Annotated in this window: 46 protein-coding genes and 1 riboswitch (1 of these 47 running past the window's edge); of the genes, 27 read left to right on the forward strand and 19 right to left on the reverse strand. The window is 69.6% G+C overall.

Annotation, left to right across the window (positions count from 1 at the left end):
* Positions 1 to 2,062 (forward strand): HNH endonuclease signature motif containing protein (locus tag B7K24_RS05940; protein ID WP_234986591.1); only part of this gene is annotated, 2,062 nt, incomplete at its 5' end.
* Positions 2,063 to 2,207: 145 nt separating this feature from the next.
* Here the strand turns inward: B7K24_RS05940 and B7K24_RS05945 are convergent.
* Positions 2,208 to 3,242, reverse strand: coding sequence for an S-layer homology domain-containing protein (locus B7K24_RS05945; RefSeq protein WP_084129282.1), 1,035 nt, complete (start codon positions 3,240 to 3,242; stop codon positions 2,208 to 2,210).
* 156 nt (positions 3,243 to 3,398) lie between these two features.
* Positions 3,399 to 4,253, reverse strand: coding sequence for a formyltetrahydrofolate deformylase (gene purU / locus B7K24_RS05950; protein ID WP_084129480.1), 855 nt, complete (start codon positions 4,251 to 4,253; stop codon positions 3,399 to 3,401).
* Positions 4,254 to 4,453: 200 nt separating this feature from the next.
* Between purU and B7K24_RS05955 the strand changes: the two genes are divergently transcribed.
* Positions 4,454 to 6,283 carry a SpoIID/LytB domain-containing protein gene (locus B7K24_RS05955; protein ID WP_159449164.1) on the forward strand — a complete coding sequence of 610 codons (1,830 nt, stop codon included), beginning with the start codon at positions 4,454 to 4,456 and terminating at the stop codon, positions 6,281 to 6,283.
* A 23-nt stretch (positions 6,284 to 6,306) separates the two neighbouring features.
* Here B7K24_RS05955 and B7K24_RS05960 read toward each other — a convergent pair whose 3' ends face one another.
* Entirely contained in the window at positions 6,307 to 7,119 is an 813-nt protein-coding gene (locus B7K24_RS05960) for a CDP-alcohol phosphatidyltransferase family protein (RefSeq protein WP_084129284.1), read from the reverse strand.
* Complete coding sequence (locus B7K24_RS05965; protein ID WP_159449165.1) at positions 7,106 to 8,206, reverse strand: CDP-glycerol glycerophosphotransferase family protein; 1,101 nt, start codon at positions 8,204 to 8,206, stop codon at positions 7,106 to 7,108. Before B7K24_RS05965 ends, B7K24_RS05960 begins: the two co-directional genes overlap by 14 nt.
* 255 nt (positions 8,207 to 8,461) lie before the next feature.
* Between B7K24_RS05965 and B7K24_RS05970 the strand changes: the two genes are divergently transcribed.
* A complete protein-coding gene (locus B7K24_RS05970; protein ID WP_084129286.1) occupies positions 8,462 to 8,995 on the forward strand; it encodes a GNAT family N-acetyltransferase in 534 nt (177 codons plus the stop codon).
* A gap of 55 nt (positions 8,996 to 9,050) precedes the next feature.
* Positions 9,051 to 10,106, forward strand: coding sequence for an acyltransferase family protein (locus B7K24_RS05975; protein WP_084129287.1), 1,056 nt, complete (start codon positions 9,051 to 9,053; stop codon positions 10,104 to 10,106).
* Here the strand turns inward: B7K24_RS05975 and B7K24_RS05980 are convergent.
* A complete protein-coding gene (locus tag B7K24_RS05980; protein ID WP_159449166.1) occupies positions 10,103 to 11,572 on the reverse strand; it encodes a CDP-glycerol glycerophosphotransferase family protein in 1,470 nt (489 codons plus the stop codon). The two genes, B7K24_RS05975 and B7K24_RS05980, sit on opposite strands and share 4 nt — an antisense overlap.
* Positions 11,573 to 11,898: 326 nt before the next feature.
* Between B7K24_RS05980 and B7K24_RS05985 the strand changes: the two genes are divergently transcribed.
* The 4 genes from B7K24_RS05985 to B7K24_RS06000 all read left to right on the forward strand — a co-directional run bounded on the left by B7K24_RS05985 (position 11,899) and on the right by B7K24_RS06000 (position 16,164).
* Positions 11,899 to 13,017, forward strand: a complete 1,119-nt coding sequence (locus B7K24_RS05985; RefSeq protein ID WP_159449167.1) for an acyltransferase family protein — start codon at positions 11,899 to 11,901, stop codon at positions 13,015 to 13,017.
* 25 nt (positions 13,018 to 13,042) lie between these two features.
* Positions 13,043 to 13,128, forward strand: a riboswitch (ZMP/ZTP riboswitch).
* A 47-nt stretch (positions 13,129 to 13,175) separates the two neighbouring features.
* The gene (gene glyA, locus B7K24_RS05990) at positions 13,176 to 14,474 is read left to right on the forward strand and encodes a serine hydroxymethyltransferase (protein WP_084129290.1); all 1,299 of its coding nucleotides are present in this window, start codon (positions 13,176 to 13,178) and stop codon (positions 14,472 to 14,474) included.
* Positions 14,474 to 15,361 carry a bifunctional methylenetetrahydrofolate dehydrogenase/methenyltetrahydrofolate cyclohydrolase gene (locus tag B7K24_RS05995; RefSeq protein WP_084129291.1) on the forward strand — a complete coding sequence of 296 codons (888 nt, stop codon included), beginning with the start codon at positions 14,474 to 14,476 and terminating at the stop codon, positions 15,359 to 15,361. The genes glyA and B7K24_RS05995 overlap by 1 nt, the downstream gene beginning before the upstream one ends.
* Entirely contained in the window at positions 15,361 to 16,164 is an 804-nt protein-coding gene (locus tag B7K24_RS06000; protein WP_084129292.1) for an exodeoxyribonuclease III, read from the forward strand. The genes B7K24_RS05995 and B7K24_RS06000 overlap by 1 nt, the downstream gene beginning before the upstream one ends.
* A gap of 1 nt (position 16,165) precedes the next feature.
* Here B7K24_RS06000 and B7K24_RS06005 read toward each other — a convergent pair whose 3' ends face one another.
* Positions 16,166 to 17,398: a galactokinase family protein gene (locus tag B7K24_RS06005; RefSeq protein WP_159449168.1), complete on the reverse strand. Its 1,233-nt coding sequence runs from the start codon at positions 17,396 to 17,398 to the stop codon at positions 16,166 to 16,168.
* An 80-nt stretch (positions 17,399 to 17,478) separates the two neighbouring features.
* Between B7K24_RS06005 and B7K24_RS06010 the strand changes: the two genes are divergently transcribed.
* The gene (locus B7K24_RS06010) at positions 17,479 to 17,952 is read left to right on the forward strand and encodes a hypothetical protein (RefSeq protein WP_084129294.1); all 474 of its coding nucleotides are present in this window, start codon (positions 17,479 to 17,481) and stop codon (positions 17,950 to 17,952) included.
* Between the two features lie 59 nt (positions 17,953 to 18,011).
* On the opposite strand, the gene B7K24_RS06015 is transcribed toward B7K24_RS06010, so the two are convergent.
* Positions 18,012 to 19,148, reverse strand: a complete 1,137-nt coding sequence (locus B7K24_RS06015) for an Mrp/NBP35 family ATP-binding protein (RefSeq protein ID WP_373994159.1) — start codon at positions 19,146 to 19,148, stop codon at positions 18,012 to 18,014.
* 176 nt (positions 19,149 to 19,324) lie between these two features.
* On the opposite strand from B7K24_RS06015, the gene B7K24_RS06020 reads away from it, so the two are divergent.
* Positions 19,325 to 19,924, forward strand: coding sequence for a hypothetical protein (locus tag B7K24_RS06020; RefSeq protein WP_084129295.1), 600 nt, complete (start codon positions 19,325 to 19,327; stop codon positions 19,922 to 19,924).
* Positions 19,925 to 19,932: 8 nt separating this feature from the next.
* On the opposite strand, the gene B7K24_RS06025 is transcribed toward B7K24_RS06020, so the two are convergent.
* The 3 genes from B7K24_RS06025 to B7K24_RS06035 are packed head-to-tail and all read right to left on the reverse strand — an operon-like array spanning position 19,933 to position 23,132.
* Positions 19,933 to 20,442, reverse strand: coding sequence for a DUF1003 domain-containing protein (locus tag B7K24_RS06025; RefSeq protein WP_084129296.1), 510 nt, complete (start codon positions 20,440 to 20,442; stop codon positions 19,933 to 19,935).
* Positions 20,439 to 21,710, reverse strand: coding sequence for a magnesium transporter MgtE N-terminal domain-containing protein (locus tag B7K24_RS06030; RefSeq protein ID WP_084129297.1), 1,272 nt, complete (start codon positions 21,708 to 21,710; stop codon positions 20,439 to 20,441). Before B7K24_RS06030 ends, B7K24_RS06025 begins: the two co-directional genes overlap by 4 nt.
* A 9-nt stretch (positions 21,711 to 21,719) precedes the next feature.
* Positions 21,720 to 23,132, reverse strand: coding sequence for a pyridoxal-dependent decarboxylase (locus B7K24_RS06035; protein WP_084129298.1), 1,413 nt, complete (start codon positions 23,130 to 23,132; stop codon positions 21,720 to 21,722).
* Between the two features lie 96 nt (positions 23,133 to 23,228).
* On the opposite strand from B7K24_RS06035, the gene B7K24_RS06040 reads away from it, so the two are divergent.
* Complete coding sequence (locus tag B7K24_RS06040) at positions 23,229 to 24,629, forward strand: PLP-dependent aminotransferase family protein (protein ID WP_159449169.1); 1,401 nt, start codon at positions 23,229 to 23,231, stop codon at positions 24,627 to 24,629.
* Positions 24,630 to 24,728: 99 nt separating this feature from the next.
* On the opposite strand, the gene B7K24_RS06045 is transcribed toward B7K24_RS06040, so the two are convergent.
* Both B7K24_RS06045 and B7K24_RS06050 read right to left on the reverse strand, forming a co-directional pair.
* On the reverse strand, positions 24,729 to 25,709 hold the full coding sequence (locus B7K24_RS06045; protein ID WP_084129300.1) for an LLM class flavin-dependent oxidoreductase: 981 nt from the start codon (positions 25,707 to 25,709) through the stop codon (positions 24,729 to 24,731).
* A 112-nt stretch (positions 25,710 to 25,821) separates the two neighbouring features.
* Positions 25,822 to 27,192: an aminopeptidase P family protein gene (locus tag B7K24_RS06050; RefSeq protein WP_234986592.1), complete on the reverse strand. Its 1,371-nt coding sequence runs from the start codon at positions 27,190 to 27,192 to the stop codon at positions 25,822 to 25,824.
* A gap of 69 nt (positions 27,193 to 27,261) precedes the next feature.
* On the opposite strand from B7K24_RS06050, the gene B7K24_RS06055 reads away from it, so the two are divergent.
* Positions 27,262 to 28,089, forward strand: coding sequence for a PHP domain-containing protein (locus B7K24_RS06055; RefSeq protein WP_084129301.1), 828 nt, complete (start codon positions 27,262 to 27,264; stop codon positions 28,087 to 28,089).
* 91 nt (positions 28,090 to 28,180) lie between these two features.
* Here B7K24_RS06055 and B7K24_RS06060 read toward each other — a convergent pair whose 3' ends face one another.
* Together B7K24_RS06060 and B7K24_RS06065 are read right to left on the reverse strand one after the other, a co-directional pair.
* On the reverse strand, positions 28,181 to 29,791 hold the full coding sequence (locus tag B7K24_RS06060) for a DEAD/DEAH box helicase (protein ID WP_084129302.1): 1,611 nt from the start codon (positions 29,789 to 29,791) through the stop codon (positions 28,181 to 28,183).
* Between the two features lie 203 nt (positions 29,792 to 29,994).
* Positions 29,995 to 30,636, reverse strand: coding sequence for a TetR/AcrR family transcriptional regulator (locus B7K24_RS06065; protein ID WP_084129303.1), 642 nt, complete (start codon positions 30,634 to 30,636; stop codon positions 29,995 to 29,997).
* Positions 30,637 to 30,852: 216 nt separating this feature from the next.
* On the opposite strand from B7K24_RS06065, the gene B7K24_RS06070 reads away from it, so the two are divergent.
* The 8 genes from B7K24_RS06070 (at position 30,853) to B7K24_RS06105 (ending at position 40,014) form a co-directional block, all read left to right on the forward strand.
* Positions 30,853 to 33,309 carry a glycoside hydrolase family 3 protein gene (locus B7K24_RS06070; RefSeq protein ID WP_234986593.1) on the forward strand — a complete coding sequence of 819 codons (2,457 nt, stop codon included), beginning with the start codon at positions 30,853 to 30,855 and terminating at the stop codon, positions 33,307 to 33,309.
* A 92-nt stretch (positions 33,310 to 33,401) separates the two neighbouring features.
* The gene (locus B7K24_RS06075; protein ID WP_084129304.1) at positions 33,402 to 35,096 is read left to right on the forward strand and encodes an ABC transporter substrate-binding protein; all 1,695 of its coding nucleotides are present in this window, start codon (positions 33,402 to 33,404) and stop codon (positions 35,094 to 35,096) included.
* Positions 35,097 to 35,178: 82 nt separating this feature from the next.
* Positions 35,179 to 36,033: an ABC transporter ATP-binding protein gene (locus B7K24_RS06080; RefSeq protein WP_084129305.1), complete on the forward strand. Its 855-nt coding sequence runs from the start codon at positions 35,179 to 35,181 to the stop codon at positions 36,031 to 36,033.
* Positions 36,030 to 36,839, forward strand: a complete 810-nt coding sequence (locus tag B7K24_RS06085) for an ABC transporter ATP-binding protein (RefSeq protein WP_084129306.1) — start codon at positions 36,030 to 36,032, stop codon at positions 36,837 to 36,839. The genes B7K24_RS06080 and B7K24_RS06085 overlap by 4 nt, the downstream gene beginning before the upstream one ends.
* Positions 36,840 to 36,844: 5 nt before the next feature.
* Complete coding sequence (locus B7K24_RS06090) at positions 36,845 to 37,828, forward strand: ABC transporter permease (RefSeq protein ID WP_234986594.1); 984 nt, start codon at positions 36,845 to 36,847, stop codon at positions 37,826 to 37,828.
* A 2-nt stretch (positions 37,829 to 37,830) separates the two neighbouring features.
* Positions 37,831 to 38,862 (forward strand): ABC transporter permease, encoded by a 1,032-nt coding sequence (locus tag B7K24_RS06095; RefSeq protein WP_084129307.1) that lies wholly within the window; start codon positions 37,831 to 37,833, stop codon positions 38,860 to 38,862.
* A gap of 10 nt (positions 38,863 to 38,872) precedes the next feature.
* On the forward strand, positions 38,873 to 39,379 hold the full coding sequence (locus B7K24_RS06100; protein WP_084129308.1) for a gluconokinase: 507 nt from the start codon (positions 38,873 to 38,875) through the stop codon (positions 39,377 to 39,379).
* Entirely contained in the window at positions 39,376 to 40,014 is a 639-nt protein-coding gene (locus tag B7K24_RS06105; RefSeq protein ID WP_084129309.1) for a hypothetical protein, read from the forward strand. The genes B7K24_RS06100 and B7K24_RS06105 overlap by 4 nt, the downstream gene beginning before the upstream one ends.
* Positions 40,015 to 40,019: 5 nt before the next feature.
* Here the strand turns inward: B7K24_RS06105 and B7K24_RS06110 are convergent, their stop codons facing one another.
* The gene (locus B7K24_RS06110) at positions 40,020 to 40,238 is read right to left on the reverse strand and encodes a DUF3107 domain-containing protein (RefSeq protein ID WP_084129310.1); all 219 of its coding nucleotides are present in this window, start codon (positions 40,236 to 40,238) and stop codon (positions 40,020 to 40,022) included.
* Between the two features lie 50 nt (positions 40,239 to 40,288).
* Here B7K24_RS06110 and B7K24_RS06115 point away from each other — a divergent pair, with 50 nt between their 5' ends.
* Genes B7K24_RS06115 through B7K24_RS06125 form a run of 3 tightly spaced genes read left to right on the forward strand, consistent with a single transcriptional unit; the run spans position 40,289 to position 47,700 of the window.
* Positions 40,289 to 41,218: a DUF3152 domain-containing protein gene (locus B7K24_RS06115; RefSeq protein WP_084129311.1), complete on the forward strand. Its 930-nt coding sequence runs from the start codon at positions 40,289 to 40,291 to the stop codon at positions 41,216 to 41,218.
* Positions 41,219 to 41,266: 48 nt separating this feature from the next.
* Entirely contained in the window at positions 41,267 to 44,380 is a 3,114-nt protein-coding gene (locus B7K24_RS06120; RefSeq protein ID WP_084129312.1) for a UrvD/REP family ATP-dependent DNA helicase, read from the forward strand.
* Positions 44,377 to 47,700 carry an ATP-dependent DNA helicase gene (locus B7K24_RS06125; protein ID WP_234986595.1) on the forward strand — a complete coding sequence of 1,108 codons (3,324 nt, stop codon included), beginning with the start codon at positions 44,377 to 44,379 and terminating at the stop codon, positions 47,698 to 47,700. The genes B7K24_RS06120 and B7K24_RS06125 overlap by 4 nt, the downstream gene beginning before the upstream one ends.
* Before the next feature lie 30 nt (positions 47,701 to 47,730).
* On the opposite strand, the gene B7K24_RS06130 is transcribed toward B7K24_RS06125, so the two are convergent.
* On the reverse strand, positions 47,731 to 48,669 hold the full coding sequence (locus B7K24_RS06130) for a phosphotransferase (protein ID WP_084129314.1): 939 nt from the start codon (positions 48,667 to 48,669) through the stop codon (positions 47,731 to 47,733).
* Between the two features lie 84 nt (positions 48,670 to 48,753).
* Here B7K24_RS06130 and nudC point away from each other — a divergent pair, with 84 nt between their 5' ends.
* On the forward strand, positions 48,754 to 49,707 hold the full coding sequence (gene nudC / locus B7K24_RS06135; RefSeq protein ID WP_234986596.1) for an NAD(+) diphosphatase: 954 nt from the start codon (positions 48,754 to 48,756) through the stop codon (positions 49,705 to 49,707).
* A 13-nt stretch (positions 49,708 to 49,720) separates the two neighbouring features.
* Positions 49,721 to 51,703, forward strand: a complete 1,983-nt coding sequence (locus B7K24_RS06140; protein ID WP_084129491.1) for an ATP-dependent helicase — start codon at positions 49,721 to 49,723, stop codon at positions 51,701 to 51,703.
* A 62-nt stretch (positions 51,704 to 51,765) separates the two neighbouring features.
* Here B7K24_RS06140 and B7K24_RS06145 read toward each other — a convergent pair whose 3' ends face one another.
* From B7K24_RS06145 to B7K24_RS06150, 3 genes are all read right to left on the reverse strand, one after another.
* Positions 51,766 to 52,614, reverse strand: a complete 849-nt coding sequence (locus tag B7K24_RS06145; RefSeq protein WP_144268171.1) for a hypothetical protein — start codon at positions 52,612 to 52,614, stop codon at positions 51,766 to 51,768.
* Between the two features lie 131 nt (positions 52,615 to 52,745).
* The gene (locus tag B7K24_RS13540) at positions 52,746 to 52,904 is read right to left on the reverse strand and encodes a DUF5679 domain-containing protein (RefSeq protein ID WP_144268172.1); all 159 of its coding nucleotides are present in this window, start codon (positions 52,902 to 52,904) and stop codon (positions 52,746 to 52,748) included.
* 141 nt (positions 52,905 to 53,045) lie between these two features.
* Positions 53,046 to 54,473, reverse strand: a complete 1,428-nt coding sequence (locus tag B7K24_RS06150) for a zinc-dependent metalloprotease (protein ID WP_084129316.1) — start codon at positions 54,471 to 54,473, stop codon at positions 53,046 to 53,048.
* Positions 54,474 to 54,581: 108 nt separating this feature from the next.
* Between B7K24_RS06150 and B7K24_RS06155 the strand changes: the two genes are divergently transcribed.
* Together B7K24_RS06155 and B7K24_RS06160 are read left to right on the forward strand one after the other, a co-directional pair.
* Positions 54,582 to 55,685, forward strand: coding sequence for a PDZ domain-containing protein (locus tag B7K24_RS06155; protein WP_234986597.1), 1,104 nt, complete (start codon positions 54,582 to 54,584; stop codon positions 55,683 to 55,685).
* A gap of 48 nt (positions 55,686 to 55,733) precedes the next feature.
* Positions 55,734 to 57,671: the 5' portion of a UPF0182 family protein gene (locus B7K24_RS06160; protein ID WP_084129318.1), read on the forward strand. It continues 1,086 nt past the right edge of the window; 1,938 of the gene's 3,024 nt are visible here — the first part of the coding sequence; it begins with the start codon at positions 55,734 to 55,736; its stop codon lies beyond the right edge, outside the window.

A 57,671-nucleotide genomic window follows, 5' to 3' on the forward strand; every position in this document is an offset into this window, starting at 1 on the left:
CCCTTCTGATGTGGGTATGAGTATTTCGTCCGTTTCGTCGCTCGGTGCTCCGGCCGTGGGTAGTCGGCGTGGTGAGCGTGAGGCGCGGCGTGCGGAGTTGGCGTTGTCGGTGTTAAGGGCGTTGTTGCGTGGGGATACGTTGACGTTTGCTCAGGCGCTCGCGATGGGCGATGCGGTGGAGGATTTGGGGTTCGCGGCTGGGGCGGTGCGGCAGGCGACGGATCGGATGATGGCGGTTGCTGCCGCGGCGCAGGCGTGGCGCTCTGACAATGGTGCTGGGGTGGGGTTTGCGCGTGCGCGTGGGTATCGCAGTGTGCAGGCAATGGTGGAGAAGCAGGCGGGGGTGTCGGGGCCGGAAGCGAAGCGTTTGATGGAGCTGGGTGAGACGCTCGCGGATGCGGAACGGGCCACGCTAGCTGCTGAGGCGGCGCGTGCGGATGACGAGGTTGGTGACGGCGTGCCGACTCCTGTCGACGCAGACCCTTCGGGCGCCTCGGATCCTGACCCGTCAGATCCCGTCGCGCCCGTGGAAGACGACGGGTCGCTGTTTCCGGGTAGTGCCAGTGATTCCTCGGCGGGAGGCGCTGCGATATCGCCGGGGGCGTCGGCGCCCGAGGTGCCGTCGGGTCCGGTGTTTAGGTTGGTGGCAGCCGCGTCAGCTGACGGGAAGCTTGGTGCGGAGGCCGCCTCCGCGATCACGAGGATGCTGCGTGGTGTGGCACCACGCGCGGATGCGGATCTGATGGTCCAGGCGGAGAAGGATCTAGTGTTCGCCGCCAAGCACATGTCGGTCTATCGCCTTGGTCAGGTCATCAACCGGTGGCGGGACCGTCTGGATGCCGAGCATGTGGAAGAGCTCGCGGCCGAGCGTCGTGAACGCCGGTTCTTGCATGTCGGGGAGAACGCCGACGGGATGATCCGTGTCAACGGGCTACTCGATCCCGAAAACGGCGCACCCTTGGTCGCGGTCATGGGCGCGATGGTCAATCAGCACTTCCGGTCCAACAAGAAGGCTCGCGACGCCCAAAAACACGGTCATGTCGTCACGATCGATGAACGCACCCCTGCGCAGGTCTGTGCGGACGCGATGGGAGCGTTCGCGCGTCATATGGCCGGCTGTGACGTCGAGGTCCTGCCCCATGCCAGTGCGCAGGTGGTGGTGACGATGGACTACGACACGATGCTGGCCGCCGCGAAGGGCGACAGCACCCTCGGCGCCACGATTGAAGGGATGTCGACGACCCCGGAGGCGGGAGAGCTGCGCCGCATGCTGGCCCGCGCCGGCCTGATCCCCTCAGTGTTGGGCAAGGGCTCGCGCACACTCGATGTGGGCTACCAGGGCAGGTATTTCAACCCGGCGCAACGCATCGCGATGCTCAAGCGCGATGGGGGCTGCGCGAAATGCTCGCTGCCGGCAGCCTGGGACGACGGCCACCACATCATCCCCGTCGAGTTCGGTGGCAAGACGGAAACCGCCAACGGCGTCACGTTGTGTGTGAGATGTCATCACGACGTCCACCGTGAAGGCTGGATTATTGTCGCCACCCACACCGAAGTGTGGTTCATCCCGCCCGCCCACCTCGACCCCACCCGCACCCCCCAACCCGGTGGCAGGAGGCTGTTCGACGCGACCGCGGTCTACGGCGACCATCTACCCGCGCTCGACGAGGTCATTGCCCGCACCCCGAACGCCGCGACGCAAGTCGGCGACCACCGGCGACGCGCTACACGCCCACCCGGCGGGGACGGGACGACAAGGAAATCCGGCGTGTCCGCCTGCGCCATAGAACCCGAACCAAGCAGCCGCGTGCTGGTGGCACCGATGATCGCGTCCGGCGAGCGTCGAAGACGAGCGGCCGTCCTCGAGGAGCGGGGGGCGGAGCAAACAAGCGGAGTCACTCAAGCGATGGCTCGTGCACTCAGCGTCGCGCGGCGCCGACCGCCCAAGGCTCGTGCCGAGTGCCCACCGCTTCTGCACGGACGTCATCCGAGTGTTCGAGTGCTTTCAGTGCCCCACGGCTTGAGGCTCAGTTCCACGGTGCACGCTCGTGGACCCGGGTAGGTCACGAAGGAGTCGGCAACGGAGTGCGCGCGGTTCCTGGGGCGCCGTTAAGCGACGGACGGGGATGCCCAAGAGATCTCGGCATCCCCGTGCCGCAGGAGCCACCCCAAACCGGGCAGAGTCTGACGGCGTCCTTCAGAGATCACTAGAGGATGCTCGAGGCCCGCTCGAAGAAGGCCGCCGTTGCCTCGCGCGTGACATCGTCCGAGGGTCGGAACGTGCCGTCCGCAAAGCCCGTCGTGATGCCCGTGCTGCGCAGCCAGACCACCTCACGGTAGAACTGGTCGCCCGAGTCCATGTCTTTAAACGGTGAACGACTCGGCGCCGAGAACCCCGGCTCGCCCGAGTACCGGTACAGGAACGCGGCCATGGCCTCGCGCGAGATCTCCTGCTTGGGACGGAAGGTGCCATCCGACCAGCCGGTCGTGATGCCCGTCGACGCGAGCCATGAGATCTCCTTGTAGAACTGCGAGGACGAGGAGACATCCTTGAACGGCGAACGGCTCGGTGCCGAGAAGCGAGGCTCGCCCGCATAGCGGTAAAGGAAGGCCGCGAAGGCTTCGCGAGTCACGTCGTTGGACGGGCGGAACGTGCCGTCGGCGTAGCCCGTCGTGATCTCCTCGGTGGCTAGCCACTCGATCTCGTCGTGGAACTGGTGGCTTGCCGGCACGTCCCAGAACATCGAGCCCGCGGCCGAGGTAGCAGCGGTGTAACGACCGAAGTCCTGCACTGCCCAGACGCAGTCGCGGCCCGAGTCGTATGCGACGCCAATGCCGATGTCAGTGAAGGTCGAGCGCAGCATGTTCGCGCGGTGGCCCGAGGAGTTCTTCCAGCCCTTGATGATCGCGTCCGTGTTGGCGTTGACGCCGCCGTAGCCGCACGCGTAGCCCACGTTCTCGCCCCAGCTCGACAGTCCGCGCTGCGGCATCTGCGAACCGAACTTCGGGTTGTGTGCCAAGGTGCGGGTCGAGCGCATGTGCTCCGCCCACGACTGCGCCACCGAGTCCACGCCGCCATTGCGGCCAAGGTCATCCACGCCGTACGAGGCGCGGTAGGCGTTGGTTGCCGTCTCGATACGGTCGTCTCCGCTCGTCGCAGCGCTGGCGGGCACCGCCGCCCCGACGGCGAGGGTGGCGACAACAGCGAGGGCGATCGTGGCGCGCGTGAAAACTGCCTTCATGAGGCGCGAAGTTATCTGCGTCCGACACGCAAAGGGAATCTGGTGTGAAGAATCCCACTCTTGCTCAGGTATTTCCGGATCGTGCCGAGGCCACGGCTGCGGCTCAGGCGCCCGAGCCTTGGCTTGCGCTCGACTCGGTCTACGGGAGCTCGGCCCCTACCGGAAGACGATGGTGCGGTGACCGTCCAACAGGACACGGTGTTCGGCATGCCAGCGCACCGCCCGAGCGAGCGCTCGGCGCTCCACGTCGGCACCGACGGCCGTGAGCGACTCGGGCGTGTGTGAGTGGTCCACACGCTCCACTTCTTGCTCGATGATCGGGCCCTCATCGAGGTCGCTCGTGACGTAGTGCGCCGTCGCCCCGATGAGCTTCACGCCCCTGTCGTGAGCCTGGAAATACGGCCGCGCGCCCTTGAACGACGGCAAGAACGAGTGGTGGATGTTGATCGCTCGCCCGCGCAGCGCCTCGGACAACTCGGGGGAGAGGATCTGCATGTACCGAGCGAGCACCACGAGCTCGACGTCCAACTCGTCGACCAAGGCGAGGAGGCGAGCCTCCGCATCGGCCTTAGTCTCTGCAGTCACCGGCACATGGTGGAACCTCTTGCCGTAGAACGATGCAAGTGGCTCGAGGGTGGTGTGGTTTCCGGCCATCGCGACGATGTCGATGGGAAGCGTCTTTGCGCGCTCACGGAAGAGCAGGTCGTTCGCGCAGTGAGCAGCCTTGGACACGAGCACGAGCGTGCGCATACGTCGGCCGGAGACGTCCAGATTCCACGTCATACCGAAGCGCGCGGCAAGGGTGGCCACGGCGCTTTCCATCTGCGGGCGCTCGGCGGGACTCGTGACCTCGACGCGCATGAAGAACAGGCCAGTGTCCGGGTCCCCGAACTGCTGCGATTCCGTGATGTTGCCGTCGAGTTCCGCCAACGCGCCGGAAACCGCGTGCACGATCCCCGGGCCGTCGGGGCAGGACAGGCTCAGCACATAGCGGGTGTCGGTCTGCGTCATGGCGCCCAGCGTACTGACCGCGACCATGGCATCGGTGCCGTCGGATTCGTCTCATCCTCTTGACGCACCGTGCTCAGGTGTCACACTAGTCACTTGTGTCACGAAGTGGACTTGGTGTGAGCGACAACGTACTAACCCAAACGACCCCCCGCCCCGGCAAGCGGAGAGGCCTTGCTGCTGCGCTTGTTGCGCTCGTCAGCGTGGCACTCACCTTGGTCGCGGCGCCGGCGAACGCGGCGACCGGCTTCTCCGACGTGCCCGCCTCGCACCAGTTCGCCAAGGAGATCTCCTGGCTCGCGGGTGAGGGCATCACCACGGGCTACGCGGACGGCACCTTCCGGCCCAAGGACGAGGTCTCGCGCGAGGCCTTCGCGGCGTTCCTGTACCGCCTGAGTGGCCGCCCCTCCGTGTCGCTTCCCTCGACGTCGCCGTTCAAGGACGTCGCCAAGGGCTCGCAGTTCTACAAGGATATTGTCTGGCTGTCGAAGCAGGGCATCACCACCGGCTGGGCGGACGGCACGTTCCGCCCCAAGGACACCATTGATCGTGACGCCATGGCTGCCTTCCTCTATCGCTACAAGGGAAGTCCCTCCTTCAGCGCCCCCAAGACCTCTCCGTTTAAGGACATGTCGACCTCGTCGAAGTTCTACAAGGAGGTCACCTGGCTGCGCTCGACCGGTATCACGACCGGTTACGCGGATGGCACCTTCCGCCCCAAGTCGGGCGTCTCCCGTGAGGCCACGGCGGCGTTCCTGTACCGCCTCAGTGGTAGCCCCTACGTGAAGCCGCTCATCCCGACAAGTTTCACGGTCAAGGGTGCCGGCTACGGCCACGGTGTGGGCATGTCGCAGTACGGGGCTCAAGCGATGGCGCTCGATGGCAAGAGTGCAAGCGACATCCTGACGTACTACTACAAGGGCACCACGGTGTCGTCCGTCGAGGCCGACAAGAACCTCAAGGTCCAGGTTTACGGCAGCGGCAGCGACTGGAAGGACACCGCGACAGTCGTGGTGCGCTCGATCGGTGACGACAAGACCGACGACGGCCAGTGGCGCCTGCGCTTCTACAACAAGGGCGAGTCGACTCCCCACACCACCTGGTACGGGAAGAACAACGAGAAGCTTCACATCATCCGCTCCGGCACCTCGATCACGATTGAGCGTGATGGTGGCGTCAAGGCGACCGCGACCAAGGACGTCGCTCTGCACTGGGAAGCCACGACGAACTACCAGTCGACCTCGGACGAGGACGTTTACGTCGATATCTATAAGGGAAATGGCGCCTCCGAGATCCGTGCGACCCATGGCAAGTACCGCCACGGGAAGTTGCTCATTTCTGCACCGAGCAGCCGTATCAACATCACCAATGAGCTCAAGCTCAACACGGAGTACCTCTACGGCATCGCCGAGATGCCCTCGTCGTGGGACGCGGACGCGCTCCAGGCGCAGGCCATCGTCGCCCGTGGCTACGCGCTGCGCGCCTACAACAGTGGCCGATCGGCGAGCTGCGACTGCCACATCGTCGATGACACTCGCGACCAGAACTACTCGGGCTGGGTCAAGGAGAATGAAGGCACGAACGCGTACTACGGCAAGCGCTGGGTGAGCGCCGTCAACGCGACGGTCAGCGGCACCAAGGGCAAGGTGCTCACGAGCGGCGGCTCCATCGCGCGGACCTATTACTTCTCCTCGTCCGGAGGTCAGACCGAGAACAGCGAGGACATCTGGAGCGCGACACTGTCATATTTGCGTTCGACGGATGACCCCTGGTCCGAGAGCTCGATCAACCCCAACCGCTCCTGGACCCAGACGCTGAGTCAGTCCACGGCGAAGTCGGCGTTCGGCCTGTCGGACGTCGTCTCGATCAAGGTCACCGGCCGGACCGCAGGCGGCTCCGACGCGGCCGCGACCAAGGTGACCGCGACATCGTCCACGGGCAAGACCTCAACAATCACGGGCGCCGAGCGCATCCGCAGCAAACTTGCCAACGGCAAGTCGCCATGGCTGTGGTCGTTTACCGCGAACTACTAGGAGCGGCCGATGCCGCGGCTGGCTTACGCAGCCGGCGGCGCCTTGAGCTGGGCCGAGGTGAGGATCGCCAGCGTGTGGCCCGCGATGACGAACGGCGCCGCCACGAGGAGCACCACGACGGCCGCGGCCACGCCGTTGAAGCCCGCGATGGCACCCACGATGGCGAACGCGAGCATCACGAGCGTCTGCTCGACCGAGTGATAGGCGCGGTGGATGGGCACGAGGTTCGCCGCCCGGCGTGCGCGGGCGACCCAGCCGACGGTGGGCACCTTGATGCCCGTGTCCTCCTTGGCCAGGGGTAGTCCGCCCTGGACGCGAGCGAGGCGCGAGCCGTCGTTGAGCGACTTGTTCCACAGCACGAGCATGCCGAGTAGCGCGCCCGCGAGGGCCCAGCGCCAGTCGATCGGGTCGCTTTCGATGGCGATGCGCAGCCCCGCTGCCATGGGTACCAGCGACTCCGTGGTGGTGTGAGCGATCCGGTCGAGGAAGATGCCGCGCGGCCCCATCTTGCGGGTCCAGCGCGCGACCTCGCCGTCGGAGGCGTCGAGCAGCATCTGGCCCATCGCGAGGACGGCTGCCAACAGAGGACCCCACCACCCGGGGATGAGAAGCGCAGCGGCCGCGGCCCAGCCGCACAGGATCATGCCGACCGTCACGCCGTTGGCGCTGATCCCCGCACGCACAAAAGTTCGTGTTAGGTAGGGAGAGAGCGACCGGGTGAAGACGTCGCCCGTCCAGTGCTCCGAGTTCTTGCGCCCCCGGATCTCGGGCGGCTGGCAGACCTCGCGGATCTGTTCGATAGTGGGATGCGCGGGGCGGTCCTCAGGGCGATGCATGACCGGATTGTTTCACGGCCCGTTCCCGATCACGCTCCTGAGCAACCTCACGGCACGTCCGCACGAAGGCCTCCGTGGCCTCGGCCGCGTTGAGTCCGCCCAGGTAATGGTGGGCGAGTTCCTCGATGTCGTTCAGGTGCGTGGGGTCCGCGATCGTCTGGCGCACTAACTCACCAGTGCCGACGGCCTGAGTGGCGTCGATGCGCGGCACCGTCATGTGCAGGCGCGACGGACCGGCCGGCACGGCCTGGGGGGTGACGGGCACCGTCACGAGGAGCGGCTTGCGCTGGCTGAGCCAGTCGGAACTCATCGCTGAGATGTCGGTGACGAGGACATCGGCCCTCTGCATGGCATCGGTCTGGTCGGCGGAGGTATCCACCTCCCCATGCTCTCCTGCGGCCGTCACGAGCGCTCGAACGGCCTGATCGGCCTCCCGGTAGCGGCGATCCGACACCCCTAGGCGGGGGTGGGGGCGGTACAGGACCGAGAAGCCCGAGGCGAGGAGCGACCGCACGATAGCCTCACCGTGCGAGATCACGGAGGAGTAGGCGTTCGTCTCCTGCGAGCCCTCCCACGTGGGGGCGTAGAGCACCACGCGGGCCTCGTCTCGCGAGACGCGCTCGGGCAGTTGGGGGCGCCCGATGACGCGGAGATGGCGGGCGGCATCGAAGAAGAGCACCTCGGCCGCGTAGCGCTCGATCGCCGCCGGCCCGGCGACAAAAGTGAAGTCAAAGCCCTTGACCTGATTCGACACGGACACCGACTTATCGGAGTCGCCGTGGGCCAAGAAAATGTGGGCGACGCCCGTGGAGCGCAGGCCCACCATGTTGTTGTTGGCGTGGCCCACGTAGATCGCGATCTTGGCATTGCCACGATCGACGAGTCCTGCAAACGTGCGGTTCCTGGCCACGATCAGGACCTCGAAGTCAGTTTCTTCGCGCACGGCCCGCGCGGTCCGGCTGTCCTGAGTGATGACGGTGACGCCCCCGTACTTGTCGAGCTCCGCAAGTGCTCCGTACCACTGGCGCAACTGATACAGGTTCTCCGGTGGGTCGGGGAAGAACACCAGCGACTCGGAACGAATCACGTAGTCGCCGAGCTTGTCGTCATCGCCCCGACCGTCCGGGACTCCGCCCGGGAGCAGCCCCAGCCGTCGTATGGTGGCCCCGGCGAGGGAACGCAACGGCGCTAGCAACGCGGACCGCGTTCGTCGGTCAACGGACATACCGGGGACGCCGGGTGAAGGGAACGCACCAGGCAAGCGTACCGGGCGCTCTGGCGCCCGACCCGGGCCCGCGCGTCACGGCCGTGGTCCAGCAGGCTTCCGTGCCAGGATGGATGCATGGCTGAGACCGAGAGCGTCCGCATCGATGTGGTGGGTGCCGATCACGCAGGCGAACTGTTGACCGTGCGGCGTGCCGCCTTCGTCACCGAGGCGCAGTTGTACGGCGACCCGCACATCCCCGCCCTGACCCAGACCCTCGACGAACTCATCGTCGACCTCGAGTCAGAGGACGTCGTGACCCTGGGCGCGTGGGAGGGGCACCGCCTCATCGGCTCGATCCGTGTGGGCCTCGAAGGCGATAAGGCCACCATCGGCCGCCTGGCGGTCGTTCCCGATCAGCAGGGCCACGGCATCGGCACTCAGCTCCTGTTCGCCGTGCTCGGCTACCTGCCCGACACCACCCGCGAGGTGTGGGTCTTCACTGGCCAGAACTCGAAGCACAACATCTCGCTATACAACAAGGCCGGATACGAGCACCAGTTCGACCAGGTCAACGGCGATCTCACCTACGCATATCTTCGCAAGGTGCTCGAGTCCGGTGCGATCGTCGACGACGATGCCGACGAGAATGCGGTACGCGGCGACAACTAGCCGCCCGGCGGCCGTCTGAGATTTTCCACAGACTCGGCGGGCGCACAATGAAGTAATGATGAAGTCTGTCGCTGACGCGCGCCCGAGCGCCACCGCGAACCGGCAACGCTCGCGAGACCGCTCGCTGGATACCGCGGTGGGATTGCTCATTGTGCTCGTGGTGTGGGGGCACGCCATCGCGCCCCTGTCCGGGCCCTACGCTGAGGCGCTCGAGCAGTGGCTCTACATGTTCCATATGCCCGCGTTCGTCTTCCTCTCGGGGTACCTCACCCGAAAGTCGTCGCACTGGTCTCCCGGCAAGATTGCCGCGCGGCTCCTGTTTCCTTACGCGGTCTTCCAGGTGCTTCACGCGGGCGTGTTGAGCCTGACCGCCGGCGAGGCCCACTGGCCCAGTCTGGTCCAGCCGGCGTGGACCACCTGGTACCTGTTGTCGTTGCTGGTGTGGCGGCTTGCCGCACCGTGGCTCGTGAAGATCCCCTACCTGGTGCCCGTCACGTTCGTCGTCGCGCTCGGCTCCGGCGTTATCGCCGCCATCGGCCCGGATCTTTCGTTGGCCCGTACCCTGGGCTTCCTGCCCTTCTTCGCGCTCGGTCTCGTGTGGAAGGAGGAGTGGTTCGCGCGGCTGCGACAACTGCCGGTACGCATGCTCGCATTCGCGGCGTTCGTGGCCGCCGGAGTGTTCTCCTTCATCACAGAGGATCAGGTCAGCCGGCGCATCTTCTTCCTCCACGAGGATTACGCCGACCTGCACTATTCGGACGTCGATGGCATCGTGGTGCGCGCGGGGGTCCTGCTGGCGGGCTTCGCGCTCACGCTCGCCTTTGTGTCACTGACCGGATGGTCGCGCCGCTGGCTCGCGCAGGCCGGCGTCGCCTCGCTCGCGATCTACCTCTTGCACCCGCTGGTCCTCTACCCGGGGCGAGAGCACGGCTACTCCACGGTGATCGGCGAAGGCGCGTGGCTGCTGATCATGGTGCTCGCCGCGCCGCTGTTCGCATACGCGGTATCGCGACCGGCGGTGATCCGCGTCACCCGGCCGCTGATGGACTCCACGTGGTGGACCCAGCGCCGGACGTCACGCCGCGAGGCATCGGCCGCACAGACGGGCTAGAACCACTCCCGCAAGATCGCCGCGAGGCGCTCGGTCGCGCCGCCATCGTCGTAGGTGTTGAAACGCGCCGTCCACTCGTCGTAATCGGCCGACGTTTGGGACCGGCCGACCCAGGCCTCGCGCACGGCACCTGCCAGCTGGCTCTCGTCCCGCACCACCGGGCCCGGCGCGCGGTCGGCCAAGTCGAAGTAGACGCCGCGGCCGGCGTCGGCGTAGTCCTCCATGTCCGGCGCGAAGAACACCACGGGACGGCCTGTGGCGGTGAAGTCGAACATGACCGACGAGTAGTCGGTGATCAGCACATCGGCAATCGCGAGCATGTGGGAGGACTCGGGGTACGAGGTCACGTCGAGGACGTGACGGCCTCGATGGCGCGCCGCCGATCGCACCGTAGCGCTGTGACCGCGCACCAGCAGTCGATATCGCGACCCGAGCGCCCGGCCCAGGGCATGAACATCGCAAAATGCGCTAGTCGCGCGGGCGTCTTCGCGGAAGGTGGGGGCATACAGCACGACGGTCTCGTCGGGGCCGATGCCGAGCGAGGTGCGCACCTTGGCGCGGAGCGCTCCATCGGCCACCAGCACGTCGTTGCGGGGATAGCCGATCTCGGCGATCCGTCCGTCATACGTGTAGGCGCGGCGCAGAATCTCCGTCGAGTACGCATTGGGGGAGACGAGCAGGTCCCATTTCGAACTGCCCCACTTGAACGACTGCGGAGTCGACGGCCGGCCCTCGTGCTGCGACCGGTCGTATCCGAGCTTCTTCAACGGCGTGCCGTGCCAGGTCTGCACGACCTTCTGGCCCGCGCGACGCTTGAACTGCGGGGGAATCCAACTATTGTCGACCACCACCCGCGACGAGGTCATGGCCTCCCACCATGCGCGCGAGCCCACCACGACGGGCGTGACATGGTCGGGCACCTCGACCGAGAAGTCCTGGACTCCAACGAAGATCTTGCGCGCGTCGTCGCGCAGTGCATGGGCCAATGGCGCGGGGTTGTCAGAGAAAGACTTGCCGAACCAGCTTTGAAGGAACAGCGCGTCCTTCACCACCGGCGTGGGGTGCTTGATCGCGGTGACCGCGGCGCGCCCGGACGTGCCTTGCTCGTCGGGAGCCAGGGGCGCGGCGATCGTCACCGTGATGGTGCCGAGGGCAGCACGGCCCACCGTGACGCTCAGCCACGCGTTCTGAGCGTGGGCCGGCAAGGTCGTCCGCACGGCGGCAGGGGCCACCAGCAGACGGTCCCGGCCATGCGGGTACGACACGGTCAGGACATATGTCCCGGCGGGCAGCACCCGATCTTTCCCCATCCAACCGGTCGCGTGCAGCGGCACCCGGCATTCGAACCTGCCCTCACCGACAGCGGTCGCCGGCGCGCTCGGATGAGCCTCGGTTCCCTGAAGGCCGAAGTCGCTCGGGAGCGGTCCGGCGTACACGCCGCGCACGACGAGCGCGCGGTCGTCCACGTCCACCTCAAGGGAGTCGACACGGCACCGGCGTTCGAGCCGCACCAGGCGAAAGGAGCCGGTTTGCCCCCGCCACGCCACGATGTCGCGACCGGGAAGAGGGCGGGCGGAGGGAGCGAAGTCTTCGCGCGCCCGGCGTGTCGCGAAGCGATCGGTGCGTGCCGACAGTCGCCCTCGCACCGCGGACAGCCGTTTGCGTAGGGACGTCACGCGGGCACCGCCTCGGCGCGCCGGGGTGTCGTGCTCCACATCCGAGGAATATTACTGGCCTCCCCGGCGGTTCCGGGCATGGAGTGACGGAACTCGACGGCGACGAGGAGGCGGCGATGACGGCCGACGGTGGTGCGCGCGGCCGCGATACAGCGAACAGTCCCACCGCGGACGGCCCCGCTCCCGTCCGGTCAGGACCGGAGCGGGCCGCCCCCGAGCGGCCCGCGAGGGACGACCGGATCGACGTGGTGGCGGGGGTGCTCATCGTGCTCGTGGTGCTCGGGCACGCGATGCTGGTGGTGCCCGGCCCGGCTGCTCGCGCCGCCGAACTGTGGATCTACATGTTTCACATGCCAGCGTTCGTCTTTCTCAGTGGGTATCTCACGCGGTACTCCCGGGCCTGGTCCGTGGGGGCTCTCGTCGCGCGTCTCCTGTTTCCGCTCGTCGTGTTCCAGGTTCTTCACCGGTTGCTGATCGCGTACCTCACGGACGACGCGTTCTCCCTGGACTTCCCGGGCATTAGTTGGACCCTGTGGTACCTCGCTGCGCTCTTGGTGTGGCGTCTGGCGGCGATCGTCCTGATGCAAACGCCCTGGACCGTGGCGATTTCTGTCGCGCTGTCGCTCGCCGCGGGTCTCGTTCCTGCCATCGGCTATGACTACTCCCTCTCCCGCATCCTGGGCTTCTTGCCCTTCTTTACTGCCGGCCTCTTCTGGCGCGCGGAGTGGAATCAGGTGCTCGCGCGGTGGTGGTGGGCGGGCGCCGCGCTCCTGCTCGCAGCTGCCGCGTGGGTGCTGACCGCAGGTGCGGACCAGAGCGTGAACCCCTTCCACATGGCGCGTTCGTACGAGCGTCTCGGGGTGGGTCCCGGCGAGGGGCTCGCCGGACGCGCCCTCATCCTCGCGGTGTCGGCGCTACTCGTCGCGAGCGTCATCGCCGTGTGTTACCGGCGCGTCCCCGGTGTCTCGTCCATCGGGAGGGGAACCCTCGCCGTCTACCTTCTTCACCCACTCGTCCTCATGCCCTGGTACGTGACCGGAACGCCACTGGGCATGGCGGGAGTTCCCGCGGTCATCGTCCTCGCCGTGGCGTCGTTGGTCTTCGCCTGGCTGGCGTCGCGACCAGTGGTGGGCAGGTGGCTCGCACCGTTGTCCGATTTCACCTGGTGGTCGAGCCGCTGGCGCATCGGCTCGCCGCGTGACCGCGAGTGGCCGCGGACCCGCTCGCCCGAGTGACGCGGCATCGGCCGATTGCTAGACTGGCGCGCGTCGCGACTGGCGCAGTGGGTCACCACGAGGGAGCGGCACGCATTCGCCGACTGTTGGTCGTACGCCTGGGCCATGGTCACCGGACACCCGGCGGCCCCACGCCGCCCTGACGTTAAGGGAATGACATGACGACCGACTCCAGCGCCACGCACGAGGTCATGAACGCCTCGCTGCAGGACTTCGACCCCGAAATCGCTCAGGTCCTCGACCGCGAACTGGGACGCCAGCGCACCTACCTCGAGATGATCGCCTCGGAGAACTTCGTTCCCCGCGCCGTCCTCCAGGCGCAGGGCTCCGTCCTCACCAACAAGTACGCCGAGGGCTACCCCGGCCGCCGGTACTACGGCGGCTGCGAGGAGGTCGACGTCGCCGAGACCATCGCGATCGAGCGCGCCAAGAGCCTCTTCGGCGCCGAGTATGCGAACGTCCAGCCTCACTCCGGTGCGACCGCCAACGCCGCCGTCCTGCACGCGCTGATCTCCGCCGGCCAGAAGATCATGGGCCTCTCGCTCGCCCACGGTGGCCACCTCACGCACGGCATGAAGCTCAACTTTTCCGGCAAGCTCTACGAGGTCGCCGCGTACGGCCTCGACGAGCAGACGCACCGCATCGAGATGGAGCAGGTGCGCGAGCAGGCCCTCGCCGAGCGCCCCGACGTCATCATCGCTGGCTGGTCCGCCTACCCGCGCCACCTCGACTTCGAGGCCTTCCGCTCGATCGCCGACGAGGTGGGCGCCAAACTGTGGACCGACATGGCCCACTTCGCCGGGCTCGTGGCCGCCGGCCTCCACCCGAGCCCCGTGCCGCACTCCGACGTCGTCTCGACCACGATCCACAAGACCATCGGAGGCCCCCGCTCCGGCATGATCCTGTCGCGCGACACCGAGCTCGCCAAGAAGCTCAACTCCGCCGTCTTCCCCGGCCAGCAGGGTGGCCCCCTCATGCACGTGATCGCTGCCAAGGCCGTCGCGCTGAAGGCCGCCGCCCAGGACGAATTTAAGGAGCGCCAGGCACGCGTCCTCGAAGGCGCCCGCATCCTCGCGGAACGCCTCACGGCAGCCGATGCCATCGAGGCCGGCGTCAACGTCGTCACCGGCGGCACCGACGTGCACCTGGTGCTCGCGGACCTGCGCCACTCCGAGCTCACCGGTCAGGACGCCGAGGATCTGCTGCACGAGGTCGGCATCACCGTCAACCGCAATGCCGTGCCGTTCGACCCGCGTCCCCCGATGGTCACCTCGGGCCTGCGCATCGGTACGCCGGCACTCGCGAGCCGCGGATTCGGCGCCGAAGAGTTCACCGAGGTCGCCGAGGTCATCGCCCAGGCGCTCATCGGCGGCAAGTCGGCCGACCTCGAGGGCCTGCGCGCACGCGTCAAGCGCCTCGCCGACGACTTCCCGCTCTACGAGGGCCTCGCCCAGTAATGGCTCCCCAGAAGCTCGACGGCACCGCCACCGCGGCGGCGATCAAGGCCGAGCTCACCGAGAGGGTCGCCGCGCTCGCCGAGCGCGGCGTCACTCCCGGTCTTGGCACGCTACTGGTCGGGGAGGACCCGGGTTCCACCTGGTACGTCGCCGGTAAGCACCGCGACTGCGCGGAGGTGGGCATCGCCTCGATCCGCGAGGACCTGCCCGAGACAGCCACGCAGGAGGACATTGAGGCCGCCGTCGTGCGCCTCAACGAGGACCCCTCCTGCACGGGCTTCATCGTTCAGCTCCCGTTGCCGAGAGGCATCGACACACACCGCGTGCTCGAGCTCATCGACCCTGATAAGGACGCCGACGGCCTGCACCCCACGAACCTGGGCCGCCTGGTCCTGCGCATCGCGGAGCCCGTCGACTCGAGCCTGCCGTGCACCCCCAAGGGCATCATCGAGCTGATCGAGCGCCACGGAATCGACCTCAATGGCAAGCACGTCGTCGTGGTGGGCCGCGGTACGACGGTGGGCCGCAGCATCGGCCTGCTGCTGACCCGCAAAGCCGTCAACGCCACCGTGACGCTGTGCCACACCGGCACGGCGGACCTTGCCTCGCACACGCGTGGGGCCGACGTCATCGTCGCCGCAGCCGGCGTCCCGGGAATCGTCTCCGGCGACATGGTGAAGGACGGCGCCGTGCTGATCGACGTCGGCGTCTCGCGCGTGACGGACCCCGAGACGGGCAAGTCCAAGGTGGCGGGTGACATTGCGGCCGATGCCGTGGCGAAGTCCGCGTGGTTCTCACCCAATCCCGGGGGAGTGGGTCCGATGACCAGGGCGATGCTCTTGGCCAATGTGGTGGAAGCAAGCGAGAGGAAGGCGGGGATTCGCTGATGCGGATTGTGTCGGTCAATGTCAACGGGGTGCGCGCCGCCCTGCGCAAGGGCATGCTGCCGTGGCTCGACGAGGTCGGGGCCGATGTGGTATGCCTGCAGGAGGTGCGGGCGCCGCAGGACCTGCTGGCCGCCGAGCTGGGCGGGGCCTGGCACGTGGCCGACCACATCAGCGAGCAGAAGGGGCGCAACGGCGTCGCGATTCTGTCGCGCACCGAGCTGTCCGACGTGCACGTGGGCGCCGAGGCGCTCGGCGAGTCCGCCACCGCCGCCACGCACACGGGCCGTTGGGTCGAGGCGACCGTGCCGTCGCCCGCGGGCGACGTGAGGATCGTGTCCGTCTACGTCCACTCAGGCAACGTCGACAAGCCCGAGTCGATGACCGACAAGTACGCCTTCCTGGAGCTCATGACCGCGCGCCTCGAGGCACTCGCGGCCGCTCACGAGCGGGTCGTCGTGATGGGCGACATCAACATCGCCCATACCAACAACGACATCAAGAACTGGAAGGGGAACCTCAAGTCCGCGGGGTTCCTCCCCGAGGAGCGCGCCTACATCGACCGCTGGATCGAGGCCGGCTGGGTCGACGTGCACCGGGTGCACGCCGGCGATCGCCCTGGCCCCTACACGTGGTGGTCGCAGCGCGGCAAGGCCTTCGACAACGACTCGGGCTGGCGCATCGACTACCAGCTGACCTCGCCCGCGCTCGCGGCCGCGGTGACCGACGTGCGCGTGGATCGCGCGCCGTCGTACGACACGCGCTGGTCGGACCACGCCCCACTCGTCGTGGAGTACGACCTGTAGGTCACACGAGCAGGAACTCGGGGTCGGCATCGCCTGCCTCGTGAAGGGCTTCACGGATGCGGTGCGCGGTGCGTTCGGCGTCGGTGCGCCGCACGAGCGTGATCGTGGAGCCGCCCAGCCCGGCGCCGAACATGCGAGAGCCCAGCGCTCCCGCGCGATACGCGGCGTCCACGGCGCGATTTTGCGCCGGAGAGGACACCTCGAAGTCCAGCTCAAGCGACGCGTGTGAGCGGTACATGAGCCGGCCGATCTCGGTGAAGCGGTCGTGCGCTGGGGCGGTGCTCGCCAGCTCTGCCTCCATGGCGCGCACGCGCCTGAGTTCCGTGACGATGTGGCGTGCGCGGCGACGCAAGTCGCCATCCTCGATCCCGTCGACGCGCTCCAGCGCGTCCGATTCCTCCGCCATACGTCCCACGAAGTCGACGCCGAGGAGGCGTGCGGCGGCGGCACACTCACGCGACCGCATGATGAACTGGTCGTCGACGAGCGGCGAGTGATGGGCAGTGCGGGTGATGAGCAGGGTGAGTCCGTACTCTCGGAACGGCAGTGCGTAGCGGGTGGCAGGGGGAGGGAGCTCGGCGAAGGACAGCGTGATCGCCTCTCCGTCCCGGCAGCGCAGGCTCGTGTGCTGATCGAGCCCGCCAAAGGGAGTGCCGATGTAGCGGTTCTGGGCCTCGTAGGCCACCTCGGCGAGCTCGAGGCGGCCGGCCTCGGTCCCGCCGAGTGACAGGCCCCAGAGGGCGTCGGCGGCGAGGACCGTGACCGCCTCCATCGCTCCCCAGCCCGACAGGCCCGCGCCGACGGGGATGCACGTCGCCGCCGCCATGTCGAGGCCGGGACCGTCATACCCGCGCTCGCGCAGCGCCCACAACGTCCCCGTCGCATACGCATGCCAGCCGGACAGGCCCTCGGGGGCGAGATCGTCGAGGTCGCCCTCCCACACGCCGTCCGTGCCGGGCAGGGCGGTAGCCTGGTCGAAGACGATCCGGATACGGGAATCGGAGCGTGGACGGGCCGCGAGAAATGTCCGGTGGGGTGTGGCGGCGGACATGGTGCGCCCGGCGTTGTAGTCAAGGTGCTCGCCGATGATGATGACGCGGCCGGGCGCGCTCCACACGCCGTCGGGCTCTGCCCCGAAGGTGCGCCCGAACAGTTCGCGCGCCTGCAGTTCCCCTTGGCCGCGTGGCCAGGACGGCATCCACGCCACCGAGGCGTGAGGCTCAAACGCTGTCACGGGCTTCATTATCGACTACCGTCATCCCTGATGCACGGCTTTGTTGTGAGCCTGCGCCGTGTCGAGAGAGGACCACTCCGATGACCGATTCCACGCCTGCCGCGCCCGCTACCACCGCATCGGCATCACCGTCGGTGCTCGAGCGCGTGCGCCGGATGCCGATGGCACCGGCCGCCGTCGTGCTCGGCCTCGCCCTGGTGTTAGGTGTGCTGCTGTCCTTCCTCGTGCCGGACGATCCGGACGCCCTTGCCTTGCTCGTGCTGGGTGCCGCCGTCGCGGCCGCGACGGGGTTCACCGCGCGGACGCTGTCGCGAACCGCCGACGCGTGGAGCCTCGCGACGTCCGCGGTCGCCGCGATTTTCGGCGTTCACGTGATGGCCGCCACCGGCATCGTCGGAGGGGAGAACGAGGCGCTCAGCATGATCGGCGCCGCGGCGCCGTCGTTCAACGAGGCCCTGCTCGCCGCGCTCGCCACGCCCCCTGTCAGCGCCGGCACGTTGCTTGCCGGCGCCGTGGCCGCCCTGATCGTCGGGTGGGGACGGCCGCGCGGCTGACGCCGAGCGTGAGGCTCGCGGCCGCATCGGCCTCACGTCACGGGGCCGATGCGGCCCGCTTAGCGCTTGACGGGAGTGACGCCCAGCGACCGGCCCGCGAGGCCGCGCTGGCGGCTTGACAGCGACCGCGCGACGGCGGTGAGGGCCTCGGCTGCGGGCGAGTCGGGGTCGGAGATCACGACGGGAGTGCCCGCATCGCCGGCTTCGCGCGCCGTGATGTCGAGCGGGACCTGACCCAGGACGGGCACCGAAGTGCCCAGCGTCTTGCTGAGCCGGTCCGCGACCACCTGGCCGCCGCCCTCGCCAAAGACGTGCAGGCGCGAGCCGTCTGCCTGCTCAAGCCAGGCCATGTTCTCGACCACGCCCACGACGTTCTGCGAGGTCTGGGTGGCGATCGATCCGGCACGCTCCGCGACGCCCGCGGCCGCCGACTGCGGGGTCGTGACGACCACGAGTTCGGCGTGGGGCAGCAGCTGAGCTACCGAGATGGCGATGTCGCCGGTGCCGGGCGGAAGGTCGAGGAGCAGCACGTCGAGGTCGCCCCAGTACACGTCGGCCAAGAACTGCTCGATGGCGCGGTGCAGCATGGGCCCGCGCCACACCACGGGCTGCCCCGCGGGCACGAACATGCCGATCGAGACGGCCTTCACCTCGTGGGCGATGGGGGGCAGCAGCATGTCGTCGAGGCGCGTGGGCTGGCCGGTCACTCCGAGCATGCCGGGGATGGAGAAGCCGAAGATGTCCGCGTCGAGCACGCCGACCTTGAGGCCGTCCTTCGCCATCGCGGCGGCGAGGTTCGCGGTGACCGTGGACTTGCCGACGCCGCCCTTACCGGAGGCGATGGCGTAGACGCGCGTCATGTTGCCCGGCTGGGTGAACTGGATGACCGGCTCGGGCTTGCCGCCGCGGAGCTTGGAGCGCAGTTCGAGGCGCTGCTCCTCGCTCATGACACCCAGCTCGATCTTGACGTTGGTGACGCCCGCGACCTTCGCGGCGGCGTCTGTGACGTCGCCCGTGATGCGCTCCTTCATGGGGCATCCCTGGGTGGTGAGGTCGATCCCCACGGTGGCCACTCCGGCGTCGTCGACATCGATCGAGCGGACCATGCCGATCTCGGTGATGGGACGGCGGATTTCGGGATCGATGACCTTGCTAAGGGCGTCGCGGACGAGCTCGACGGTAGGCATGACATCCATCGTAGGCGCTCGTCGCGGGCCGCCTCGACGGCCGGGAACGTCCGGCTTTGTCACGTTCGCTGTGTGAGATGCCTCACACGGCGCGGCGTCGCACTTGCCTCGAGGAGGGGGCCGGTGCCAGGTTGAACGAGCATCGCGAGGGGGCGCTCGGCCCCCGCTGAGGAACTGGGGGCGTGATGGGTGGGTTCGACCGCGTGCGAGTGCGCTCCGCGACGTCCCCCGAGGCGTACCACCCCGCACCCGACGCGCAGCCGTCCGGCGCCCCTGAGTGGATGGCGACCCTCCCGCCGCCGCCCCTTGGTCCGTCCACCAATCCCACGCCCGTGGTCGTTCGCGGACGGTGGCTTCGATCCGTGATGTCCGCGGTCGGATTCGGTGTCATGGGTGCGGTGCTTTACGCCTCGTTGTACATCCTCGTGGGCGCGGAGGTGCAGGCCGCGGCCGTGGTGATCGGCGTCATGGTGGGGTCGGGCCTACGTTTGGGCGGGCGACAGCCCGGCGCCGCGACGGGAACGGTGGCCGTCGCGATCGCGCTTCTTTCGCTCGCAGTGGGCGTGGCAGTTGGACAGGCGAGCCTCGACTCGATCGCCTTACCGGCGCCGCTGACGGGGACCCTCGGCGATGTGTTCCGGTCGCCGGGGCCCGCGCTCGCGCGCTACTTCTCCGCGCCTGTCATAGCGAGCCTGGCGGTAGGACTGACGGCGGCGGGAGCCCTGCTCGCGACCCTGACGTTCAGGCCGCGACGCTCGTCAGGCCAGTTCGACCACAGCTCCTAGCGCCGGCGTCACCGCGAGGCGTCGCGCTCGTCGTCCTCTCGCTGCAACTCCTCGAGGAGCGCACGCAGCTCGGAGCGCACAAAGTCGCGCGTCGCGGTCTCGTTGACGGCGTGACGCAGGGCCGCGACCTCTCGCGCGAGGTACTCGGTGTCCGCGAGCGACCGTTCGGCGCGCTGGCGGTCCTGCTCGGCGGCCACGCGGTCGCGGTCGTCCTGACGGTTCTGCGCCAACAGGATGAGGGGGGCGGCGTAGGACGCCTGGAGTGACAGCATCAGGGTCAGCGCGGTGAAGCCGTTGGCCGCCGAGTCAAAACGCACAGACTCGGGCGCCCACGTATTCCACACGAGCCACACGATGCAGAACACCGTGAGGTAGATGAGAAACCGCGTGGTGCCGAGAAAGCGTGCGATGCCCTCGGTGGCGGCTCCCATCCGGTCGGGATCCGAGCGGCGCGACTTGCGCGGGAAGAACCCGAACCGGCGCTTGTCCGCCTGGGGACGGTCGAGGCGCTCGCTCATGAGGCGACCTCCTCATCGTCGTCCATGTGCTCGCGCCAGTCGCTGGGTAGCAGGTGGTCCAGCACGTCGTCGATCGAGACGGCTCCGCGCAGGCGGTGCGCGTCGTCGACGACGGGAAGCGCGAGGATGTCGTACGCGGCCATGCGGCGCGAGACCTCCTGCAGCGAGTCATCGGGGTCGAGCGACTCGATCGCGGGGTCCACGTAGGAGCCCACGGGCTCGTGCGGGGGCTCACGCAGGAGGCGCTGCAGGTGGACGAGCCCGATGTAGCGACCGGTGGGCACATCCAGCGGCGGGCGGACCACAAACACCATCGACGCAAGCGCGGGTGGCAGCTTCTCCTTGCGCACCATCGCGAGGCACGTTGCGACCGAGGTCTCCGGGCTGACGATGACGGGCTCGGTGGTCATGAGGCCACCCGCCGTGTCGTCCTCGTAGTGCAGCAGCTGACGCACCTGGTCGGCGTCGTCGGGCTCCATGAGCTCGAGCAGGGCCTGTGCCTGATCGTCGGGCATATCGCCCAGCAGGTCGGCCGCGTCGTCCGGGTCCATGGCCTCGAGGACGTCCGCGGCACGCTCGGAGCGCAGGGTGCCCAGCAGCGCGATCTGGTCCTCCTCCGGCAGCTCCTCGAGAACGTCGGCGAGTCGCTCGTCATCCAGCGCGGCCGCAATCTCGGCCGAGCGCGACGGCGACATCTCCATGAGGGCGGCGGCAAGGTCGGCGGGCTTGTGGTCCGCAAAGGACTGGATGACCAGCTGCGCCCCCTGGAGCTCGTCGCGCTTCCACACGCCCGTGACCTCGTCAAGGCCCACCACGACGGCCTCGCCGCGGCGAGAGAAGCCCAGGACCCCCTTGCGCCGCTCGGCCTTGCGCACGTACAGGCGCGTCACCTGCCACGTGCCGTCGCGCATCGGCTCGATCGCGAGGTCTTCGATGAAGGCGGGCTCTCGTCCCGTCTTGATCGTGACGGAGCGCTCAAGGAGTTCGGCGATGGCAAGCGTCTCGGAGGTGCGTGCCTTGAAGCGGCGCAGGTTCAGCACTCCCGTGCAGATGATCTGGCCGGGCGCGATCGACGTGACGCGGGTGAGCGGCAGGAACACCCGGCGACGGCCTGGGACCTCGACGACGAGGCCCACGGCGACGGGCGCGTTGCCACGGCGCATCAGCAGCACCACGTCGCGGGCGCGGCCCACCGCATCGCCGATAGGGTCGAAGACGGTGGTGCCCGCCAGACGAGCGACGTAGACCCTCTCCGCAGGCAGACTCATGGCCTCAGCCTAAAGCCTGGTGCGCTCCCAGCAGCCGAGGATCGCTGCGACCGCCGCGGCAACATCATCCGAGGTCGTTGCGGCATCGGACACCGACAGTCGCATGGCGCGGCGCCCGCGCCACACGGTGGGGCTAGCCCACGTGGTGCCCTCGGCCTGCACGGCGTCGATCACCGCAGCGGTCGTGGCGTCGTCTCCGAAGGCCACGAGGACCTGGTTGAGAACGACGGGCGCGAGGATCTCCGCGCCGCCGGTGGCTAGCGCATCGGCCATCCGCCGTGCGAGCGCACAGGAGTGCTCCACCAGCTCGGCAAGCCCGGACCGCCCGTGCGAGGCGAGCATGGCCCACGCCTCGACGCCGCGCGCCCGCTGCGAGATTTGGATGCCCCGATTGCGCGGCGCGCTCGGGTCGGGCGGCAGGTACGCCGCGTCCGAAGTCATGGCGCGACCGAGTGCCTCCCCGTCGCGCACGATGACGATGCCGCTGTCGTAGGGGAGGTTCAGCCACTTGTGTCCGTCCGTCGCCCACGAGTCGGCGAGCGCGACGCCGGCGACCTGGTCGCGCAGCGTCGGCGCGGCCGCCGCCCACAGCCCAAAGGCGCCGTCCACGTGAACCCAGCCGCCACGCTCGCGGATGCCGGGGATGATCGCGGCGAAGGGGTCGGAGGCGCCCGTGTTGACGTTGCCGGCCTGGAGGAGGACCAGCGTGAGGTGGTCGGTGTCGGTGGGGAACGCGGAGGCGTCGATCGCGCCGACGCCGTCGGTCGGGACGCGCTCGATATGGGCCTCGCCGATGCCTGCCAGTCGCAGCGCCTTGAGCGCCGAGATGTGGACCTCTTCGCCCACGATCACCCTCAGTCGCGGCGCCCCCGCGAGGCCGTCGCGCGCCACGTCCCAGCCCGCGCGCGCCAGCAGGGCGTCGCGCGCCGCGATGATGCCCGTGAGGTTGGCGATGGTCGCGCCGCCGTTGAAGGACGCCACCGCGTCGCGCGGTAGGCCTAGCGCCTCGACGATCCACGCACATGCCACTGCGTCGAGCGTCTCCGCCACGGGCGACGCCCCGCCGGGGTTCTGATCCCACGCCCCGGCGAGGATCGCGGCCGCACCCGCGGCCGGATCGGTGCCTCCGGTCACGAAGCCGAAGTGGCGCCCGTGCGTCACGACGGTCGTCGCGGGCGACCCGAATGCGTCCAGTTCTGCGAGCACCTCGCGTGCCGGGCGGGGCGCGTCGGGAAGGGGGCGACGGAAGGCGCTCAGGCCGGCCACCGCATCGGCCGTCGGGGCGACGGGGCGGTGGGCGGCCCCGGCAACGTATGCGCCGGCGCGCCGCGCGGCCTCGGTGATGAGACCGATGCGCTCGCGGGTGCGCGCCAATGACGTGGGGTTGGTGTGGACCCGTTCGAGCGGAGTGAGGGCGTTCATGCGGTAAGCCTTTCGCGACTGGCACTGCCAATCCAGTGCCACTTGATGCTTCGCTGGCACTGGTCAGAGGGGTCCAGTTCGCGGTGGAATGGCCCCATGCGCACCACCGCCGACCAACTTCGCGACGTCCTCGACCACTGGCAGTCGGGCACCGGGCCCCTCTACCAGCAGTTGGCCGACGCTATCGTGTCGCTCGCCGAGGCCGGCTCGCTCGAGCACGGCACACGCCTGCCCTCGGAGCGCGCGCTCGCGACCAGCCTGCACCTGTCGCGCAACACCGTGACGGCCGCCTACCAGCGCCTTCGCGACGAGGAGTGGCTCGACGTGCGCCCCGGCGCGGTACCGCGGCTCGGCTCGCGCGCCCGCGGCCTGGACGGCATGAGTCACCAAGACCGCTTCGCGAAAATCCTTCCCGGCGCACAGGTGCCACTCGTCGGGCTGTCCTCGGCGTGCCCCGGCCCGGCCCCCGTGGTCGCGAGCGCGTTTGCCGACCCGGCGTCGCTGCTCGAAGCTACGCCCACGCTCGGCACGGGATACGCGGCGCTCGGCGACCCCGACCTCGTGGGTGCCATCGTCGACCGCCTGCGCCTGCAGGGCATCCCGGCCCGCCCCGACGAGGTCGTCGTGACGTCCGGCGGGCAGCAGGCGCTCTGGCTCGCCGTGACGGGACTGGCGAGCGCGGGCGGCACGGTGGCCATGGAATCGGTGACATACCCCGGGGTCTTCGACGCCGTCGCGTCGGCGGGCTCGCGTCCCCTCGCGCTGCCCATGGGGCCGGACGGGCTCGACGTGGCCACCGCGGTGAAGCTGCTCCGCGCCGCGCGCCCCGCGGCCGCCTACGTCACCACGTTCCACAACCCCACCGGTACCGCGCTGTCGGAGCCCGACGCACTGCACCTCGCCGAGGTCGCCGCCGCCGTCGGCACGACCCTCATTGACGACCGCATCACCGGCGAATTGGCGCTCACGGGACCGCCGGCTCTACCGTTCGCCACCCTGGGCACGGGGGCCTCGGTGGTGACCATCGGGGGCCTGTCGAAGATCTTCTGGGGAGGCATGCGCATCGGCTGGCTGCACACCAACCCCACGCTCGCGGCGCAGCTACGTCAGCGCAAGGCGGCGATGGACCTGGGCAGCCCCGCCTTCATGCAGCGCCTCGCGCGGGTGTTCCTCGAGGACCACTACGAGGAGACGCTTCGCTGGCGGATCGCCTCGATGCGCGAGTCGCTCGCCGCGACCGTAGAGGCGCTCGGTGAATTCGCGCCCGAGTGGGAGTACCGCATGCCCGATGGTGGTCCCTGCCTCTGGGTGAAGGTGCCCGGAGCCCACGCGGACCGCTTCGCGGCCAGGGCGGCCGATGCCGGCGTGCCCGTCGCCCCCGGCTCCGCTTTCGAGGTGGTGCCCGGCGGGGGAGCGGCGCGGTTCCGCCTGCCGTTCTACCTCAGCCCCGAGGAGATGCGGCTGGGCGTGAAGACGCTCGCCGAGCACGCGGTCTAGCGGGCCGACGCGCGGGGGCGCTCCCTGCGAGCCATCCAGTGCTCGCTTCCGCGCGCGACAGCGGGCACTGGATGGCTCCTGAGGTGCACACCGAACTGGTCAGCCGGCCGCGGTGAGCTCCACCGACGCCACGCGCGCGGCCGGGGTGAGCGCGCCGTGCGCGGTGATGATCTCGTCGGCGCCCGTCTGCGACGCCAGCTCGTCAAGCCACGCGCGCACCTCGGCGCCCGTGCCCACGGCTGTCACTCGCATCATGTCCGCGAGCTGGGCTCCCTGAGGCGAGGCGAGGAACGCGTCGATCTCGCCGTCCGAGTACTCCGGCGTCGAGGGCCCGCGCTTCATCATCATGCGCACGCGCGAGCGCCGCGCAGCCGCGAACTGCTCCTCGGCCTCCCCGGTGGAGGCCGCCGCGAAGGCGTTGGCGGCCACCATCAGATAGGGCGAGTCGAGCTGCGCCGACGGCTGGAAGCCCTCCCGGTAGACGGCGATCGCCTGCTCCAGCGCTGCGGGCGCGAAGTGAGAGGCGAAGGCGTAGGGCAGGCCCAGTTGCGCCGCCAGCTGCGCCCCGAAGAGCGACGATCCCAGGATGTACAGCGGCACGTGGGTGCCCTTGCCCGGCACGGCCTCGACGCCGTGGACCCGGGTGTCGTCGCCGAGATACGCCTGCAGCTCGAGAACGTCCTGGGGGAACGCGTCCGACGACGACGGCTCCCGGCGCAGCGCCACGAAGACGGCGCGGTCGCCGCCGGGCGCGCGCCCCAGCCCCAGGTCGATGCGCCCGGGGTGCAGCGACGCCAGCGTGCCGAACTGCTCGGCAATGGTCAGCGGCGAGTGATTGGGCAGCATGACGCCGCCCGCGCCCAGGCGGATGGACTCCGTATGCGCCGCGACGTGCGCGATCAGCACCGACGTCGCCGAGGACGCGATGCGAGCCATGTTGTGATGTTCGGCGTACCAGACTCGTGCGTAGCCGGAGCGCTCGGCCGCGCGGGCCAGATCCACGCTGTGGCTGAGTGCCTGAGTGGGCGTCTCGTCGGGTCCGATGGGGGCAAGGTCAAGAACAGAGAGTCGAACGGTCACGATTTCCCAACGTACCGGCGGGGGCGTTCATGCCCGGACACGGTCCTCGATGGCCGATGCCGTGGTGGGGCTCCGTACGGAGCCCCACCACGGCATCGGCCTTAAAAAAGCGTTAGCGCGAGTGGCGCTGCATCCACTCCTCGATCGCGTCGGGGTCGCGAGGCAGGGCCGCCGAGAGGTTCTCCACGCCCTCGGCTGTGACGAGCACGTCGTCCTCGATGCGGATGCCGATGCCGCGCAGTTCGGCGGGCACGGCGAGATCGTCGGCCTTGAAGTACAGGCCCGGCTCGATGGTGAAGACCATGCCGGGCTCGAGCGGGCCGTCCATGTACGTCTCGCGCTTGGCGGCGGCACAGTCGTGCACGTCGAGGCCCAGGTGGTGCGACGTGGAGTGCACCATCCAGCGACGGAACAGCTTGGACTCGTCGGAATCCGCGTCGGGCACGATGCCCCACTCGGTGAGGCGCGCCTCGATGACGTCCATCGCGGCCTCGTGGACGTCGCGCAGGGTGGCGCCGGGGCGGGCGACGGCGAAGGCGGCGTCGGCGGCCTCCAGGACCACCTCGTAGACCTTGCGCTGGACCGGCGTGTACTGGCCGGTGACCGGCAGGGTGCGGGTGATGTCGGCCGTATACAGCGACTCGACCTCGACGCCCGCGTCGAGCAGCAGCAGATCACCCGCGCGCACCTGGCCGTGGTTGGTGATCCAGTGGAGCGTCGTGGCGTGGTCGCCGGCGGCGGCGATGGTCTCGTAGCCCACCGCGTTGCCCTCCTCGCGGGCGTGGCCGTCGAAGGTGGCCTCGATGACGCGCTCGCCGCGCTTGTGCTCGATGGCGCGCGGCAGTTCCCCGACCACGCGCTCGAATCCCGCGATGGTGGCGTCGACCGCGTCGCGCATCTGCTGGATCTCCCACTCGTCCTTGACGAGGCGGTCGAGGTGGAGCGCGGCGCGCACCTTCTTTTTGGGGTGCTTGGCGGGGGTGATGTCCTCGGGAAGCTCGGACAGCGGCGCGGTTGCGATGCCGGTGAGGGCGGCGAACTCCGCCAGGCCCGGGCGGCGGCCAATCCAGAACTCGCCGGAACGCGGATCGGTGTAGAAGCCGTCCTCGTCCTTCGTGGCGGGGGGCACCAGGTACAGGGTGGCGTCGTGACCCTCGGCGGTCGGTTCCATCACGAGCACGGCGCCGGGCTCGCGGTCGGTGCCCAGGCCCGTGAGGTACGCGAAGTCGCGGTCGGGCGAGAACCGGTAGTCGGTGTCGTTGGAGCGCACCTTGAGCTCGCCGGCGGGAGCGACGATGCGCTTGCCGGGGAACTGGGCCGACAGGCGCGCACGGCGCGCGGCGGCGAAGGGGGCGGACGCCATGGCGGTGGTCTCGAGGTCCTCGGGCTCGGCCCACTGCGAGCCGATCCAGGCCTTGAACTCGTCGTTGTCCGGGCGCAGGGCGCGTGCCTTGTTGGTCTTGTCAGCGGTGTCGTCGGTCACCCGCCTATGGTCGCACGGCGACGCGGGACCGTGAGGTCTCGAGTGGTGCGTCCCCGTAGGCTGGCGCGTATGCGCATCGACCTGCACACGCACTCGACCGTCTCGGACGGCACGGGCAGCCCCGCGCAGGTGATGCGGGAGGCCGCGGAGGCCGGTATCGACGTGGTGGCGTTGACCGACCACGATTCGATCGGCGGCTGGGACGAGGCTCACGCGGCGGCGGCCGATGCCGGGGTCGCCTTCGTGCCCGGCATCGAGGTCTCGTGCAAACACCGGGGCATCTCGATCCATCTGCTGTCGTACTGGCACGACCGCTCGGACGCCGACGTGCGCGACATGCTCGCCCTCACGCGTGAGGCGAGGGTGCACCGGGCGCAGGCCATCGTGGGCGTCCTCGCGGCCGACTTTCCGCTCAGCTGGGATGCCGTCGCGGCGCGCGCGGGGATCGGCACCACCGTGGGACGCCCGCATATCGCCGATGCCCTGGTCGACCTGGGCGTGGTCCCCACCCGCGACGCGGCGTTTGACCGCATCCTTGCCCCCGGCTCGCGCTATTACGTTCCCCACTTCGCGCCCGAGGTGACCGCCGCGATCGCGACGATGCGCCGGGCCGGGGGAGTGACGGTGTTCGCCCACCCGGGGGCGGCGGCCAGAGGCCGGGTGGTGGCCGATGCCGTGATCGGCGAGATGGCGCGCGCCGGCCTGGTGGGCATCGAGATCGATCACCGGGACCACGACGAGGCGACGCGCTCGCGGCTCGTGAGACTGGGGGAGACCCTCGGCCTCGTGCGCACGGGCGCGAGCGACTATCACGGCACCGGCAAGCGCAACCGCCTGGGGGAGAACCTCACGTCGCCCGAGGCGTTCGCGGCGCTCGAGGCCGCGCGCACGCGGTAGCCAGCCACGGCATCGGCCGCCGTCGAGCCCTCCACGCGCCGAGGGGCGGCACCGCCGAAACGGTGCCGCCCCTCGGGACGTGAAAGGAGGCTTAGCCCTCCTGCGCAGGGGCCGCCTGGGCGCCCCCCTGGCCGGAGCCGCCGGAGCGGCGACGACGACGGTTGCGATTCCGACGCGGCTTGGCCTCGCCGTCGGTTGCGCCGCCCTCGGCGCGCCGCTGACGCTCAGCCTGGCCGGACTCAGCCGAACCCGAGTTGCCCTGACCGGAGCCGCCGGAGCGGCGACGGTTGCGGTTGCCGCCCGAGCGCTGGCCGTCACGGCCGCCACGCTCACCACCGCGGCCGCCGTCACGGCCGCCGCGACCACCCTGGCCACCCTGGCCACCGGTGTGCTTGCCGGTCTCGCCGAGGTCCTCGAGCTTCTCACCCTCGAGGCCCTCAAGCGTGCGCTTGTCGCGCGGCAGGCGGCCCTTGGTGCCCGCGGGGATCTCGAGGTCGGTGAAGAGGTGCTCGGACGACGAGTACGTCTCGACCGGCTCGGGGAAGCCCAGGTCGAGGGCCTTGTCGATGAGCGTCCAGCGCGGCACGTCGTCCCAGTCCACGAAGGTGACGGCGGTGCCCGTCTTGCCCGCGCGACCCGTACGGCCGATGCGGTGGAGGTACGTCTTCTCGTCCTCGGGGCACTGGTAGTTGATGACGTGGGTAACGTCCTCGACGTCGATGCCGCGCGCCGCGACATCGGTCGCGACCAGCACGTCGATCTTCGAGTGACGGAACGCGCGCAGGGCCTGCTCGCGCGCGCCCTGGCCCAGGTCGCCGTGGATGGCGCCAGCAGCGAAGCCGCGGTCGCGCAGTTCGTCGGAGACCTTCGCGGCGGTGCGCTTGGTACGCGCGAACACGACGGTGCGGCCGCGACCGTCGGCCTGCAGGATGCGGGCCAGGACCTCGATCTTATCGAGGGCGTGGGCGCGGTAGACCACCTGCTTGATGGCCTTCACGGTCGCGCCGTCGTCGTCGGGGTCGGCCGCACGGATGTGCGTGGGCTGCGTCATGTAGCGGCGCGCGAGCGACACCACGGCGCCGGGCATGGTCGCCGAGAACAGCATGGTGTGACGCGACGCCGGCGTTGCGGCGAGCAGGCGCTCAACGTCGGGAAGGAAGCCGAGGTCCAGCATTTCGTCGGCCTCGTCGAGCACGACGGTGCGCACGTAGCGCAGGTCGAGGTGGCCCTGGCCCAGCAGGTCGATCATGCGGCCGGGGGTGCCGACGACGACCTCGGCGCCCTTGACGAGCGCCTCGATCTGCGGCTCATACGCGCGGCCGCCGTAGATCTGGACGATGCGCGTGGAGCGCTTCTTGGACGCGGTCTCGAGGTCGCCGGCCACCTGCACGGCGAGCTCGCGGGTCGGGGCGACCACGAGGGCCTGCGGCTTACCGGGCTCGGGCAGCGCGTCGAAGCCGTCCTCGCCGGGGGAGACGGTGCGGTGCAGCAGTGGCACACCGAAGCCGAGGGTCTTACCCGTTCCGGTCTTGGCCTGGCCGATGATGTCGTGGCCGGCGAGGGCCACGGGCAGCGTCATCGCCTGGATGGGGAACGGCGCGACGATGCCGTGGTTCGCGAGCGCCTCGACGATCGCGGGGTTGACGTCGAAATCGGCGAAGCTTTGGTCGGGGGTCTGCACGCTGGCATGCGTGTCTGTCATGTGTCCTCTTTGAGTGTGTGCGCGTCGAATCGCGCGGTAACGGCGGGCAGCCGATCGCGAATCATCCTCGCTCGCGGCCATCGCTCTCTTCAGCGGCGCCGCGCAACACACAACGACCGGTCAGCCCCGGGTCGTCGCCCATTCTACGCTCACGCAGGCGCGAGGGGCCAGGAGGGCCGATGCCGTGGCCGGCTGGCCGCGCGTCAGGCGCCCCCGTCAAACGGAGAGGGGCGCGGATCGAGGGCCTGGAGGGCGATGGCCTCGATCGCGAACGCGCTCGTCTGAGCGAGCTCGACCTGGGTGGGGTCCAAGAGCCATTGCACCTGCAGGCCATCCATGACGGCGAGCACCGAGGCAGCCGCGCGGTCGACCCTCGCGGGCTCGTCGAGGCCGCGCTCGGCGCACATCACGCGGAACGCCTCCGCCACCTCGCCGCGCAGCACCCGGTAGCGGTCCTCGAAGTACTCGCGGCCGGGGTTGGCGTCGGTGACGGACTCCGCCGACAGCACCGCGTAGGCCTGGACGATGCCGGGGCGCTGCTCATTGGCGAACGCCGTACGAATGAGGTGGCGGAACAACTCGATGCCGTCGGGGATGTGCTGGCCCTCGATCCCCTCGACGTCGGACTCGTCGCGGTAGCGCAACACCTCGACGAGGAGTCGGTCCTTCGAACCGAAGTGGTGGAGGATCCCCGCGTGGGTCATGCCGACCTGTTCCGCGATCTCCGCGAGCGGGCCGTTGTTGTAGCCCTTGGCTCCAAAGGTTTCGAGCGCCGCGGCGAGGATCTCCCGGCGTCGTGCGGCCGTCTCTGGCCGTGGGGGGAGCTGTCGTCTGGTCGTCGCCATCGTCGTCCTCGTCGCGGTGGTCTGTGCGCCCGCGGCGGCTGCCGCGGATCACGAAACCGAGTCTAGGTGGCGGGACGCGAGCCTCAGGACCACGTCACGCCCAGGTCACGAAACGGTATCGATCCTCGTCTCGGCGTTGCTACTTACTGACAGCATTGTAAGTTACTGCCCAGCGGGACCGCCAGGCCCCGTCCCCGATGACGAGGAGCACCTCACGTGACGACGACGTCCGAGCCGACGAGCACCACGCTCGAGGGCTGCCGAGCCCTAGCCGAGCGCCTCCCGCTGGAGCGCAAGGTCGAGCTCCTCACGGGCGCCACCATGTGGCGACTCATCGCCCTGCCCGAGCTCGGGATGCGTTCGGTGACCTTCTCCGACGGACCCGTCGGGGTGAGGGGACTGGGAGAGACCGAGGGCGAGACGTCGATCCTGCTGCCCACCCCCTCGGGCATTGCGGCCGCGTGGGACCTCGACCTCGCCCGCGAGGTCGGTGCGGCGTTCGCGCAGGAGGCGCGCTCTCACGGCGTGGACGTGGTGCTCGCCCCCCAGGTGAACATCCAGCGCACCCCGGTGGGCGGCCGTCACTTCGAGTGCTTCTCCGAGGACCCCGCTCTCACCGCGCGTATCGGTGTCGCGCTGGTGAGCGGCATCCAGGACGCCGGCGTGGCCGCCTGCATGAAGCACTATGTCGCCAACGACTCCGAGACGGAGCGCACCTCCATGGTGTCCCGGGTGGACGCACGCACCCTCCGCGAGGTATATCTCGCCCCCTTCGCCGCCGCGGTCGAGGCCGGCGTGTGGTCGCTCATGGCGGCCTACAACGGCGTCGACGACGGCGTCGAGGTCGCGCCCATGACCGAACACCGCCACCTCAACGTCGACATCCTCAAGCACGATCTGGGCTTCGACGGTGTGCTCGTGTCCGACTGGGAGGCGACCAGGAACGCCGCGGAGGCCGCCGCGGGCGGCCTCGACCTCGTGATGCCCGGTCCAGGGGGCCCCTGGGCCGAGGGGTTGTTAACCGCGGTGCGAGACGGACGCGTGCGCGAGGGCGAGATCGACGACAAGGTCGCCCGCGTGCTCCTGCTTGCCCACCGTGTGGGCGCCTTTGAGGCCACGCCGCGGCCCGTCCTCGAACGTGACCTCGCGGCGCTCGCGCGCCGCGCGGCCGCCCGGGGCACCGTGGTCCTGCGCGCCCCCGACGATGGCGCCGTGTGGGACCGCCCGGCCCCTCGCACCATTGCCTTGCTGGGCGCGAATGCGGAACGTCCTCACGTGCTCGGAGGCGGCTCGTCGACCGTGCACCCCGCCCATGTCGTCACCCCGCACGAGGGGCTTGCCGCGCGCTGGCCGGATGCCACCATCGTGTCCGAGCGCGGCGGGGACCCCCGGGTCTTCGCGCCCCGCCTCGATATTGCTGGCCGCGTGCCCGCGGGGCTCGGGGTGACGTGGCTCGATTCCGCGGGCGCGGTGGTGTGCGAGGACGCCCTGGAGGCGCACGATGGCTGGCTGAGGGATATTCCGGCAGCCGCGACGGACGTGATCCTCACCGCCGAGGTGACGCTCGACGAGCCGGGCATCCATCGCCTGTCGGTGGGCACCGTGGGCATCCACCGCACGAAGATTGACGGGGTCGTGGCGTCGGAAGGGGAGCGGCGTGTGGGGGTCGACTGTGTGCTCGACTCCTCCGTCAACACGCCCCACGGGCTGCCCGTCGACGTCGAGGTCGTCGAGCCCAAGACCGTGCGCCTCACGTCCCGTCACCAGGTCATCGACGCGGCCGGGTACGGCCGCATGGTGCGCGCCGAGTTGCGCCACGCGCTGCCGCGGCGCAGCGACGAGCAGGAGATGGCCGATGCCGTGGCGGCGGCCCGCGCGGCGGACCTCGCCGTGGTGGTAGTCGGCACCAACGAGGAGTGCGAGTCCGAGGGATGGGACCGCGCCACGCTGTCGCTGCCGGGGTGCCAGGACGAGTTGGTGTCGCGCGTCCTCGCCGAGGTTCCCGACGCGGTCATCATCGTCAACGCCGGGGCACCCATGCTGCTGCCGTGGCTCGACCAGGCGCGCACCGTGTTGTGGGCGTGGTTCCCGGGGCAGGAGGCCGGGCACGCGCTCGCGGACGTGCTGGCCGGTCGGATCGAGGCCTCGGGCCGCCTGCCGTGGACCCTTCCCGCACACGAGGAGGACGTGCCCGTGCCTCACGCGGTCCCGGTCGCCGGGGTCGTCGACTATGCCGAGGGCGTGCACGTGGGCTACCGGGCGTGGGAGCGCTCCGGTGCCACCGCCGCGGCGCCGTTCGGCCACGGCCTGGGGTGGACGCGCTGGGAGCACGCGGTGGGCGCGGCAGGCGTGAGCGTTGAGGGGATCGACGTGGACGTCACCGTGCGCAACGTCGGCACACGCGCCGGCCGCGAGGTGGTCCAGGTGTATGTCGAGGCGCCCGGTGACGAGCATGATCGCCCGGTGAGGTGGCTCGGCGGCTTCGCGGCCGTCACTGTCTCCCCGGGCGAGGAGGCGAGCGTGACCGTGCGGATCCCGCGCCGCGCGCTCGAGATATGGGATGTGCGGCAGGACGCATGGGTCCTGCCGGAGGGCGTCTATCGCCTGCACACGGGACGGTCGGTGCGGGACATCCGGGGGGTCATCGACGTCCCCGTGGATGCCACGCCCTAGCCGGACCGGGAGGTTCAGCCAGCACGGCTCACCCCGGTGAGCCACCCACCACGGCACCGGCAACCGCCGGTCCGCTCTTCAAGGAGGAAGACATGAGGATGAGGAAGTCCTCGATCGTGGCGCTCAGCATGGCCACCGCGCTGACGCTCACCGCGTGCAGCGGCAACGACAACCCCGAAACCGACGCGAGCGCCAGCGGATCGGGTGGCGGCGACACGTCGGCCACTCCCGGCGCGCCGCTCACCATCGCGAAGCCCGACGGCGCGATCGCGACCGAGTCCAACAACCCCTGGGTCGGCGACTCCTCGGGACTCAAGCTGGGCTATATCAACGCGATTCTCGAGCCGCTGGCTCAGGTCAACACCGTCGACCCGACCGCGGAAGTGATCCCGTGGCTCGCTGACAGCATCGAGTGGTCGGCGGACACCACCTCCGTCACTGTCACGGCGCGTGAGGGGGTGATGTGGAGCGACGGGGAGCCGTTCTCCGCCGATGACATCGCGTACACGTACCAGCTGTTCCTCGACCACCCTGAGATCGACACCGCCGCCCTGGGGCTGCAGAGCGTCACGCAAGACGGCAACGCCGTGACCCTGCAGTTCGCCGAGCCGATGTTCGTCAAGCAGGACAAGGTCCTCATGAAGCTCATCGTTCCCAAGCACGTCTACGAGGGCATCGAGGACCCCGCCACGGACCCCTTCCTGGAGCCGGTTGGCACGGGTCCCTACACGATGACGAGCTTCTCCACCGAGTCGGTGCAGCTCGACGCGCGCGACGACTACTGGGGCGGCGACCTCGCCGTGCCCACGCTGTACTACGTGTCGTACAACGACAACACGGCCCTCACCACCGCCCTCGCCACCGGCGACGCGGACTGGGCGCAGGCGTTCATCCCGAACATCCAGTCCGCGTACCTCGACAAGGACGAAGCGAACCAGTACTGGGCCGCCGCCGGACTCGCGACGGACATCATGTACATGAACCTCACCGAGAAGCCGTTCAACGACGTCGCCTTCCGTCAGGCCGTGAACATGGTGGTGGACCGCGCCAAGCACGCCGAGATCGCGCGTGAGGGCAGCGTGCCCGAGCTCACGTCGATCACCGGCCTGCCGACCCCCGTCGGTGACTCGTACATCGCGCCCGACTACCAGGGTGTTAACTACGAGGTCGACGTCGAGGGCGCCCGCCAGGTGCTCGAGGACGCCGGGTACAGCTGGGACGGCGACACGCTGATGGACCCCGACGGCGAGGCCGTGACCTTCACGCTATCGGTGCCTCAGGGCTGGAACGACTACGTCACCGGCATCTCGCTGGTCTCGGACGAGGTCAAGGAGCTCGGTGTCGAGGCCACCGTCGACACTCCCGACGCGGACACCTGGTTCAACGACTCCGCGCTGGGAGACTTCGACGCCATCCTGCACTGGACCGACGGCGGCCTCACGCCGTACGACATGTACAAGTCGATGCTCAGCCAGGACTGGCTGGTACCGATCGGTGAGCCCGCCAACAACAACTTCGGCCGCTTCGACAACGCCGATGTGACGCAGGCGCTCAACGACTACTCGACCGCTCAGGACGACGCGAGCCGTCAGGCCGCGCTCGCCACGATCGAGCAGATCTACGTCGACGAGGTGCCGACGATCGGTGTGGGCACGCGTCCGTCCCTCGCCGAGTACAACACCCGCAACTACGTGGGCTGGCCGTCGGAGGAGGACCCCTACGCGGACCCGAACCCGACGATGCCGGGCGCGTCGCTCATCCTCACGAGCCTCGAGCCCGCGAACTGATCGACTCGCTGACCCGGTGGGGCGGGGCCAGCCGGCCTCGCCCCACCGGGCAAGCCCCGTTCGAGACCCCAGGAAGGCACCCGTGACCACCGACACCCTGCTGACTGTGGCGGACTTCAGCGTCGTCTATGACGTCGAGCCGCCGGTTGAGGCCGTCAGCCACGTCTCTCTCGAGCTGCGCCGCGGCGAGATTCTCGGCCTGGCCGGCGAATCCGGCTGCGGCAAGACCACCCTCGCCTATGGGATTCAGCGACTCCTCAAGCCACCGGCCGTGATCACGTCGGGTTCGGCCGTCTTCCATGACGAGTCGGGCGAGGACGTCGACATCAACTCCCTGACGATCGACGAGATGCGGGCGTTCCGCTGGAACAAGGTGTCCATGGTCTTTCAGGGGGCGATGAACTCGCTCAATCCCGTCGCGCGCGTCGGTGACCAGCTCGACGACGTCTTCACCACGCATCGGCCCTCGCTTAAGAAGGCCGAGCGGACGGACGAAGGTAAGCGCCTGCTCGACCTCGTTGGCGTCGGCCGCGACCGTTACCGCTCGTATCCTCACGAGCTTTCGGGCGGCATGCGCCAGCGCGTCATGATTGCGATGGCGATGGCTCTCAAGCCGCAGCTCATGATCATGGACGAGCCCACGACCGCCCTGGACGTGCTCGTCCAACGCGAGATCCTCATCCAGATTTCTCAATTGCGTGAGCAGCTCGGATTCTCCGTCATCTTCATCACGCACGACCTGCCGTTGCTGCTCGAGATCTCCGACCGCATCGCCGTCATGAAGGACGGCAAGATCGTGGAGCTCGCGCCCGCCGCGACCATCTACCGCCAGGCCGAGCACGAGTACACGCGCCGCCTGCTGGGGTCGTTCCCGAGCCTGACCGGCGACCGCGGTGACTTCATCCGCGGCGGCCAGCACGAGGAGGGCGACCAGTGACCACCCTCGACTTCCGCCACGTCACCAAGCAATACAAGGTGCGCGGCGCGGGCGACATGCTCGCCCTCGACGATGTCAGCTTCACCCTGACATCTGGGCAGACCATCGCGCTCGTGGGCCAGTCCGGCTCGGGCAAGTCGACGATCGCGAAGATCCTGACGCAGCTTGAGCGTGAGACCAGCGGAGAGGTGTTGCTCGACGGCGAACCGATCCCGCGGCGCGGCAAGGGCCTGAGAGCGTACCGCCAGCGCGTCCGCATGGTCTTCCAGGACCCCTTCGCGTCGCTCAACCCGTACCACACCATCCGTCACCACCTCGAGCGCCCCCTGCGCCTCGACAAGGTCGTGCCCGGTGACCAGGTCGAGGACGAGGTGCGCAGCCTGCTGAAGCGGGTACGGCTCGAACCCGACGCGGTCGTCGACCGCCGCCCCCATGAGCTCTCAGGTGGACAGCGCCAGCGCGTCGCGATCGCCCGCGCGCTCGCCTCGCGTCCGGAACTTCTCATCGCCGACGAGCCCGTGTCGATGCTGGATGTGTCGATCCGCCTGGGGGTCCTCAACCTCCTCGCCGACCTCCAGCGCGAATCGAACCTCGGGGTGCTGTACATCACCCATGACCTCGCCACCGCGCGGCACTTCTCCGACGAGATCATGGTGCTTCACCACGGCGTCGTCGTGGAGCGCGGCCCCGCCGACGACGTCATCCTGAACCCGCAGCACGACTACACGCGCGCGCTGCGGGACGCCTCGCCCGATCCCGACAAGCATTTTGCCGACCCCGCCGGTCCGGCGACTCCGAGGAGCTGACGGCCGTGAGATTCATCCTGCGCCGCACCGCCTTCTACGCCTTCACGGCCTGGGCGGCCATCACCATCAACTTCTTCCTGCCCCGCTTGATGAAGGGCGACCCCGTCACCGCGTACGTCGTCAAGCATCAAAGCGACTTCAACCCTGAGGCGATTGACTCGCTGCGCACCCTGTTCGGGCTCGACTCGGACAAGTCGCTGTGGCAGCAGTACCTCGACTACTGGGGCCAGCTGCTGCGCGGCGACCTCGGGGTGTCGTTCTCCAAGGGGCTTGCCCCCGTCACCGACGTCATCGCGTCGGCGCTGCCGTGGACGCTCGGCCTCGTCGGCCTGGCGACGATCCTCAGCTTCGCGATTGGCACCCTGGTGGGCTCCGTCATCGGCTGGAAGCGTGGCTCGCGCGGCGACTACGTCATCCCGTTCGCAACCTTCTTCTCGACGGTGCCGTACTTCTGGATGGCGCTGATCTTCATCGCCATCTTCTCGACCCGGCTCGGCTGGTTCCCGGCCTCCCACGCCTATGACAAGGGAACGGTGCCGAACTGGTCGTGGGACTTCGTCGGCCAGGTCGTCGCGCACGGCACGCTGCCGGCCGTCACCATCGTGTTCGCGTCGCTCGGCGGGTGGATCCTCGGCATGCGCAACATGATGATCACGGTGCTCGACGAGGACTACGTGACGGTCGCGGAGGCCAAGGGCCTCGCGCCCCAGAGGGTGCTGCGGTCGTACGCCGCCCGCAACGCCGTCCTTCCGCAACTGTCGAGCTTCGCGCTCGCGCTCGGGTTCATCGTCGGCGGCACGCTCGTGACCGAGCTCGTCTTCAGCTATCCCGGCGTCGGCAAGATGTTGCTGGACGCGACCAACGCCAAGGACTGGCCGCTTATGCAGGGTCTGTTCCTCGTCATCACGATGGCGGTGCTGGCGGCCAACATCATGGCCGACGTGGTCCACGCCATCCTCGACCCGCGCACCCGAATGATGGAGTCCTGATCATGACCGTGTCGAACTTCCCCACGACCGAGGATTCCGAGGTCCGCGAGGATTCTCCGACGGAGCCGCGCCGGCCGTCGCCACTGCGCAAGATAGGCCAGTCGTTCGCGATGTTCCGCAATGGCAAGTCCATCACGGGCCTCGTCATCATCGGCATCTTCGCGCTGACGGCGGTCTTTGCGCCCTTCGTCGCCCCGTACGGGCCCCTCGATAAGGACTACAACGCCCTCAAGCAGCCGCCGTCGGCGGCGCACTGGCTCGGCACGACTCACCTCGGCGAGGATGTCTTGAGCCAGATCATCTACGGCACGAGGGGAGTCCTCATCGTGGGCCTCGTCGCCGGCGTGCTCGCCACGTTCGTCGCCGTGTTCGTGGGCGTCGCGGCCGGCTATGTGCGCGGCTGGCGCTCCGAGTCGCTGTCGGCGCTCACGAACGTCTTCCTCGTCATCCCCGGTCTGCCCCTGATGATCATCATCGCCTCGCAATACGACGACCCGTCGATCGTGCTGATCTCGGCGGTCATTGCCATCACCGGATGGGCGTGGGGTGCGCGGGTGCTGCGAGCCCAGACCATGTCATTGCGCAATCGAGACTTCGTGCAGGCCGCCCGCGCCAACGGCGAGACACTGCTACGCATCATCACGGTGGAGATGCTGCCCAATCTCACCGCGATCATCGCCTCGAGCTTCGTGGGAACCGTGACCGCCGCCGTGCTGGGCCTCACGACGCTCGCCTTCATCGGCGTCATCCCGATCACCAACCTGAACTGGGGCACGATCCTGTTCTGGGCGCAGCAAAACGGCGCCTTCCCCGACTTCTGGTGGTGGTACGTGCCCGCGGGCCTGTGCATCGCCATCTTCGGCATGGCGCTGTCGCTCGTGAACTTCGGCATCGACGAGTACGTCAACCCGCGCCTGCGCTCCGCGGGCGAGCGCGCGCGTGCGATGCGGAAGAAGGGCATGAGCATGACCAGCGGCGTCACCGTGGTCAAGGCGACGCCCGCGCCGCAGAGCGAGGAGTCCGCACAGCCCTAAGGTGATGCCTATGCGCGTAGTAGTTATGGGTGTCACGGGATGCGGCAAGACGACGGTCGGCATGCGCCTGGCCGACGCAGTGAAGGCCGAGTTCAAGGACGCCGACGACCTTCACTCGGCCGATGCGGTGGCACAGATGGCCGCGGGGGTTCCCCTCACGGACGACGACAGATGGCCGTGGCTCGCCCGAGTGGGAGAGTGGTTGGCTGACGGCGAGGACCGGGTCGTCGCGTGCTCGGCGCTGCGCCGCGTCTACCGCGACTGCATCAGGGACATCGCCGGTGAGGACGTGGTGTTCGTCCACCTCGCCGCGCCGCAGAGCGTGCTCGAGCCGCGCGTGCGTGCGCGATCCAAGAGAGATGGCCACTTCGCCGGCGCGGGCCTACTCGACTCGCAGTACGCGACCCTCGAGCCGCTTGAGGACGACGAGGTGGGCGGCATCGTGCGGATCGAGAATTACGACCCGGCCGGCGCGGCGCTCGTGGCCCGCTCGATCGCGGAGTCCGCGGGACGATGAGCGACTGGTGGCCCGTCACGGGGAGTGTGCGTGGCCACGTCGCGAGCCTGGGGCCGGTCGATGCCGAGTCCATGACGCGGGTGTTCCTGCCCATCGAGGGGGAGGACGACGTCACTCTCACCTGGCGCGAGGTTGCGGGGGTCGACGCGCTCGATCCCGAGGTGCGCTTCCAGGAGTTGGTCCCGGACTACGAGGAACGGGACGTGTTTCCGTGGTCAGCTGCGGTGCCGGTCGACGTCGTTGAGAGGCTGCTTGCCGCGCTCGCCGATGCCGGGTTGTCCGGGCCTGTCGACTTGGTGGGCTGGGATGTGTACGCGGAGGACCGCCTGTGGCGCTCGCTGGGAGCGAGGTCCGTCGAGTTCGCGTACGGCGCGACGCGCTGGCACGACGGAGACCATGCACGCCTCGCCGAGCAGCCGCTCGAGAGCCTGCTGTCATGGGCAGGGAACATGGCGTTCTTTCCCGTTGCCGTCATCCCGGCCTCACACGAGTGGATGATCGGCGCGCCGGGCTACTCCGACTCGCTCTACGTCTCGGGACCGTGGGCGTTGCGACAGGCGCTCGAGGAGCGCGGGCTCGAGGTGGCGACGGTGGACCGTCGCTCGACGGCCTCTTTGCCGTCCGACCAGGATTGAGGCGTCTAGGCGCCGAAGCCGACGCGGCGCTTGGTCTCTTCGCCGATCTCGACGTAGCCGAGCGATCCGGCGGGCACGACCACCCGGCGACCCTTCGCGTCGGTGAGGTCGAGCGTGGCGCCAGCCACGGCATCGGCCACCTTGGAGGCGACCTCGTCGCCGCTCAGTTCCGTCTCGATGACGATCTCTCGTGCCACGTTCTGCACGCCGATGCGAATCTCCACGGTGTCCTCCAAAGGTCGGGGCGATCAACTCTGATGACTATCGTAGGGGCGTGACCGAGCCACAGAAGCGCCTGTTCGCGGGCAGGGGAATCAGCGTGCGCGGGCTCGCCGTGACCGCCGGCGTGGTGCTCGGGTGTTTCGCGCTGGGCATCGGCGTGGGGTGGGGAACTTCCCTGGTGGGCGGCGAATTGGCGGCTCCCGAGCCGTCCGTGACTCCGAGTGCAAGCGCCACCCCCACGCCCGAGGCGGAGGTGTCGATTCCGCCGCTCGAGCCCATCGACCGCGAACTCGACGATGCGGATCTGGCAGCCGGCCTGCTGTCGCTCGACGTGCCCACGCAGGCCGGCGGCGACTTGCAGGTTGCCACGGGTGACGCCCAACCCACGGGCTCCGGTGCGACCGTGCAGTGGGTGAGGGTCGAGTACGAAAACGGCCTCGCGATGGACGGCGACGCGCTCGCCACCTTCGTCCTCGAGACCCTGAACGACCCGCGCGGGTGGGCCGCCCGAGGACGCTACGAGTTCGTGCCCACCTCGGGAGCGCCCGACATGCGCATCGTCATCGCCAGTCCCACGCGGGCCGCCGAGCGGTGCCCGGCTCCCCACACGCCCGCGAGCGTCGGCGCCGCAACCGACGCGACGACGAGCCCCACGCCGTCAGCCATGGACGCGGAGCCGACGTCATGCGCGGAGGAGGGTCTCGCCGTCATCTCCGTGTACGACTGGGCGGCCGGACTCTCCTCATACGGCGAGGACCGCTCCGACGCGAGGGCATACCTCGTCAACCACGGCGTGGGCCACCTCCTGGGTGAGGAGGACGGCGTCTGCGTCTCCGGCGAGGCGCTCGTGATGACCGACCAGGTGGACCTCCCCGAGGACTGCACTGTCAACCCCTGGCCGTGGCCCGACGAGCCCGTGCCATCCCCCGCACCTACCGCCACCCCCACGCCGACCGTGAGCGCGACGCGCGACGACGAGTGACCGCGTGGCGACGGCCGCGATGTCACAGCCCTGTGGTGGGGTGTGGGCATGACGTCCACTGCCACCGCCCTCACCGCTGATCAGGAGCAGGCGGTCGCGGCTGCCGACTCCGGTCATGCGGTCGTCGTCGGCCCCCCGGGCTCTGGCAAGACCACCGTCGTGGCCGCCGCGGCGGCACGGGCCGTCGCCCGCGGGGTGGCGCCCGAGCGCCTCCTGGTGCTCGCCGCGACGAGGACGTCGGCCGCAGACCTGAGGGACGTCGTGTCGGCCGCCGTCGACCGCGCCACCGGCGTTCCCGTGGTGCGCACGGCGGCGTCCGTCGCGCACACGATCCTCGCCGCCCGCGCCGAGGCCCTCGGAGACCCGGTCCCGAGCCTCATCACCGGCGCGGACCAGGACGCTATCCTGCGTGACCTCCTCGACGGGCACCGGGCGGGCGACGGCATGGGGCCCGACTGGAGTGGCGTCGTGCCGCCCGAGGCGACCCGACTGCCTGGCTTTCGCGCCGAACTGCGAGACGTCATCATGCGCGCGACAGAGGCGGGTCTCGAGCCCGAGGGACTGAGACGCCTCGCCGAACGCACGGGACGGCGTGAGTGGGCGGCGGCGGCCGAGGTCCTCGCCGAATACCTCGACAACGTGATGTGGCGCAGCCTGCTCGAGGACCAGGGACTGCGGTACGACCCCGCCGGCGTCGCGCGCGAGGCGGCCGTCGCGCTCGACTCGTGGGACAGCGAGTGGGGAGCCGCGCCCGTATGGGACCTCGTCATCGTCGATGACTATCAGGACGCCACCGCCGCGGTCATCGCCCTGCTCGAGGCACTGGCGGCCCGCGGGTCCCGACTCTTGCTCGTCGGCAACGCCGACGAATCGGTGCAGGGTTACCGCGGCGCCGTACCGTCGGCGCTCGCCGCCGCGACGGCCCCGGCGGGTCGGCACTCCTTCTCGGCGACCCTCGTGCGGCTCACTCACCAGCACCGGCAGGCGCCGGCTGTGGAGGCGGCCGTCGCGGCAGCCACCGCACGCATCGGCACCCAGGGCGTCGGCTCGGCGCGGTGGCCGGCACGCGAGGCCGCCGACGACGCCGACGCCATCGAGTTGTTGGTGGCGCCGCATCGCTATGCGCAGTCGCGCGCGATCGCGGCCGCCCTGCGCCGCGCCAGGCACGGTATCGACGGGCCCGCGACTCCGTGGGCGCGCATGGCCGTGATCGCGCGGTCGAATCACCAACTGCGTTCCCTCCACGCGGACCTGCTGGCGGCCGAGATTCCTTGTGAGTCCCTGGGCGACGGTGTCGCGCTTCACGAGCAGCCGGTGGTCGCGCCACTGCTGACGATGATGCTCATCGCGGTCGACGCCCGTGCGTGGAGTGAGGAAGATGCCGCACAGGTCCTGTCGTCTCGCCTCGTCGGGCTCGACCCCGTCGCCCTCCGACGCCTTCGGCGCGCACTGGTGCGCGAGGACCGCTCGGGCGGCGGCCGGGCCCCGGCCGGACAATTGCTTCCCGAGGCCCTGGCCGATCCGGCGCGGCTCGCGAGCCTGGGCGGCGAGGAGGCGCGAGCGGCGCTGCGCGCCAGCACGGCCGTCGCGGTGGCCAGGGCGGCCGCCCAGGAAGGCCAGACGTCGCCGCGCCGTTTGCTGTGGACGCTGTGGGACTCGCTCGGGGTAGCCGAGTCCTGGCGGGCCGGCGCCCTGGCCGGTTCCGCTCGCGATGATGCCGACCTCGATGCCGTCATCGCGCTGCTGCGCGAGGCGCAGAACGTCGAGGAACGCATGCGGGGCGTCACGGCCGTCGGCTTCGCGAAGCACCTCGCGTCGCAGGAGTTCGCGATCGACACGCTCGGTGCGCGGGCGCAGGGAGGCGACGCCGTCGCGTTCGTCACGCCCGCTTCGGCCGCGGGGCGCGAGTGGGACGTGGTCGTGGTCGCGGGTGTCGAGGAGGGCGTATGGCCCAATCTGCGGCTGCGCGACTCGGTGCTCGGCGCCCAACACCTGGCCGAGATCCTGGCCTTCCGTGCGGAGCCCGAGCGGCTTGACCCGGAGCGCCGCTCCGCGCTCGCGGCCGCCTCTCGCCGTTCCGTCATGGACGACGAGGCGCGCTCCTTCGTCGTCGCGCTCTCGCGTGCCAGGAGGACGCTAATCGTCACGGCCGTCCAGGACGAGGACACCCGTCCCTCACGCTTCATGGACTGGATCGAGGCGGCCACCGGTGCGCGTCGCCACGACACCGGCACCGTGCCCCGCGTGTCCGACCTACGTCACGCGGTGGCCGCACTGAGGGCGGAAGGCGTGGCGGCCTCCGGCCCCCCACGTGAGGCGTATGCGACGGCGCTGGCAAGGCTTGCCGATGCGGGGGTCGTCGGGGCGGATCCGCGCGGATGGAATGGGGTCGCCGAGCCCTCCACGGGCGCGGGCTTCTACGCCGACGATGCCCCAGTGCGGGTCTCACCCTCGCGGGTCGAGGGCGTCGAGCGGTGCGCGTTGAGGTGGGCGCTCGAGACGGCTGGAGGAGCGGGCCCCGACAGCGACAAGCAGCAGCTCGGCACGCTGATCCACGAGATCGCCCAGGCCCACCCCGCCGGCACGGCCGAGGAACTGCAGGCGGCGCTCGACGAGCGCTGGCCGGACATCGCGGGTAACGACACCCTGCCCGACCGCGCGCTGCGGGCGAAGGCCGACGCGATGATCGCGAGGCTCGCGACATATTTCGCTTCGAACCCCCCAGACCGCGTCGAGCTCGAGCAGCGATTCCAGGTCGAGATCGGCCGCGCCCTGCTCATCGGCAGCGCCGACCGCGTCGAGCGCCGGGAGGACACCGCCCGCATCGTCGACCTCAAGACGGGCAACCCCGCCTACGCGGGGGACCCCTCGACCCATGCCCAGCTCGCGATGTACCAACTTGCGGCCGCGCATGGCGCCTTTCCCGGCATTGACCATGCCGATGGTGCCGCCCTGGTCTTTGTCGGGGGCTCCACCAAGAACCACGCGGTGCGCGAACAGGAACCCATCGACGTCGCCGAGCAACGCGAGCGCCTCGCGACGGTGGTCGATGTCATGGCCTCGGGGGCGTTCCTCGCCACCGAGAACGACATGTGCGGGCAGTGCCCCGTGCGCCGCGCCTGCCCCGTGCAGCTGGAGGGACGTCAGGTGAGCCAGGCATGACGGATATGGCCGACGACGCCCGGGTCGACCACGACGCGCAGGCCGGGCGCGTGAACGGCGCCGAGCGTTCCGTGCGCGATCTCGCCGCCCTCATCGACTCACGCACCACGCCCACGCCCGAGCAGGAGGCGATCATCGGTGCGGGCCTCGAGCCCACGCTCGTCGTCGCCGGCGCCGGGTCGGGCAAGACCGAGACCCTGTCGATGCGCATGGCGTACCTGCTCGATCATGGCGCCCGCCTGTTCGGCAGGGACCTGGCCCCCGACGAGATCCTGTGCCTGACGTTCACGCGCAAGGCGGCCGCCGAGATCGCGGAGCGGGCCGAGGCGCGCCTCGACGCCGTCTTCGGTGAGGACCCGTCGCGTCCGCCCGTGAGCGTCGCGACGTACAACGGCTATGCGGCCTCGCTGGTCGCCGAGCACGGCCTGCGGCTGGGCATCGATCCCGATGTGGCAACCCTGACCGACGCGGCGCTGTGGCAGATCGCCGACGACATCGTGCAGCACTGGTCCGAGCCCGTCGAGACTCAGGCGTCGGTCTCCACCCTGACCCAGGCCGTGATGCGCCTCGCGGGGCAGACGCGCGAGCACCTCACGGACCCCGCCGCCGTCGCCGAATGGGCGCGCCGCGTCCTGTCGTCGCTCGACGGGCTGCCCGGTGCCCGCGGTGGCACGGCGCTCGTGAATGCCAACGGCAACCCCACTCCCGAGGCGGCCTCGCTGAAGCAACTGGTCACCGTGCAGGACCTCGCGCCCATGGTCGAGCGCTACCTTGCGCGCAAACGTGACGGGTCCTACCTGGACTTCGCCGACCAGGTCGCCTACGGCGTCGCATTGGCCGACCTCGACGCCGTCCAGGCCATCGAACGGGCGCGCTACCGTGTGGTCCTGCTCGACGAGTTCCAAGACACCTCGCCGGCCCAGTTGCGCCTGTTCGCCGCGATGTTCGGACCCGGCCACCCCGTCATGGCCGTCGGCGACCCCAACCAGGCGATTTACGGCTTCCGTGGAGCCTCGGCGAGCGCGCTGTCGTCGTTCGTCACCGAGTTCGGCGGGCCCGCACGGGTGATCAGCCGCACCCTGTCGGTGTCGTGGCGCAACGAGGCGACGGTGCTGCGTGCCGCCAACGCCGTCGCCGGCGCCCTCCCGGCCCACCCGAGCGTCCACGTGGAGCCACTGCGCTCCACCGGCCAGTATCTTGGCCGTGCCGAACCCGCGCGCGTCGCACCCGGGCTGCTCGCCCACATGGCTACCGATCTGGTGAGCGAGGCCGATGCCGTGGCCGGGTTTATCGCCGCGCGCCGCCTCGAGTTGGGGCCGGGCAAGGACGGCGCCCCCGCATCGGCCGCCGTCTTGTGCCGCCGCCGCGCCCAGTTCCCGGCGATGGTCGAGGCGCTCGAGCGCGCCGGCCTCGACTATGAGGTGGTCGGTCTCGGCGGGCTTCTTGACACGCCCGAGGTGGCCGAGCTCATTGCACTTCTGCAGGTGGCGCACGACCCCTCGCGCGGGGACTCGCTGATGCGTCTGCTCGCGGGCGAGCGGCTCGCACTCGGGCCGGCCGACCTCATGGCACTCAAGGACTGGTCGGACAGGGATCGGGACGCTCGCGACCGCGCCGACTCCGACGCGCGGCACGAGGCTGCGACCATCGTCGACGGCGTCGACAGGCTGCCCGCCCCAGGATGGGTGTCTCGCGAGGGCCGCAGCCTCACGGCCGAGGCACACGCACGCCTCGCGGTCCTGCGCCACGTGATTCGCGCCGTGCGCGAACGCACCTATCTGTCGCTGACCGAGCTCATCGCTTTCGCCGAGCGGGCGTGGGGGCTCGACATCGAAGCCGAGGTCGCTCGCCCCGATGGTCGGGCCGTGCGCAATGTCGACGCCTTCCTCGACGCGGCTCGGTCCTTTGCGGCGGGCGCCGAGCGCGCCACCCTGGGCGCCTTCCTCGCATGGCTCGAGGCCGCGCGCAGCGAGGAACGGGGGCTGTCCGCGCCGGTCAAGGAGCCCGAACCGGGCGCCGTGCAGATCCTCACGTGCCACAGCGCGAAGGGTCTCGAGTGGGACATCGTCGCCATCCCGGGCATGACGCAGGGCGCCCGCTCGAGCCAGTTCCCGTCGCTCGACAGCCTCCCGAAGGAAACCCCAGAGGGCCTTGCCGTCAACGACAGCGGTTGGATGAACGAGGCTGGGGCCCTGCCGTATCCGCTCCGGCTCGACCGCGACGACCTGCCGTGGTGGGACCTAGGCGACGTCGAGGACCGTGCCTCTCTCGGCGCCTCGATCGCCGGCTTCAAGGCGGAGGCGGGACTGCATCGGCTCGAGGAGGAGCGCCGCCTGTTTTACGTGGCGCTCACCCGCGCACGCTCCCATGTGCTGCTGTCCGGCTCCTGGTGGGGCACCTCGACATCGGTGCTCGCCCCGTCGGTGTTCCTCCAGGACCTCGTCGACCGCGGCACGGTCACGGCCGCCGGCTGGGCGCCGCGACCCGACGACGAGGCGGACAAGCCCGAGGCTCCGCTGGCGTCCGCACTGTGGCCGCCCGCGCCCACCGCCGAGCAGGAGCGCCGTCGCGCGCTGGCGGCGGATGTCGCCGCCGCGTCCGCCGCCCTCGACACGCAGTCGCCGCCGTCCTGGCATCAGTTGCCGTGGGGCCGCGAGATCGAGGCGATGCTCCGCGAGCGTGATCAGCGCTCGCGCGACGTCGGCGCCGTCGCCTTGCCGGGTCACCTCACCACCTCCCAGCTCGTGTGGCTACAGCGAGACCGCGAGGGCTTCGCCGAGCAGCTGCGTCGCCCGCTGCCCCAGGAGCCGACCCTGGCATCGGCCCGCGGCACGGCGCTGCACGGATGGATCGAGGCGCACTATGGGCACCCCTCGCTCCTCACCGCCGAGGACCTGGCCTCCGAGGACGCCCTCGGCGCGGACGTCCTCGCGGCCGACGACGTCGCACGCCTGCGCGAGACCTTCGCCCGATCCGAGTGGGCGGAGCGTCTGCCGAGCGACATCGAGGTGCGCGTCGAACTGCCGGTGGCCGGCGTGACGATCCGCTCGCGCATCGACGCCGTGTTCCCCGCAGGGGCGGGGCTCGAGCGTGTCACGGTGGTCGACTGGAAGTCGGGGCGGCCCCCGCGCGACGACGCGGAGCGCGCCGCACGCGAGGTGCAACTCGCGGTGTATCGCCTCGCGTGGTCCGAATGGAAGGGCATCCCGCTCGAGGAGGTCGACGCGGCCTTCTACTACGTGGGAGCCGACCAGACGGTGTGGCCCGAACGCCTGATGACGCGTCAGGAGATCGTCGGCCTGCTGCGCGGCGAGTCCTGACCGGTCAGCGAGCCGTGACGGCGCACGGAACTACTGCGCGGCATCGTCCTGATCGAACAGCATGGTCTCGAGGTCGGCCAGCATGCCCTCGCCGTCGGCGATGACGTCGGCGTTGTCGGTGCGCACCCCGTACATGAGCCACCTGAGCAGCGCCATCTCGGAGGACAGCCGTGCGCGATCCAGCAGATGCGGATCGCGGGTCTCGCGTCGCTTGAGGCGGTAGGCCTCCATGATCGAGTCGAGGATGTCGTCAGGGGCGGCCGCCACCAGCCAGGCGAGGTCGTCGGCGGGGTCGGCGACCCGTGCATCCATCCAGTCGACGATGCCGCGTACCCCATCGCCGCTGACCATGACCTGGTGCTCGCCGAGGTCGCCGTGGACCACGGTGGGCTCGAAGCGCCACCAGGCGACGTTCTCGAGCTGCTGTTCCCACCGGTCGGCAAGACGCGGCGGTACCTTACCCGTCTGCATGCCGGTGTCGAGCTCGGACAGGCGACGCTGGCGGTACTCGTCGGCGTCGTACGTGGGCAGACCCTCGTCCTCGACGAGCGACGGCGGCAACTCGTGGATCTCCGCGATCGCGCGTCCTACACCTGCGGTGAGGCCCGGCCCAGGCTCGAGGCGCGACAACACGAGCGGCGCACCCGCGACCTCCGAGTAGACAATCGCGCGGCCATCGGTGACGGGCTCCATCTGCACCGCACCGCGCGGGCGCGGCACGTCGAACGACAAGAGCCCCGTGTCGTGGGCACGGCCGAGGGCCTTCAGCAGCGAGCGCTCGGCCTCGAGGGCGGCGCCAGCGGCGGCGCGACGCGGGGCGCGCACCACCCATCGGGTCCCTGTGCCGTCCTTGACGATCACGACGTCGAAGTCGGCGTCCGAGTGGGGGCTACGCAGCACGTCGTACACGTCGAGGCCGGGAACGGCGGCCGACGCGAGCGCGGCGAGCGCGAGCGGAGAACGAGGCACGCCCTCACGCTAGGGCCAAAATGGGACGGTCGCCACGCTCCACGCCGCCCAGTCGGCACCCGCGGGTGCCGTAGCGTGGGCCGGGTGACCGTCTCCCCGTACCTCGAGCACCCCCTCTTGATCGACCGGCAGGCGCACCGCCGCGTCGACGTCGACCTGGCGACGACCGATGCCGTGGTCGCCTCCCGCGGCGCCGTCCTCATGCGTGATGGTCGTCTGATGAGGGTGCCGGGCGACGCCATCCGCGACGCTACGCTGCGGGCGTTTCTCGGGCACGAAGGGGGTCGTGGGTCCGGCGGCGAGAGGGACCGAGGTGGCCGCGATGTGGGCCTCGTGGTGCCGACCGATCCCGATGTCGACCTCGCTTCGTGGATTGCGGACGGTGCGACGCTGACGCCGTTGCGCGCCGTGCTCGGCGCGCTGACGGACGACCCCGATGGGCAGGAGGACAGGGAGCTCGCGACCACGGCGGTGGCGTTGGCCGCCTGGCACGACACGCACGGCCGCTGCGCCCGGTGTGGCGAGCCCACGGTCGCGGTACAGGGGGGCTGGGTGCGCCGGTGCGAGGCGGAGCAGCGTGACCACTATCCGCGTACCGATCCCGCCATCATCGTCGCCGTGACGGACGCCGACGAGCGCCTGCTGCTCGCTCACGCGGCCCACTGGTCGGCCGGACGTTTCTCGCACCTGGCGGGCTACGTCGAGCCGGGGGAGAGCTTCGAGCAGGCGGTCCACCGTGAGGTCGCCGAAGAGGTGGGGATCGACGTCGCCGACGTCGCGTACGTCGCGTCGCAGCCCTGGCCGTTCCCGGCCTCGGTCATGGTGGGATTTCGTGCCCGTGCCGCATCGAGCGACCTCACCCCCGATGGCGTCGAGATCACCGAGGCACGGTGGGTGAGCCGTGGCCAGTTCGCCGCGGAGGTGGCCGCCGGCACCCTCGTGCCGCCACCCGTGGGATCGATCGCGAGGGCGCTGCTTGAGGATTGGCTGGGTGCACCGGCCGTGGAGACCGCCCCCGACGATGTCAGCGACACCTGACACCATGGCGTCGATGTCAGCGGACGCAATCCTTGAAGCCCTCGACCCCGAACAGCGCCAGGTCGCGACGGCGTTGCACGGGCCCGTGTGCGTGCTCGCGGGCGCCGGCACGGGCAAGACCCGAGCCATCACGCACCGCATCGCCTACGGCGTGCGCGTCGACGCCTATAACCCACAGTCGGTGCTGGCCGTCACCTTCACCGCCCGTGCCGCAGGGGAGATGCGCCAGCGCCTGCGCGCGCTGGGTGCCCAAGGCGTCCAGGCCCGCACTTTTCACGCCGCGGCGCTGCGGCAGCTGAGCTACTTCTGGCCACAGGTGGTGGGTGGGCAGATCCCCCAGCTCGTCGAGCACAAGGCCCCCCTGGTAGGCCGCGCCGCTCGCGCGGCCGGGCTCCAGCCCGACCGACTCACGGTGCGCGATCTCGCCAGCGAGATCGAGTGGGCCAAGGTTTCCCTGGTCTCGCCCGACGACTACGTACGGGTCACGGCGGACGCGGGACGTCCCGCCCCCGCGGGGGTCGAGCGTCGCCAGGTGGTCGACGTCATGCGCGCCTACGAGGACGCCAAGACCGAGTCCGTCGTGCTCGATTTCGAGGACATCCTGCTGCTGCTGGCGGACATCATCGGCCGCCACGGCGAGGTGGGCGAACAGATCCGGCGCCAGTATCGCCACTTCGTCGTGGACGAGTACCAGGATGTTTCTCCCCTGCAGCAGTTCCTCCTGGAGCAGTGGATGGGGGATCGTCACGAACTGTGCGTCGTGGGCGACCCGGCCCAGACCATCTACTCCTTCGCGGGCGCCAGCCCGCAACACCTGCTCGGCTTCACCCGCACCCACCCCAGCGCGACGGTCGTGCGGCTCGTGCGCGACTATCGCTCCACCCCGCAGGTCGTGAATCTCGCCAACGGACTGATGGTGCAACGCGGCAGCGCCGGTATGGGTGTCGAGTTGGTCTCACAACGCCCCTCGGGTCCCGACCCTCAGTACACCGCCTACGAGGATGATGGTGCCGAGGCGGCGGGAGTCGCCGACCGCATCGGCCGTCTGATGTCGGCGGGCGTTCCCGCCTCGCAGATCGCGGTGCTGTACCGGATGAATACGCAGGCGGAGGCGCTCGAAGACGCGCTGAGCGCACGCGGCATCGGCTACCTGGTGCGCGGTGGTCAGCGCTTCTTTGACCGAGAAGAGGTGCGCAAGGCGATGGTGCTGCTGCGCGGTGCGGCGGTCGCCCCCTCGGATGAACCGCTCGGGTCGCAGGTGCGGTCGGCGTTGGCCGATGCCGGCTGGAGCGAGGAGCCGCCTGCCGCGCGCGGCGCGGTGCGGGAGCGCTGGGATTCGCTGCAGAGCCTCGCCCAACTCGCCGACGACCTCGACGAGGACGCCGGCGGAGCGATGACGATGCGCGAGTTCGTCGAGCACATGGTGGAGCGGGCCCAGGCCCAGCACGCCCCGGCCGTCGAGGGCGTCACCCTCACCACGATGCACGCCGCGAAGGGACTCGAATGGGACGCGGTCTTCGTGGTCGGGTGCTCGGAGGGCCTGCTCCCGGTCAAGATGGCGGAAACCGCGGAGGCGATCGAGGAGGAGCGCCGGCTTCTCTATGTGGCCATCACCCGCGCTCGCGAGCATCTGGCGCTGAGCTTCGCTCGCGCGCGCAAGGAGGGCGGCCGCGCCACCCGCAAACGCACGCGCTTCCTCGACCGATGGTGGCCCGACGGTGCCCGCCCGAAGCCGCGCCGCGCCGCCGCCAAGGACGCGCTGGGGGACCTCGACGCCGAGCAGCTGCGGCTCTACGAGGCGCTCAAGGCATGGCGCCTGGCCGTCGCGCAGGCGGCCTCCAAGCCGGCCTTTACGGTCCTCGTCGACACGACGCTCGTCGACATCGCACGCTCCCGGCCGGGCACGCGCGCCGAGCTGGCCGCGATCCGCGGGATCGGGGCGTCGAAGCTTGAGGCCTACGGGCAGCAGGTGCTCGAGGTGGTTGCCGAGCACTGACAGGCGTATGCCGGCCGCATCACGTTCGGACGTCGTCACACCCGAGGCGGGCGCGGACGCCGTCACCCCCGAGGCATGCGCGCCCTCCTCGCCCCCAGGACGTCGCCCACGGGACCCGAGGCGCCACATCGGCATGCGGAGTGAGGGCGCGGAGTCGACGAGGACATCGTGCCGTCATCGCTGATGCGCCACGCGACGGCGCCGCCATGGATGCATGCATGCGCGGCCAGCGCCGCCGCCGTCGACGCCACGCGGGGCTCGACGCGGGGAGGGTGAGCGCCGATGACGGGAGCGAGGTCCACCCAAGCGGGGTCCGCATCGGCTGCGTGAAGGGCCGCGCAGGTGCTACAGGGTGTGACGCCGGGCGTGATCACGTGACTGACCGTGACGCCGCCGTCATCGGTGAGCACGGCGACGTGGGGCTGGTCGCGTGCGAGCAGCGCCGTGGCCAGCGGGGGAGCGCTCACGCACGCGACGAGCACGTCGATGTCGCTCGGCCCCTCCGCCGGTAACAGGCGCGCGCGCGGATGGGCGGCGCGTAGCGCGCGGATGGCGTGCCACGAGGCCGTGGTGCCATCGGGCAAGGGTGCGTGATCAGGCGCGAAACCCACGGTTGCGTCCATACGCGCGGCGGCCGCCGCGATGGCGACCGCGAACGTCCCCGTGTGGTGAACCCGCACCCTCACGGGTGTGGGCGGCGCCGCCTCAAGCAGTCCGCCCTCGCTGAGACGCTGGAGGAGCGCACCATGGCGACGCCGGTCGTCCGCGCCGATCGTTCCGCCCACGGCGAGGGTCGCGAGGAGGGTTTCAACCTCGGCGCTGGCGTGCGCCACCACCACCGGTCGCGTCCATCCCACCTGGACCCCGCCGTCCGGTCGCGGCAGGACGGGCACTCCCTGACGCAGTCTCATGCCGCCAGCGTGGCATCTGCGGTGACGCCCACCAGGGTTGTCCACAGGATGCGGGGCACCCCCGGCACCAATGACGACGGCCCGCCCCCTCGCGGGGACGGGCCGTCGTGAAACCTGTGCGGTGAGGCGAGTTACGCCTTGCCGAGGATGCGGTTGAGCTTGGTGCCGCACTCGGGGCACACGGCCTTCGCCATGCGGCGGCCGTTCTCGGAAACCACTACGTCACCCTCGGTGGTGCGCTTGTCCTTGCACTTCACGCAGTAGAACTCGCCAGCGTACTTGTCGGCCATTCGGCTTCTCCTTCTCTTCTTCGCACGCCACAACAATGGCGCGCACGGTGGTGGCCACGAGGGCCGATCAGGACCCAGCGTAGACGGGGACGGCACATTTGCCGCACAGGCGGACCGCCCCGTGTCGCCGCCGGGCCAGGTTCAGGGGCGCTCGTCGTCTCCCGGAGGCTCCGGAGCGTCGTCGTCGGGGGTGGTGTCGCCGGCCGTGGGATCGCCGGTGGTCGCGCCGCTGAGGAACGCCTCCAGCTCGCGGTCCATGTCGTCGCCGTCGGTGCCACCGGACACCCACCGCTTGACCCACGCGGTGCGGTCGTCAAGGTCTGCGCCCGTGGGCAACAGGTCAGGGTGGGACCACACCCGGTCACGGGACTCAGGGCCCGCGGCCAGCGTGACCTCGCGCCACAGGGATGCCGCCTCGCGCATGCGACGTGGGCGAAGCTCCAACCCGAGCAACGTCTTGAACGCGTCCTCGGCGGGACCGCCCGCCGCACGGCGGCGGCGAAGCATCTCGCTGAGCTGACCGATCGACGACAGGTGGGGTGCGGCGGCCCGCAGCGAGATCTCGTCGACCCACCCCTCGATGAGTGCGAGCAGCGTCTCGATCGAGGCGAGGGTCTCGTGCTGTTCGTCCGAGTGTCGCGGGCTGAAGATGCCCTGAGTGAGGGCGGCCTGGAGTTTGGCGGGATCGGCGACTCCGATGTCCGCCACGGCCTCGTCGAGCGCCTCGACGTCGATCGTGATGGCGGCGGCGTAACGCTCGATGAGATTGTGCAGGTGTCCGGGTAGCCACGCGGCCGCGGCAAACAGGCGCACGTGGGCGGCTTCGCGCAGCGCGAGGAAGGTCAGCACCTCGTCGTTCGGGATGTCGAGGCCGGAGGCAAACTCCGCGATGACGCTCGGGACGAGGGTGACACGCGGCTCGGCAAGGAGCGGGAAGCCCAAGTCGGTGACGCCGAAGGTTTCGCGGGCGGCCTGGCCGGCGGCCTGACCCATGTGCATGCCGCACACGGTCGGGCTGATCGACTGGACCAACGCGCCGGCTTCGGCCCCGTCGAGGCCCATCGCCTCGATCGCCGACCCGGTGCCGTCCTCGCCGCGGAGGATCGACGTCAGCGCTCGCGACACGCTCACGGCCACGGGACCGGCGATGACACGCCACGTCGGAAGCGTCGCCTCGACCCACTCCGCGCGGCTGATGACCTGAGGGTCTCTGCCCGTGGGGTTGAAGTCCGTGGCGGCGTCGAGCCACAGCTGCGCACGCGAGATCGCCGCGCGGTGTTCCTGCGCCACCTGGGACGTGACGGTGGGGTCGCCGCCCTGCGCCGCGACGCCGCGCGCCACGTCGTGCGCGAGGGTCCAGTTGACGTCCTGGCCCTGCGACTGCGAGACCAGCGAACGAATCTGAGACAGGACGTGATCCATCATGGCGGGGTTCTCGAGCATGCCGGATGCCTGTGCGAGGGCACTGGGATCCATCCCCATACGCTCGAGTTCGGCGAGGGCGGCATCCGCGTCGTCGCCAAACAACTCGCGCAACAGGCGCATCCACGGGGTGTTCTCGTCGCTCACGCACTCTCCTGGGGTCGCGACTCTCGCGCACCTCGCGAGCGTCGAGTCCACGGTAACGCTCAGGGGGGTGACTTGGGGGAGACGTTCGCTATGAGCAATGATGGGCCGGTGACGACCGCGCCGGACCCCTTCGCTTCCGTCGAGACCGATGCCGACCCGGCCTCGCGACGCGATCTGACGCTTGCGATCGCGGGCCTTGGCGCCGCGATCCTCTTGGCATTGCTGTCGATCCTGCCTGCGCGCTTCGCGATCGGTATGCCGGGACCCACCTTCGACACGCTCGGGACGGACGACGATGGAGCGGCGCTCGTGGAGATCGCCGGGGCACCCACGTACGACGCGTCGGGCGAGTTGCGGCTCACCACCGTCTCGGTGGCGCGCGGCTCGTCGACGTGGTTCTCGCTGGGCCAGGTGCTGCGCGGGTGGATCGCCGACGACCGCTATGTCCAGCCCGAAGAGGCGGTCCTCGGCGATCCCGACGACCGCGACGAGGTGGAGCAGCAGTCGCAGGATCAATGGGTGACATCGCAGGAGTCGGCGACGGTCGCGGCGCTCACCGCGCTCGGTGAAGACGTGCCGGCCACCATCGAGGTTGCGGCGCTCACGGACTCGACGTACGCCGAGGGGCTCCTCGAGCCCGGCGACATGATCACGGCCGTCGACGGGGTCTCCATCGATTCCTACACGGATCTCTTCGACCAGCTCGATGCGCTCGCGCCTGGTGATGACGTCACCGTGACCGTCGACCGTGACGGCAATAGTGTCGATGCGACGTTCGCCACTCTCGATGACGGCACCGGGAACGCCGTGATGGGGATATACGTCGAGCCCACCTTCGACATGCCCATCGACGTCACCGTCCAGATCGACAAGGTCGGAGGACCCTCGGCGGGGCTCATGTTCTCGCTGGCGATCATGGACAAGCTCACCGAAGTCGACGAGCTCGGGGGTGCCCACGTGGCAGGTACAGGCGCCATCAGTGCCGACGGCGATGTCGAGCCGATCGGCGGGATTCGCATGAAGATGCATGGCGCCCGCGATGCCGGCGCAGACTGGTTCCTGGCACCCGTCGAAAACTGCGACGAGGTCGTGGGGAACATCCCGGACGGCCTGGACGTCTTTGCGGTGGACGACCTCGACGATGGCTACGCCGCCATCGAGGCGATCGGTGCGGGTGATACCTCGCAATTGGCCACCTGCACCGCTCCCTGATTACGCTGGACCCCACCCCGCCGCCGCTGACGAGCAAGGACACCATCCGTGACGTTCGACGACCGACCCGACCGACCGCAACGCCCCGCGTCGCCGGTCCCACCCAAGCGCCGATCGCCGCTGCTGATCGCCGGTATTGCCGTCGCCATCCTGGTGGTCGCGACCGTGATCGCCGCCAACATCTGGACCGAGATCGCCTGGTATCAGCAGGTCGGCTTCACCGGCATCCTGTGGACGCAATGGATCGCACGCATCGTGCTGTTCGCCGTATTCGCGGTGCTCGCGGGAGGCGCGGTCTTCCTCTCGCTGTGGGTCGCCAAGCGTGTGCGTCCCGCGACGGGGGCGCGCCGCGGCGCGCTTGATCAGTACCGCGAGCAGATCGCGCCCATCGAGCGCGGCATCATGATCGCCTTGCCGATCTTTGTGGGCATCGTCGCCGGCTTCGCGATGGCGGCACGCTGGCAGGACACCCTCGCGTGGCTCAACCACACGTCGTTCGGCGAGGTCGACCCGGAATTCGGGCTGGACCTGTCCTTCTACGTCTTTACCCTGCCCATCCTTCAGGCGTTCGTGGGCTTCTGGCTCGTCATCACGATCCTGTGCACGCTCCTGGCCGCTTTCGTGCACCTCCTGTACGGAGGTATCTCCGGCGGCGGCCGCGAGTTCGTCGCCTCCGGAGGCGCGCGCATCCAGCTCGCGGTGTCGGGACTGCTGGTGATGCTGGGCATCGCCGCCAACTACTGGCTCGACCGCTACGCCCTCCTCAACGAGTCAACGGGCGAGTACTACGGCGCGCTGTACACGGACATCAACGCCATTTTGCCGGCCAAGGGCATTTTGTTTGGCATCGCGCTCCTGGTGGGCCTGCTGTTCCTCGCCGTCATCTGGCGCGGAGACTGGCGTATCCCCGCCGTGGGCGTCTCCCTGATGGTCCTGTCCGCGCTCGTCGTCGGGGGTGTCTACCCGGCGATCGTGCAGAACTTCCAGGTGAACCCGAACGCGCAGGACCTCGAGGCTGAGTACATCCAGCGCAACATCGACGCGACCCTGGCGGCCTACGGGCTCGAGCATGTCGAGCCTACGTCGTACGACGCGACCACCGAGGCATCGGCCGAGGCCTTGCGTGCCGACGCCGAGACCACCGCGCAGATTCGCCTGCTGGACCCCAACATCGTGTCCCCGGCGTTCCAGCAGCTCCAGCAGAACAAGCAGTACTACAACTTCACTGACGAGCTTGCGGTGGACCGTTACGAGCTCGACGGCGAGATGAACGACACCGTCATCGCCGTCCGTGAACTCGACCTCGACGGCCTCGGTGCCGAGAACCGCAACTGGGTCAACGACCACACGGTGTACACCCACGGCTTCGGCGTCGTTGCGGCATACGGCAACCGGACCACATCCGATGGCCAGCCCGCGTTCTTCCAGGGCGGCATCCCGTCCACCGGAGACCTGGGCGAATACGAACCGCGCATCTACTTCGGTCAGACGCTGCCCGACTACTCGATCGTCGGGGCCCCCGAGGGCACCTCCCCTTGGGAACTCGACTACCCGGACGACGACTCCACCACCGGCCAGGTCAACACGACCTACGACGGTGAGGGCGGACCGAGCATCGGCAGCATCGCCGAGAAGATCCTCTACGCCATCAAGTTTGGCGAGGAGCAGATCCTGTTCTCGGATCGCGTGACCTCCGAGTCGCAGATTCTGTATCACCGCGACCCGCTCGACCGCGTTGCACGCGTGGCGCCGTACCTCGAGCTCGACTCCACCACCTACCCCGCGGTCGTTGATAACCGCGTGGTGTGGGTCGTCGACGGCTACACGACGACCGACAGCTACCCCTACGCCTCCCCGCTGCAGTCGAGCACGCTGTTCGCCGACTCGGAGGGCTCGCCGCTGCCGACTGTGCTGAACTACATGCGCAACTCGGTCAAGGCGACGGTCGACGCATACGACGGCTCGGTCACGCTGTACGCGTGGGAC

This window comes from Demequina sp. NBRC 110055 (genome assembly GCF_002090135.1).
Lineage (GTDB): Bacteria > Actinomycetota > Actinomycetes > Actinomycetales > Demequinaceae > Demequina.

Bases quoted from the DNA above. Each gene is read 5' to 3' on its own strand.
- B7K24_RS06095 (WP_084129307.1), top strand. From the start codon at position 37,831: ATGACCGTGTCGAACTTCCCCACGACCGAGGATTCCGAGGTCCGCGAG.
- B7K24_RS06075 (WP_084129304.1), top strand. From the start codon at position 33,402: ATGAGGATGAGGAAGTCCTCGATCGTGGCGCTCAGCATGGCCACCGCG.
- B7K24_RS06105 (WP_084129309.1), top strand. From the start codon at position 39,376: ATGAGCGACTGGTGGCCCGTCACGGGGAGTGTGCGTGGCCACGTCGCG.
- B7K24_RS06065 (WP_084129303.1), bottom strand. From the start codon at position 30,636: ATGGCGACGACCAGACGACAGCTCCCCCCACGGCCAGAGACGGCCGCA.
- B7K24_RS06060 (WP_084129302.1), bottom strand. From the start codon at position 29,791: ATGACAGACACGCATGCCAGCGTGCAGACCCCCGACCAAAGCTTCGCC.
- B7K24_RS06140 (WP_084129491.1), top strand. From the start codon at position 49,721: ATGTCAGCGGACGCAATCCTTGAAGCCCTCGACCCCGAACAGCGCCAG.
- B7K24_RS06035 (WP_084129298.1), bottom strand. From the start codon at position 23,132: ATGAACGCCCTCACTCCGCTCGAACGGGTCCACACCAACCCCACGTCA.
- B7K24_RS06025 (WP_084129296.1), bottom strand. From the start codon at position 20,442: ATGAGCGAGCGCCTCGACCGTCCCCAGGCGGACAAGCGCCGGTTCGGG.
- B7K24_RS05970 (WP_084129286.1), top strand. From the start codon at position 8,462: ATGGCTGAGACCGAGAGCGTCCGCATCGATGTGGTGGGTGCCGATCAC.
- B7K24_RS05960 (WP_084129284.1), bottom strand. From the start codon at position 7,119: ATGCATCGCCCTGAGGACCGCCCCGCGCATCCCACTATCGAACAGATC.
- B7K24_RS06020 (WP_084129295.1), top strand. From the start codon at position 19,325: ATGGGTGGGTTCGACCGCGTGCGAGTGCGCTCCGCGACGTCCCCCGAG.
- B7K24_RS06015 (WP_373994159.1), bottom strand. From the start codon at position 19,148: ATGGATGTCATGCCTACCGTCGAGCTCGTCCGCGACGCCCTTAGCAAG.
- B7K24_RS06000 (WP_084129292.1), top strand. From the start codon at position 15,361: ATGCGGATTGTGTCGGTCAATGTCAACGGGGTGCGCGCCGCCCTGCGC.
- B7K24_RS06125 (WP_234986595.1), top strand. From the start codon at position 44,377: ATGACGGATATGGCCGACGACGCCCGGGTCGACCACGACGCGCAGGCC.
- B7K24_RS13540 (WP_144268172.1), bottom strand. From the start codon at position 52,904: ATGGCCGACAAGTACGCTGGCGAGTTCTACTGCGTGAAGTGCAAGGAC.
- B7K24_RS06100 (WP_084129308.1), top strand. From the start codon at position 38,873: ATGCGCGTAGTAGTTATGGGTGTCACGGGATGCGGCAAGACGACGGTC.
- glyA (WP_084129290.1), top strand. From the start codon at position 13,176: ATGACGACCGACTCCAGCGCCACGCACGAGGTCATGAACGCCTCGCTG.
- B7K24_RS06120 (WP_084129312.1), top strand. From the start codon at position 41,267: ATGACGTCCACTGCCACCGCCCTCACCGCTGATCAGGAGCAGGCGGTC.
- B7K24_RS06145 (WP_144268171.1), bottom strand. From the start codon at position 52,614: ATGAGACTGCGTCAGGGAGTGCCCGTCCTGCCGCGACCGGACGGCGGG.
- B7K24_RS06010 (WP_084129294.1), top strand. From the start codon at position 17,479: ATGACCGATTCCACGCCTGCCGCGCCCGCTACCACCGCATCGGCATCA.
- B7K24_RS06055 (WP_084129301.1), top strand. From the start codon at position 27,262: ATGCGCATCGACCTGCACACGCACTCGACCGTCTCGGACGGCACGGGC.
- purU (WP_084129480.1), bottom strand. From the start codon at position 4,253: ATGACGCAGACCGACACCCGCTATGTGCTGAGCCTGTCCTGCCCCGAC.
- B7K24_RS05985 (WP_159449167.1), top strand. From the start codon at position 11,899: ATGACGGCCGACGGTGGTGCGCGCGGCCGCGATACAGCGAACAGTCCC.
- B7K24_RS06040 (WP_159449169.1), top strand. From the start codon at position 23,229: ATGCGCACCACCGCCGACCAACTTCGCGACGTCCTCGACCACTGGCAG.
- B7K24_RS06030 (WP_084129297.1), bottom strand. From the start codon at position 21,710: ATGAGTCTGCCTGCGGAGAGGGTCTACGTCGCTCGTCTGGCGGGCACC.
- B7K24_RS05975 (WP_084129287.1), top strand. From the start codon at position 9,051: ATGATGAAGTCTGTCGCTGACGCGCGCCCGAGCGCCACCGCGAACCGG.
- B7K24_RS05945 (WP_084129282.1), bottom strand. From the start codon at position 3,242: ATGAAGGCAGTTTTCACGCGCGCCACGATCGCCCTCGCTGTTGTCGCC.
- B7K24_RS05995 (WP_084129291.1), top strand. From the start codon at position 14,474: ATGGCTCCCCAGAAGCTCGACGGCACCGCCACCGCGGCGGCGATCAAG.